This is a genomic window from Streptomyces sp. NPDC003036 (genome assembly GCF_040611175.1).
In the GTDB taxonomy this organism is placed as follows: Bacteria; Actinomycetota; Actinomycetes; order Streptomycetales; family Streptomycetaceae; genus Streptomyces.
On sequence record NZ_JBEXNO010000009.1, the window covers coordinates 114,110 to 171,780 of the forward strand.

At 70.1% G+C, this 57,671-nt stretch carries 53 protein-coding genes and 2 pseudogenes (1 of these 55 cut by a window edge); 24 read left to right on the top strand and 31 right to left on the bottom strand.

Going from position 1 to position 57,671, the window contains the following annotated elements:
* Positions 1–12: 12 nt before the first annotated feature.
* The 20 genes from ABZX67_RS09270 to ABZX67_RS09365 all read right to left on the bottom strand — a co-directional run bounded on the left by ABZX67_RS09270 (position 13) and on the right by ABZX67_RS09365 (position 24,346).
* Positions 13–957, bottom strand: coding sequence for a replication-relaxation family protein (locus tag ABZX67_RS09270; protein ID WP_355356518.1), 945 nt, complete (start codon positions 955–957; stop codon positions 13–15).
* Between the two features lie 16 nt (positions 958–973).
* Positions 974–3,148 (bottom strand): ATP/GTP-binding protein, encoded by a 2,175-nt coding sequence (locus tag ABZX67_RS09275; protein WP_355356520.1) that lies wholly within the window; start codon positions 3,146–3,148, stop codon positions 974–976.
* Complete coding sequence (locus ABZX67_RS09280; protein WP_355356522.1) at positions 3,145–3,609, bottom strand: hypothetical protein; 465 nt, start codon at positions 3,607–3,609, stop codon at positions 3,145–3,147. The genes ABZX67_RS09275 and ABZX67_RS09280 overlap by 4 nt, the downstream gene beginning before the upstream one ends.
* Before the next feature lie 227 nt (positions 3,610–3,836).
* The gene (locus ABZX67_RS09285) at positions 3,837–4,376 is read right to left on the bottom strand and encodes a hypothetical protein (RefSeq protein ID WP_355356524.1); all 540 of its coding nucleotides are present in this window, start codon (positions 4,374–4,376) and stop codon (positions 3,837–3,839) included.
* A gap of 710 nt (positions 4,377–5,086) precedes the next feature.
* Entirely contained in the window at positions 5,087–5,437 is a 351-nt protein-coding gene (locus ABZX67_RS09290) for a hypothetical protein (protein WP_355356526.1), read from the bottom strand.
* Positions 5,438–5,568: 131 nt separating this feature from the next.
* Positions 5,569–6,723 carry a C40 family peptidase gene (locus tag ABZX67_RS09295; protein ID WP_355356528.1) on the bottom strand — a complete coding sequence of 385 codons (1,155 nt, stop codon included), beginning with the start codon at positions 6,721–6,723 and terminating at the stop codon, positions 5,569–5,571.
* Entirely contained in the window at positions 6,720–9,065 is a 2,346-nt protein-coding gene (locus ABZX67_RS09300; RefSeq protein WP_355356530.1) for a hypothetical protein, read from the bottom strand. The genes ABZX67_RS09295 and ABZX67_RS09300 overlap by 4 nt, the downstream gene beginning before the upstream one ends.
* The gene (locus ABZX67_RS09305) at positions 9,062–11,605 is read right to left on the bottom strand and encodes an ATP-binding protein (RefSeq protein WP_355356532.1); all 2,544 of its coding nucleotides are present in this window, start codon (positions 11,603–11,605) and stop codon (positions 9,062–9,064) included. Before ABZX67_RS09305 ends, ABZX67_RS09300 begins: the two co-directional genes overlap by 4 nt.
* A gap of 1 nt (position 11,606) precedes the next feature.
* Positions 11,607–12,221, bottom strand: a complete 615-nt coding sequence (locus ABZX67_RS09310; RefSeq protein ID WP_355356534.1) for a hypothetical protein — start codon at positions 12,219–12,221, stop codon at positions 11,607–11,609.
* Positions 12,218–12,514, bottom strand: coding sequence for a hypothetical protein (locus tag ABZX67_RS09315; protein WP_355356536.1), 297 nt, complete (start codon positions 12,512–12,514; stop codon positions 12,218–12,220). Before ABZX67_RS09315 ends, ABZX67_RS09310 begins: the two co-directional genes overlap by 4 nt.
* Before the next feature lie 100 nt (positions 12,515–12,614).
* Positions 12,615–12,986 carry a hypothetical protein gene (locus ABZX67_RS09320; protein WP_355356538.1) on the bottom strand — a complete coding sequence of 124 codons (372 nt, stop codon included), beginning with the start codon at positions 12,984–12,986 and terminating at the stop codon, positions 12,615–12,617.
* Complete coding sequence (locus tag ABZX67_RS09325) at positions 12,983–14,134, bottom strand: conjugal transfer protein (RefSeq protein WP_355356540.1); 1,152 nt, start codon at positions 14,132–14,134, stop codon at positions 12,983–12,985. The genes ABZX67_RS09320 and ABZX67_RS09325 overlap by 4 nt, the downstream gene beginning before the upstream one ends.
* Positions 14,131–14,454, bottom strand: a complete 324-nt coding sequence (locus tag ABZX67_RS09330) for a hypothetical protein (protein WP_355356542.1) — start codon at positions 14,452–14,454, stop codon at positions 14,131–14,133. The genes ABZX67_RS09325 and ABZX67_RS09330 overlap by 4 nt, the downstream gene beginning before the upstream one ends.
* On the bottom strand, positions 14,451–15,362 hold the full coding sequence (locus tag ABZX67_RS09335) for a hypothetical protein (RefSeq protein WP_355356544.1): 912 nt from the start codon (positions 15,360–15,362) through the stop codon (positions 14,451–14,453). Before ABZX67_RS09335 ends, ABZX67_RS09330 begins: the two co-directional genes overlap by 4 nt.
* A 497-nt stretch (positions 15,363–15,859) precedes the next feature.
* Positions 15,860–17,371 (bottom strand): DUF2637 domain-containing protein, encoded by a 1,512-nt coding sequence (locus ABZX67_RS09340; protein WP_355356672.1) that lies wholly within the window; start codon positions 17,369–17,371, stop codon positions 15,860–15,862.
* Between the two features lie 289 nt (positions 17,372–17,660).
* Positions 17,661–18,581: a ParB/RepB/Spo0J family partition protein gene (locus tag ABZX67_RS09345; RefSeq protein ID WP_355356546.1), complete on the bottom strand. Its 921-nt coding sequence runs from the start codon at positions 18,579–18,581 to the stop codon at positions 17,661–17,663.
* 104 nt (positions 18,582–18,685) lie between these two features.
* Positions 18,686–19,972 (bottom strand): ParA family protein, encoded by a 1,287-nt coding sequence (locus ABZX67_RS09350; RefSeq protein WP_355356548.1) that lies wholly within the window; start codon positions 19,970–19,972, stop codon positions 18,686–18,688.
* A 542-nt stretch (positions 19,973–20,514) separates the two neighbouring features.
* Positions 20,515–21,060 carry a hypothetical protein gene (locus tag ABZX67_RS09355; RefSeq protein ID WP_355356550.1) on the bottom strand — a complete coding sequence of 182 codons (546 nt, stop codon included), beginning with the start codon at positions 21,058–21,060 and terminating at the stop codon, positions 20,515–20,517.
* Positions 21,061–21,121: 61 nt separating this feature from the next.
* On the bottom strand, positions 21,122–23,587 hold the full coding sequence (locus ABZX67_RS09360) for a Helicase associated domain protein (protein ID WP_355356552.1): 2,466 nt from the start codon (positions 23,585–23,587) through the stop codon (positions 21,122–21,124).
* A gap of 360 nt (positions 23,588–23,947) precedes the next feature.
* Positions 23,948–24,346 carry a hypothetical protein gene (locus ABZX67_RS09365; protein WP_355356554.1) on the bottom strand — a complete coding sequence of 133 codons (399 nt, stop codon included), beginning with the start codon at positions 24,344–24,346 and terminating at the stop codon, positions 23,948–23,950.
* A gap of 466 nt (positions 24,347–24,812) precedes the next feature.
* Here ABZX67_RS09365 and ABZX67_RS09370 point away from each other — a divergent pair, with 466 nt between their 5' ends.
* Positions 24,813–25,184, top strand: a complete 372-nt coding sequence (locus ABZX67_RS09370) for a hypothetical protein (RefSeq protein ID WP_355356556.1) — start codon at positions 24,813–24,815, stop codon at positions 25,182–25,184.
* A 132-nt stretch (positions 25,185–25,316) separates the two neighbouring features.
* On the opposite strand, the gene ABZX67_RS09375 is transcribed toward ABZX67_RS09370, so the two are convergent.
* Positions 25,317–25,769 (bottom strand): hypothetical protein, encoded by a 453-nt coding sequence (locus ABZX67_RS09375; RefSeq protein WP_355356558.1) that lies wholly within the window; start codon positions 25,767–25,769, stop codon positions 25,317–25,319.
* Between the two features lie 396 nt (positions 25,770–26,165).
* On the opposite strand from ABZX67_RS09375, the gene ABZX67_RS09380 reads away from it, so the two are divergent.
* The gene (locus tag ABZX67_RS09380; protein ID WP_355356560.1) at positions 26,166–26,594 is read left to right on the top strand and encodes a hypothetical protein; all 429 of its coding nucleotides are present in this window, start codon (positions 26,166–26,168) and stop codon (positions 26,592–26,594) included.
* 641 nt (positions 26,595–27,235) lie between these two features.
* Here the strand turns inward: ABZX67_RS09380 and ABZX67_RS09385 are convergent.
* The 9 genes from ABZX67_RS09385 to ABZX67_RS09425 all read right to left on the bottom strand — a co-directional run bounded on the left by ABZX67_RS09385 (position 27,236) and on the right by ABZX67_RS09425 (position 35,309).
* Complete coding sequence (locus ABZX67_RS09385; RefSeq protein WP_355356562.1) at positions 27,236–27,607, bottom strand: fic family toxin-antitoxin system, toxin component; 372 nt, start codon at positions 27,605–27,607, stop codon at positions 27,236–27,238.
* 14 nt (positions 27,608–27,621) lie between these two features.
* Positions 27,622–27,849 carry a hypothetical protein gene (locus ABZX67_RS09390; protein ID WP_355356564.1) on the bottom strand — a complete coding sequence of 76 codons (228 nt, stop codon included), beginning with the start codon at positions 27,847–27,849 and terminating at the stop codon, positions 27,622–27,624.
* 204 nt (positions 27,850–28,053) lie between these two features.
* Entirely contained in the window at positions 28,054–28,860 is an 807-nt protein-coding gene (locus tag ABZX67_RS09395) for a hypothetical protein (RefSeq protein WP_355356566.1), read from the bottom strand.
* Positions 28,857–29,105: a hypothetical protein gene (locus ABZX67_RS09400; protein WP_355356568.1), complete on the bottom strand. Its 249-nt coding sequence runs from the start codon at positions 29,103–29,105 to the stop codon at positions 28,857–28,859. The genes ABZX67_RS09395 and ABZX67_RS09400 overlap by 4 nt, the downstream gene beginning before the upstream one ends.
* Positions 29,102–31,342, bottom strand: a complete 2,241-nt coding sequence (locus ABZX67_RS09405) for a Mucin-19 (protein ID WP_355356570.1) — start codon at positions 31,340–31,342, stop codon at positions 29,102–29,104. The genes ABZX67_RS09400 and ABZX67_RS09405 overlap by 4 nt, the downstream gene beginning before the upstream one ends.
* A gap of 89 nt (positions 31,343–31,431) precedes the next feature.
* The gene (locus ABZX67_RS09410; protein ID WP_355356572.1) at positions 31,432–31,854 is read right to left on the bottom strand and encodes a hypothetical protein; all 423 of its coding nucleotides are present in this window, start codon (positions 31,852–31,854) and stop codon (positions 31,432–31,434) included.
* Between the two features lie 108 nt (positions 31,855–31,962).
* Entirely contained in the window at positions 31,963–32,547 is a 585-nt protein-coding gene (locus ABZX67_RS09415; protein ID WP_355356574.1) for a hypothetical protein, read from the bottom strand.
* A 37-nt stretch (positions 32,548–32,584) separates the two neighbouring features.
* Positions 32,585–33,898 carry a helix-turn-helix domain-containing protein gene (locus tag ABZX67_RS09420; RefSeq protein ID WP_355356576.1) on the bottom strand — a complete coding sequence of 438 codons (1,314 nt, stop codon included), beginning with the start codon at positions 33,896–33,898 and terminating at the stop codon, positions 32,585–32,587.
* A gap of 682 nt (positions 33,899–34,580) precedes the next feature.
* Positions 34,581–35,309: a GntR family transcriptional regulator gene (locus tag ABZX67_RS09425; RefSeq protein WP_355356674.1), complete on the bottom strand. Its 729-nt coding sequence runs from the start codon at positions 35,307–35,309 to the stop codon at positions 34,581–34,583.
* Positions 35,310–36,010: 701 nt separating this feature from the next.
* Between ABZX67_RS09425 and ABZX67_RS09430 the strand changes: the two genes are divergently transcribed.
* The 21 genes and pseudogenes from ABZX67_RS09430 (at position 36,011) to ABZX67_RS09530 (ending at position 54,972) form a co-directional block, all read left to right on the top strand.
* Complete coding sequence (locus ABZX67_RS09430) at positions 36,011–36,589, top strand: hypothetical protein (protein WP_355356578.1); 579 nt, start codon at positions 36,011–36,013, stop codon at positions 36,587–36,589.
* A gap of 143 nt (positions 36,590–36,732) precedes the next feature.
* Positions 36,733–37,077, top strand: a complete 345-nt coding sequence (locus ABZX67_RS09435; protein ID WP_355356580.1) for a hypothetical protein — start codon at positions 36,733–36,735, stop codon at positions 37,075–37,077.
* Positions 37,077–37,343, top strand: coding sequence for a WhiB family transcriptional regulator (locus tag ABZX67_RS09440; protein WP_355356582.1), 267 nt, complete (start codon positions 37,077–37,079; stop codon positions 37,341–37,343). Before ABZX67_RS09435 ends, ABZX67_RS09440 begins: the two co-directional genes overlap by 1 nt.
* Before the next feature lie 470 nt (positions 37,344–37,813).
* A pseudogene (locus tag ABZX67_RS09445) lies at positions 37,814–37,987 on the top strand (DUF5999 family protein); the annotation flags it as partial.
* Between the two features lie 210 nt (positions 37,988–38,197).
* Positions 38,198–38,299: pseudogene (locus tag ABZX67_RS09450) on the top strand (WhiB family transcriptional regulator); the annotation flags it as partial.
* Positions 38,300–38,447: 148 nt separating this feature from the next.
* A complete protein-coding gene (locus tag ABZX67_RS09455; protein ID WP_355356584.1) occupies positions 38,448–38,645 on the top strand; it encodes a hypothetical protein in 198 nt (65 codons plus the stop codon).
* Positions 38,646–38,872: 227 nt separating this feature from the next.
* Positions 38,873–39,133 carry a hypothetical protein gene (locus tag ABZX67_RS09460; RefSeq protein WP_355356586.1) on the top strand — a complete coding sequence of 87 codons (261 nt, stop codon included), beginning with the start codon at positions 38,873–38,875 and terminating at the stop codon, positions 39,131–39,133.
* Positions 39,130–40,893, top strand: a complete 1,764-nt coding sequence (locus ABZX67_RS09465) for a DUF2637 domain-containing protein (protein WP_355356588.1) — start codon at positions 39,130–39,132, stop codon at positions 40,891–40,893. The genes ABZX67_RS09460 and ABZX67_RS09465 overlap by 4 nt, the downstream gene beginning before the upstream one ends.
* 349 nt (positions 40,894–41,242) lie before the next feature.
* Positions 41,243–43,318, top strand: a complete 2,076-nt coding sequence (locus tag ABZX67_RS09470) for a hypothetical protein (protein WP_355356590.1) — start codon at positions 41,243–41,245, stop codon at positions 43,316–43,318.
* Positions 43,319–43,467: 149 nt separating this feature from the next.
* A complete protein-coding gene (locus tag ABZX67_RS09475; protein ID WP_355356676.1) occupies positions 43,468–45,891 on the top strand; it encodes a DNA translocase FtsK in 2,424 nt (807 codons plus the stop codon).
* Positions 45,892–45,893: 2 nt separating this feature from the next.
* Positions 45,894–46,202 carry a hypothetical protein gene (locus tag ABZX67_RS09480; RefSeq protein WP_355356592.1) on the top strand — a complete coding sequence of 103 codons (309 nt, stop codon included), beginning with the start codon at positions 45,894–45,896 and terminating at the stop codon, positions 46,200–46,202.
* A 115-nt stretch (positions 46,203–46,317) separates the two neighbouring features.
* Positions 46,318–46,974: a hypothetical protein gene (locus ABZX67_RS09485; RefSeq protein WP_355356594.1), complete on the top strand. Its 657-nt coding sequence runs from the start codon at positions 46,318–46,320 to the stop codon at positions 46,972–46,974.
* Positions 46,975–47,078: 104 nt separating this feature from the next.
* Complete coding sequence (locus ABZX67_RS09490) at positions 47,079–47,828, top strand: hypothetical protein (RefSeq protein WP_355356596.1); 750 nt, start codon at positions 47,079–47,081, stop codon at positions 47,826–47,828.
* Positions 47,829–48,101: 273 nt separating this feature from the next.
* A complete protein-coding gene (locus tag ABZX67_RS09495) occupies positions 48,102–48,557 on the top strand; it encodes an RRQRL motif-containing zinc-binding protein (RefSeq protein ID WP_355356598.1) in 456 nt (151 codons plus the stop codon).
* Positions 48,558–48,817: 260 nt separating this feature from the next.
* The gene (locus tag ABZX67_RS09500; RefSeq protein WP_355356600.1) at positions 48,818–49,108 is read left to right on the top strand and encodes a hypothetical protein; all 291 of its coding nucleotides are present in this window, start codon (positions 48,818–48,820) and stop codon (positions 49,106–49,108) included.
* A 396-nt stretch (positions 49,109–49,504) separates the two neighbouring features.
* Entirely contained in the window at positions 49,505–49,843 is a 339-nt protein-coding gene (locus tag ABZX67_RS09505; protein WP_355356602.1) for a hypothetical protein, read from the top strand.
* Positions 49,840–50,253 carry a hypothetical protein gene (locus ABZX67_RS09510; protein ID WP_355356604.1) on the top strand — a complete coding sequence of 138 codons (414 nt, stop codon included), beginning with the start codon at positions 49,840–49,842 and terminating at the stop codon, positions 50,251–50,253. The genes ABZX67_RS09505 and ABZX67_RS09510 overlap by 4 nt, the downstream gene beginning before the upstream one ends.
* Positions 50,189–51,124 (top strand): ATP-binding protein, encoded by a 936-nt coding sequence (locus ABZX67_RS09515; RefSeq protein WP_355356606.1) that lies wholly within the window; start codon positions 50,189–50,191, stop codon positions 51,122–51,124. The genes ABZX67_RS09510 and ABZX67_RS09515 overlap by 65 nt, the downstream gene beginning before the upstream one ends.
* A gap of 205 nt (positions 51,125–51,329) precedes the next feature.
* Positions 51,330–52,358 (top strand): tyrosine-type recombinase/integrase, encoded by a 1,029-nt coding sequence (locus ABZX67_RS09520; RefSeq protein WP_355356678.1) that lies wholly within the window; start codon positions 51,330–51,332, stop codon positions 52,356–52,358.
* A complete protein-coding gene (locus ABZX67_RS09525) occupies positions 52,355–52,681 on the top strand; it encodes a helix-turn-helix transcriptional regulator (protein WP_355356608.1) in 327 nt (108 codons plus the stop codon). Before ABZX67_RS09520 ends, ABZX67_RS09525 begins: the two co-directional genes overlap by 4 nt.
* Positions 52,678–54,972 (top strand): XRE family transcriptional regulator, encoded by a 2,295-nt coding sequence (locus tag ABZX67_RS09530; protein WP_355356610.1) that lies wholly within the window; start codon positions 52,678–52,680, stop codon positions 54,970–54,972. Before ABZX67_RS09525 ends, ABZX67_RS09530 begins: the two co-directional genes overlap by 4 nt.
* Positions 54,973–55,177: 205 nt before the next feature.
* Here ABZX67_RS09530 and ABZX67_RS09535 read toward each other — a convergent pair whose 3' ends face one another.
* Positions 55,178–55,948 (bottom strand): class I SAM-dependent methyltransferase, encoded by a 771-nt coding sequence (locus ABZX67_RS09535; RefSeq protein ID WP_355356612.1) that lies wholly within the window; start codon positions 55,946–55,948, stop codon positions 55,178–55,180.
* A gap of 620 nt (positions 55,949–56,568) precedes the next feature.
* Between ABZX67_RS09535 and ABZX67_RS09540 the strand changes: the two genes are divergently transcribed.
* Positions 56,569–57,671, top strand: the 5' portion of a protein-coding gene (locus ABZX67_RS09540) for an ISL3 family transposase (RefSeq protein WP_355356614.1). Its footprint extends 490 nt past the window's final position; the window shows 1,103 of its 1,593 coding nt (coding positions 1–1,103); its start codon is at positions 56,569–56,571; the stop codon falls past the right edge of the window.

Here is a 57,671-nt window from a genome sequence, read left to right on the forward strand (position 1 = left end):
GACGTGATCCGTTCAGGCCGCGAGGCCGACGGGGCGCAGCCAGGCGTCGGTGGGTTCGGCCGGCCCGAGGACCGGGGTGAAGATCGGCTCGAAGGGGCCGCGGTGCTGGAGCTGGCCAAGTGTGGTGACGCCTGCGCGCAGCCCGGTGCTGGTGAGGGCGGGGTCGTTGGCAGCGAGGCTGCGCAGGTCGGCGATGCGCCGGGCCAGGCGGGTGTCGGAGGCGCCGGTGAGGACCATCAGCAGGCGAGGGAAGGCTGGGTAGCGGTAGCGCCAGGCTGGGGTGGTCGTGGTGCGACGGCCTGCTTTGGCGCCGCGGCCAGCGGGCTGCTGCGGGGTGTAGGTGTGGTAGGCGGCGTAGGCGTGGAGCTTCTGCGCGAGGCGGGCGATGGTCATCTGGGTACGGTCGACCTCGATGAAGAAGGTGAGCAGGGTGCGTTGGCGGGCGGCGGTGTCGGTGTGGACGTAGTTGAGGACGGCGTCGGGGACGAGGCTGAGGTCTTCGCCGGGGCGGGCGTCGTCGCGGTAGTAGTGGGCAGTCTCGGGTGACCAGTCGAGTGGGCCGCACTCGTGGCCCAGGCGCCGGGCCCACTCGACGAACGCCAGGCCGGTGTCGATGGTGGCGAGGGTGTGCTCCTGCAGCGGTCCGAGGGCGGCTTCGGGGCTCATCCGGTACGGGCGTTGAGGAAGAAAGCCGACCGATTCAACGGCGCCCGCGCCCTTTTCGGTGAGCCACCACAGCAGTTCAACCTGCCCCGTCACGCGTCGGCCGACAGTCTCGGCGAGGCCGGCTTCGCGCAGCGTGTGGAGCTGGCGGCGCAGGTACTCGGTGCGGGTGTGATGCGGGGTGATGAGCCGGTGCAGCTGCCGGGTGGAGACCAGGCGGTGCTGGTAGAGGACCTGGGCGGCCTGCTGGGCGATCTGCCCCAGACCGGTCGGGCCGGTGTGCGGGTACGGCATCGCGGTGCTCCCTGGTTCAGTCGATGAGGGTGGTGGGGTCGCCAGTGCCGGGCAGGGCGGGGCGGCGGCCGGTGTGGTGGGCGAGCACGACGGCGTCCAGGTCCTCGAGACTGGCGAGGATCTCGGCGACTGGTCGGCGCTGGAGGTTGGAGTCGATCGCCTTGTCCAGGACGGGCACGCCGGCAGGGTTGTCGTAGTGCGCGAACAGCTCCTCGACCGGCAGGCCGCGCACGCGGAACGGCTTGGTCGGGGTGCCGTTGAGGTTGATTGACATGACGTAGTGGTACTTCGGCAGCTCGGTGATGGTCTCCGGGGTGACGTGACCGTTCCAGCGACGGGCGACGAAGGCGGCCTCGTCAAAGTCGGCCGCGCACGTGGAGAGCAGGGATTGGTTCTGCAGCAGCGACTGCCGGGTGATCGCGGAGAGGCGGAGCGCCATCTGTGTCATGCCGATGAACCGCACCTCGTACTTGCGCAGCTGCTCAGCGATCGCGGCGAGGAATCCCTTGGAGGAGGAGTCCAGGGCGGTGAGCTCGTCGCCCCAGGCCCAGAACGTCCTGCGCTGCTGGCGCGGGGTGTCCTGGCGGGAGAGGCCGGCGCGGTGCAGGTCGTGGATGAGCAGGCAGGAGACCAGGGCGTCGGCTTCGGAGCCGGACGGGCAGACGAAGACGACGCGGCTGGTGTCCATCGCCGTGCGGATATCGTACGCCGAGCGGGGGCTGCCGAAGAAGGCCTGCAGCGCCGGGGAGGTGTCGAGCCGGTCGATGGCGTAGGTGACCGTCGGCACTGCGTCCGCGGCGAGCTTCGGGAAGGTCTTCTCCCAGTAGTCGCGCACCCGTTGCGGCAGCTGCGGCAGCAGCTGCTCACGCCACTCCTCGTCCGTCAGCCAGCTCCGCAGCTGGAACAGGGTGCACTGGGCGCCCGGCTCGCCGGCTTGGACGGCTTGGTGGTTCAGCAGGGCCAGCGCCTGGGTGGCGCGGGCGAGGATGGTGCGGGCGCGCGGGGCGTTGTCGCCCCAGTCCTGGGCTGCGGCGATGCCCTCGGTGACGGATCGGACGACGTCCTTCACGGCGCTGAGGGGGCGGCCTTCCATGGACAGCGGATTCCAGGACGCGACCAGCTGGTCGGGCTCGGAGCATGCGAGGTTGATCTCCCAGACCCGGGGGGCGATGTGGGGGTGGGCCAGGTACGGCTTCGCCCGGACCCAGCCTTCGCCGTGCGGGTCGAGGAACCAGGTGCCGTAGCCGGAGTGGGCCATGGCAATGCACTGCACCAGCGCGGCCTCGGTCTTGCCGTGGCCGGACTTGCCCAGTTGCAGGCCGAAGAGCAGATCCTTCACCCGGGCGGCCCCGATGCGTTCGCGGCCGTCGGGGTAGGTGACGGCGCCGAGCGGCACCAGGTCCGGCTGGCCGGTGTAGACGGGCAGGTCCGACGGCGCTGGCGGAACCAGGCCGCCGGAGCGCACCACACTGGAGGCCCGGCACTTCACCGTCGGCGGCTTGAGGAAACCGGCCAGCTCCGGGACGGTCAGCCACTGGCGCTTGCGGGGGGCGAACTCGCCCGTGTCGAAGCGCCGGTCAAAGTGCGCGATCCGCCAGCTGGTGCGGGGCTGGCGCGGTTTGAGGTAGTTCTCGCCGGAGGTCGCGGCGAACGCGGCCAGCAGCTGGTTCATGCGGGCCAGAGCGGCCTGCGGGTGCGGCGCCTCGGTGCGCAGCAGCAACTGCACGGCGAACACCGCGCCGGCCGAGGGCTCGAATTTCCCGACGCCGTCCCGCAGGTCCGTCATGCGGGGCAGCCGCTCGCCGCGGTCGCCGCCGGCGGTCTTGCCGCCGGACCAGGCCGCGGCGAACGAACCCCACGCCCCTCCCCCGCCGAGCGTTCCGGTCAGGCGCTCGCCGTAGGCGGAGGGCCCGCGGCGCCTGGATTGCGCGAGCAGCCGGCGGCGGCGCCGGGCGAGCTGCCGTTCACGGACGGGGACCAGGTCCAGGACGACGTCGGCGCGCTCACTGGCCTCGGTGCGTACCGAGGCCATCGCGGCGGCGAGCTGCTGGAGCGGGTCGGGGGTGAGACTGAGGGAGGCCAGCGGCTTGCGGTCGGGCAGGGCCAGGGTCAGCTCGACGCGCTGCACGTAGCGGCGGGCCGGCGGCCGCGGGATCCCGGTGGGTTTGGCGAGGTCGATGGTGGCGGTCATTTCGCCCCCTCGCGCGGCGCGGAGAAGCGGACCGGCTGGATGTCCTTCTGGGCGCGGTGAGCGCGCACTTCCACCTCGGCGAACCCCGGCATGGCCAGGACGGCGGCGCCGGTGGCCGGGCCCTCGAGGTAGCAGCGCATCGTGCCGCCCTCGGCGCTGTAGCGCAGCCGCGCTGCCGAGCCGCGGGCGGGGACACCGTCGGCGGAGTGGTGGATGCGGCCCAGCTGGCGCGCCCAGCGGCCGACCTCACCCTCGCTCGGGTCGAATGTGGAGGTGGGAACGACTTCCACGGTGACCCTGTCGGCGAGGGCGGCGCGTACGAGCCGGGCACGCCGCAGGGCCCACCAAATCCACAGGGCCAGAGCGGCCGGGGAGGCGGCCGCCAGGTAGGGGGCGGCGGCGGTGGCCCAGGTGCCGGCATCGGTGAGGATGTCGGCCCCCGACAGGTCGGGGATGTTCATGCCGCCCGCCGGGTGGCTGTCTGGAGCGCGGGGGTGTCCTGCACGGTGGCCTCCTGATAGGTGTGGGGAGAACTCCCTTCACCTGGACCAAGTCAGGCCGCACAGCCGATTCAGACATCAACCGCCAGGTTTTGCAATCCCTTTACATTTGGGCGCAACCCTCTGGCCGTACCTGTCCGGTCTCAAGCAATCGAGTCGTTGTCTTTGCGAACCGAGCCGCTCGGGCTTCAGCCTCGTTCCTGTGCGGCGGGGCCGAGACGCCGGCCTCGGTTGCGGTTCCCGAACGGACGGGCGTCGTGGACGGCGATGAATTCCGCGATAAGGGCTGCCTCGAAGGTGGCGGGGTCCAGGTTCGGGGTCTCCCGCCAGGCCACTAGGAGGGCGTCCGCGTCCGCGAGTTGCCACACGTACCGGCCGCCCCAGTGTCCGACGGCCTCGCCCGCTCCGAACCGGCGGAACTCGTCCAACCGTTTGCGCAAGCCCCGCCGCCCGTTGCCGCCTGCCGATGCCTTGCCGACGTAAACCACTTCGGCGCCCTCCACCCAGGCATCCTGCAACGTTGCCACGTCCACGGACGGGTCTCGGTCCTTGAAGTGCCCGGCGGGACTGACGGCACGGAATCCGGGCTTCCCTCTTTCGGCGCGCACTACCACGTACACGCCGTCTGTCGGCGGCACGTCACTCTCTGGCAAAGCCGCGAACCGAACGAATCCCTTGAACCCGCGTTCTGCGAGCGCGGTGCGCGTGAGCTGCGTTTCGGCATCCATGCCGAGAATCGTGCACCGCGGCTCCGGCATCGTGTGCGCCGACGGCGAAGTCAGTCGGCGGCAAGGCCCTTGACCTACGACGCCAATCGGCTGCCTTCGATGAGCCAGCGTCTGCGCTGGATGAGACCGAACAATACCGACGTCTGCTCGTCGGTACGCCTGTGCCCCCGACCAGAGGCGAAGGACCGGGGGCACGAGCGGAGCGGGTCGCTGAGAAACGATCACCGGGTTGGTGAACCCGCCGCGGGACACGTTGCCGGCGGGTGGTTACTCGTTGGTCGGCTCCCCGCGCAGTGCTTTCCGGACCTGCTCGCCGCTCAGCCCGACGGCCTGCGTGATGGCGTCTCGGTCAACGCCCCGCGCGTATGCGGCGCGCATGGCGGCGTTCCGGCGAGCGACATGTGCTTGGCGACGGGTTTTGCCGGCGACGGTGTACTGGAGAACGCGTGCCCACCACAGAAGGGCGCGGCCGGTCCAGAGCGTGATGGGGCGGGGTGCAGGTGCGGGCGGGTTGGCCAACGGTCCCCCTCGTGATCGACATAGGTGTCGGTACGACGGTGACGGGCGGCCCATAGCGCGGACAAGGGAGCGATCTGGCCGTGATCAGCGGGACGCGAGGGCCGTCGAACGGCTCATGACGGCACATGAGGTGCACGTCGCCCTCATGCGTTCCGCTGACGGTGGCTGACGGACGCGGTCGTTAGCGGACCTCAGTCCTGGATCGTCACGCAGGGCCGGCCTGAACGCCCTTCGACCTGCAGGCAGATGCGCGTCTTGTGGGGGAAGCTCTTGTTGAGCTTCCAATCCCACATCGTCAGCTTGGTCATCCCTGCCTCTGCGAGTTTGCCGTCCTTCCACCCGGTCAGGTTGTAGCGGCTGCCGTTGGGTCGGATGACGAACAGGCGCGCCTCGTGCGTGGTGTGGCCGTCAACGTACCCGCCGGCTGACTTCACGTGCAGTCCTGAGCCGCGGACATCCACGTGCACTCCACGGTCCGACTTGCTGTGATCGGCGTGTACAGCGGTCGGGGTGGCAAGCAACATGGTGACGGCTGCCGCCACGATCCCCGTTGCACGAGCTGAGCGTCGCATAAGGCCTCCACATGATCGTCACGTCATCAGGAGCAACGTGCGGATGCGGCGGAGGGCACGAGAAAGGCATCGGGGGTCACCCGGACGTGGCCACGACGCCGTTACACGACCCGCCGGACAGCGAGGATCTTGCCGTGGTTGGAGAGCTTGGCCACCTCCACGACACGGCCCGGCCTCGGTGCATGCACGACCAGGCCGTCGCCGATGAACATGGCGACGTGCTCCGGGCGGGAGGCACTGCCGACGGTGAAGACGAGGTCGCCTGGCTGCAGGGCGTTGGCCGGTACCGGCCGCCCGTCGTTGATCTGGGTGTAGGTGGTCCGTGTGATTTCGATGCCGGCGACGCCGTACGCGCGCTGCATCAGGGAGGAGCAGTCGCACCGGTCGCGGGGGTTGGGGCCGTGGGGGTTGGTGCAGGTACCGCCCCACTGGTACGGCGTGCCGAGCTGGCCGAGGGCCCAGCGGATGGCGTTGCGGGCAGGTTCGGGGGCGGTCAGGGGGATCTGGTAGCCCTGGGGCAGGGTGCCGGCGGGGATGTCGCCGTAGTCGGTTCCGGCCTCGGTGACACAGCCGATGGCGAAGCCGCCGGTGAACGGCGGGGTGCCTGCAGGGCCTGCGGCCGCGCCGCCCAGCGTCGGTGCGATGGCCTGCTGCAGCGCGGTGGCCAGCGGCTCGTGCTTGGCGTAGGCGTCGGGGTAGCCGGACTTCTGCACCTTCTGCGCAGCGACCGTGAGCGGCATGTGCTCCCAGTCCTTCACCGACGTCAGCGCCTTGTAGAACTTCGTGGACGCGTAGACGGGGTCCAGGATCTGCTCGCGGGTGCCCCACCCTTGGGAGGGCCGCTGCTGGAACAGCCCGATGCTGTCGCGGTCGCCGTGGGGAAGGTTGCGCAGACCGGACTCCTGCAGCGCGGTGGCGAGCGCGATGACCTGCCCGCGGGCCGGGATCCGCATCTGCACGCCCGTCGCCACGATCACCTTGGCGTTCGGTATCTGCTCCTTCGGTGTGGGCAGTCCGGACACTTTCACATCGCCGGTGCTGCTGGCCAGCGCCGCTTTGACCTGCTGGGCGACCTGTGCTGTGTCCACGTCCATGCCGGCGTCGCCACCCGGGGTGCACTGCGCCCGGACGGACGCGGCCTCGGCTTCGCTCTGGCCGAGGGCAGCGACGTGCGCGGCAATCGCCCCGATGAGGACGATCACCAGCACGAGCAAGCTCACGCCGCCGACCAGCCACTTCTTGCCCTTCTTCGTCACGAGGAACTCCGCGGAGGCCTGCGCCGACGAGCCAGCTCCCGCTGTTCACGATCCGAAAGCCAGGCCTCGAAACCACCCGCTCCGCGGGAGGCGCGGCTGGGCGGTGTGGCCGCGCGCTGGCTGCGGCGCTGTATGGCTCGCTGGGCCTGGATGTGCCGGCGGGAGCGGCCGGGCTGCGCGGCCGTGGGCTGACTGCCGCCTGCCGGAGGCGCGGTCGAAGTCCCGGCGGGTGCGGTACGCGCGCGCGTCCGTGTGCTGGGACCGGAAGGTGGCGGTGAGCCGGCCGGGCGGGGGGAACGGACCGAAGGCGGCCGCACGGGTCGCTGCCCAGGCTGCGCAGGCGGGCCGCCCTGCGAGCCGTTCGGCTGCTGGCCCTGCCGCGCTGGCGGCACAGGGGCGGGGGCCCCCTGCTGCCCCCCAGGGCCCGGCTGGTTGCGAGGGCGGCCGGCAGGTCGTGCTCGGTGCGGCCCTCCTCGACGGCCGCCGCTTTGGAGGCGAGACATCAAGGCAGTGGTGCCGATGGTCTGCGGCATGGCGTAGCCGATGGCGGCGAGCGGGTTGCCCTGGGCCACCGCGACGCTGGCCATGGTGCCGCGAACGAGACCGCGGGCGGCCATGCCGACGATGTGGCGCTGCTTGGGGACCGTCGCGGTTGCTGGAGGCGTGAAGACGGAGCCGTGGGTGCCGCCGACGCGGGCGTTGGACATCTTGGCGCGGAAGTTGGCCGCGACCTGCTTGGAGCGGGCGGCGAGCTTCTTGCGCTTCAGGATGGCGCCGATGCACACGATGTCGACGACGAGGAACCGCAAGGTGAGCTCGCGGCCCCAATCGGCCTGTACCGGGTCCAGGACGGACTGGATGATCAGGATCAGTACGGCGAGGCCGATGACAGAGGCGAGCATCTGGCCCAGGCGGTGCAGGACGGAGGCGGCCCAGTCCCACAGAAACGCGCGGCCGGCGCCGGGGATCGTACCTGCGATCAGGGCGGGTTCTCCTCGCACGGCCTCCCAGGCGATGCCGCACTGTGCGACCAGGAAGCTGCCGGCGAGCGCGGTGATCAGGATGGTGACGATGAGGGCTGCGACCAGGAGGAAGAAGCCGCCGCCGAGCTTGTCGTACGAGGCCTTCTTCGCTGCGGCAGCGTCGCCGGGGACACACTTTTTCTCGAAGCTCTCCATGGGAAGAGCCCCGAAATGATCCAGTGCCCAGTCCGTTGCGTAGTCCACAGTCCAGTTCAGGCCGCTGGAAATCACGGTGGAGCGGCTGCCGTCCGGGCCGAGGGTGAGCCAGTCGGCATACCGGCTGTACTTCTTCAGCTGGTCGGTGCGGGCGTGGACAGCGCGGTCGAAGACGAGCTGGTCGAGCCGTGCGTCGGCGTAGGCGGCGGCGCATTCGCCTTCGAAGACGCGGCCGTACTGCAGGAGCATGGCGGGCTTGACGATGAACGCGTCGGTGAGTGCGTCGGTGAGCGGGCGGGACAGGCTGCTGCCGGTGGCCGGGGTGGTGACGCCGTCGTTCTGCTCCGGGGTGGCCGGGTTGGCGTCCAGGATGACGTCGGCGACCTCCAGGGCCAGGCCGCGGGTGACAGCGATGGCGCCGGTCTCCTCCCCCAGCAACGTCTGCGGCGGGGAGGTGAGGAGTGTGACGGTGAGCGCGGCCAGGAGGAGTGAGAGGGCGGCATCGCCCCAGCCGCGGGCCTTGTCGCCGAAGAAAATCCGCGCGACACAGATCAGGGCGCACACGGCAAGGAACAGCGTGGGCAGACCCATCTCCAGGATGACCCGGGTGTGCAGGGAGTTGGCGACCGACAGCACGGGGACGAGCAGCAGTTTGGCCAGACCAAAGGACAGCGACCAGGCAATGAGCCAGCAGCAGAACGCGATCAGCCACTTCGTGATCGTGAAGCACAGTTCGGTGAGCAGGTTCTGGATGCCCAGGTCCCAGTCGAGCAGGCCCCCGGTGTCGGACTTGACGGTGTAGACGCTGATCGGCAGCCCGTTGGCGTCCGTCACGTTGAACACGCCGAGGACGCCGCCCTCGTCTGGCAGCAGCTTGCGCAGCCGCTCCTTCTCCGCTTCGAGCATCGCTGCCTGGGCGGACTTGTTCAGCCGCTCACCCTGCTCCTTGAGTAGCTGCTCGATCTCCTCCATCTCCTCCGGCGTGGGCGTGCGCTGTCCCGGAGCGGCCGGCGGGCTGGGGGCTGGGCTGGGCTCCGCGTGCGCGGGCAGGGAGGTCAGCAAGGTGAGGGTGGTAGCGGCGATCGCCGCGAGGAGCAGCGCCAGCCGCAGCCGTGCGGGGCCCAGGTGCCGTAGCTGTGTCCGCCAGTTGAGGATCGCGGTCATGCCGCTGCCCGGTAGTCGCTGGGCGTGGTGTGGATGACGCGCATGACGGCCGGGTCCAGTGGGATCAGGACCTTCATCAGGCCGATCCGGCCGGCCAGATCGCGGTAGAGGCACTCACCAGCGCGGGCGAGCTTTTCCTCCTCGGGCAGGTCCAGCGGGGACAGGCCGGAGGTGACCAGGTCCAGCAGCTCGGCGTCGGTGGCATCCACGCCGAGGAACTCCAGCCCCCGGGAGGCCAGGGAGCGGGTGGTCTGGCGGAACAGGAGCCGGTGCGGGATCAGGCCGCGGATGATGGCGCCCTTCTCCGAGTAGGCTGGCCCGATGTCGTCCGGGTCGTGGGATCCGACGTACGCGGCCGCGTTGTGCTTACGGCCATCGCGCATGAGCTCCAGCAGCAGCTCCAAACCCTCGTCGCTGGAGGTGAGCCACCAGCACTCGTCGAAGACGGCTACGCCGAACTCGTTCTTGTGCCGCATGACCGTCTCGCGCGCTACGGCGGCGATCAGGTACATCAGCGCCCGTCCCAGAACCTTCTCGAACTCCAGGCGTTCGATGCGGTGGTCGGAGGCGAGCTCGCTCTTCTTCGGCAGGGCAAGAGCGTTGACCAGGAAGACCACGGAGTCTGCGCGGGCGGTGTCGACGATGGGCAGGGTGTCATCGAAGACGACCGCGGCGAGGTCCTTGCGGGCGACGGCCTTGAGCTTGCGGGCCAGGTTGCGGGCCGGCACGTCGTGCTCACCGCGGCGGGTGAGCTCGTCCACCAGCGCGCGCATGGACGGCTCGGGGCGCTCCAGGACGGCCTGGACAGCCTCGGAGAGGGCGACGCCTTCCAGGTCCATCGGCTTCACGCCGAGCAGCAGGGTCAGGAAGGACTCGCAGAAGCGGGCCGCGACCTTGGGGCTGTCGCCGACGTACAGGCGCAACGGGTCGAGGGAAACTTCGGCGCTCTGGTCGATGCGGATGACCTGGGTGGTGCCGGGGCAGGCCTGGGCGAACCTTGCCCATTCCTCTTCCTTCGTACGGTCGACGATGACCGCGCGGCCGCGCGAGCCGGGCTTACCGGGCTGGTGGCCGCGGGCCAGGACGTTATAGACGGCCGACTTCAGGCCCACCGACTTCCCCGCGCCGAGCTCGCCGATGAACGCCATCGACGCGGACGCGTTCTCACGGGGCCCGCGGGCCGGGTCGACCATGACCGGTCGGGCACCGCCGGAGGCGAGCTGCAGGCCGAGCAGGCCGCCGCGCTCGTCGCCGAGCTGGGATCCGCACCACGGCATGGCCATCGCGAAGTCCCGGGCGAGCAGGTACTGCGCGTAGCCGGTCAGCACTCGGGGGGTGCGGCAGCCGGGGAGCATGGCGTGCCACAGCGCGGTCTGCTCCCCCACCGGCCGGCTGAAGGTGTAGTCGGTGGCACCGAAATCGGAGGCGAGTGCCGCCGCACGGTTCTGGGCGTCGTCGGCAGTGGTGCCCCAGACGGCGAGGGTCACCATGGCGCGGATCTCGACCTCGCGGGCCGAAGCGGTGAGCCGGTCGCGGAACTCGTCGTTGTCGGCTTCGTTCTTCGCCAGCGCGGCCGGCGGGCCGGCCGGGTCGCCCTGGTACTCCGCGGCCTGTGCCTTCAGATGGCGGGCGCGCTTGCGGGTCTTGGCCTCGGCCTTGGCGCCGGGGGTAATGACCAGGCGGGCGGTCCAGTCGACCGGGTAGGCCAGATCGTCCAGCTGCTGCAGATAGGCAGCTCCCGGCAGGGCGAAGGCCTCCGGCATCTCAGACAGGGCGAGCAGCGCCTGGTAGGAGTCGCCCCATTCGGAGGAGACCTGCACGAAGCGCCGCTCGAACGGGTTGCCCGGCAGTGACCGGCGGCCGTAGAAGTCGGCGCCGCCCTCGGCGAGCAGGACCTCCCCCAGCGCGGCGACGGTGCGGCCGCGGCCGCGTACGGCCGGCTCGGTGCCGTCGGGGAGAAATGGCTCGGCCAGGCCGCGCCGGGCGCTGTGCCCGTAGATCCACAGGATCTCCGCCTCGGTCGCCGGGCGCATCGCCACACCCGTGGGCCACGCCGCGTGCATCCGCGCCGCCTGTTCGGTGCGCCGCTTGATCTCGTCGGCGGTGATGGGGGCGGGCATCAGCCCGAGCTGCAGCGCGACTTCGGCTTTGGCTGCGGAGAACGCGGCAAGGGCGGCGTCCTTGCGGGAGGTCGGGGGCAGTGGGACGGCGAGCCAGTCGGTACGGCCGGTCAGCTCCATGGTCTCGAGTTGGTCCAGGACCGCGTGGCCGAGCCGCTCGTAGCGCGGTGAGCGCTTCAGGTCGACGTCGGCCACCATCGCGCGTACGACGGCAATGGGGTCGACCTGCGGGCACAGCGACAGCAGCATCGGCTCGCCTGTCAGCGACTTGAACAGCGACTCGAGCGCCTTAAGTCGGCGCTTCTTCGCCGTCGCCGGCGCGTGGGAGTAGTTGGCGGCGGCAACGCGCCAAATCGCCCAGGTGGTGCCGTGGGTGGTGAAGATCAGGTTGTTGGCGACGTGCCGGATCGGCAGGCGCATCTCACTCCTCCTTCTCGGCGGATGCGGCGCGGCGGGCCAGCAGGGCCTGCACTCCGGACGCCACGGGGGCGCCAGCAGCGGCATCGGTAGCGGGTACGGCCGGCAGGGCAGGCCGGACAGCAGGGCCGTCGGCGGCGAGCACCGGCCGCACCTCGGTGGCGGCAGGGGCGGGGTGCTCGCCCGAGGGGGCGGCAAGGGTGATGCGGACATCGCCGCGTGCCGGGCGGGCCGGGCGAAAGGGCCGGCCATGCATACGGCCCCACCTGGGGCCGGTCAGCATCGTCATGACACTCAGCAGCGCGGCGGCCGGGTTGCGTCCGTCGATGTGCAGGTGCCGCAGCATGAAGGCGGCCGCGAACGGCAGGCAGATCAGCAGACCTGCGTCCATCAGCCCATGTCCGCCCCACACCCCGCGGGTGAGGATCAGCACTACGAACGTCGCCACGATCGCGGCGAGCTGGGTGAGCGTGTACGGGCCGCCCGGGAGGCGGATCCCGCGGCCGCCGTTGACGTCACGGATGACCCCATGGACCAGCGGGGCGCGGCGCGCCTTGGTGTAGCAGCGGCCGATCAGCTCGCCATCGGCCTCGGCGGCGTCGATCACGTGCGTGGTCACTGGTCGCCCCCCGGCACGGTGAGCTGGCCGCCGCCTCCGCCGTCGTACTGGGTGATGTCCTCAGCCGTCTTGTCCTTGAGGGCGTCCATGTTCGCGGCGCCGCCCCATACGATCGCCGCGAGGATGACGGCCATGATGGTCGGCCCGGGGGCTTTCGTCTTGAAGCCGATGACGAGAACGAAGAGGCCGCACAGGGCGGGAATTCCGACGTTGAAGATCAGGTCCTTGATGTCGTTGCCGAGACCGGTGCCGGTCTGGATCCAGCCGGCCGCGAAGGTAACGGTGTCGTGCACAGGTCTTCTCCTTGTCAGAGCGTGGGGTTGAAGGGCGACCGCAGCGCGGGCATGTCGGCGTTGATGACGCCGTAACGGCCGCCGACTTGGGCGGCAGCGGTCATCGGGACGGCCTGCGCAGGCGCACGGCCACCGTGATGCCGACTGCCACCGGCACGAGCAGCAGCGCCCGTCCCGGAGTGATCCCGGCGTGGTCACCCGTCGCAGGCTGGGCTGCCGGTGTGCCGCTCAGGCAGTAGTCGCGGGCGGCGCCCGCGATCAGGCCGCAGGCGTCGCTCCCCTCGGCGCGCGACGGGGCCTGCGCGCGGGAGGGGTGGCTGGCGGCGAAGGCGTGTCCGGTGTCGGGCCACCAGGTGTCCGGCACGCCGGTGAAGGCCAGGAGCAGGGTGCCGAGGGCGGCGGCCCAGACGGCGGACCAGGCAAGGGCGCCTGTCACGCGCTGGGCCAGGGGGCGGGCGAAGGTGTGGCTCACGGCTGGCTCCCCTGGGTGGCGGTTCGGTCGGCGGGCTGGGTGGTGGCGGGGGCGGGTGCGGGCGGTGCGCCGCCACCGGGGACGGCAGGCGTTGCCGGAGCCCCGGCAGCGGGGGTGGGGGCGCCGTCGAGGCTGGCGATCTCCCACCGGCCGGCCCGGGCCTTGAGCGTGAGGGCGTAGGTGAGCGGGACGCGGACCTCGTCGTGGCCGGTGGCGCGCGCCGCGACCAGCAGCCGGAGCGTGGTGCCGTCGCCGGGCACCGTCGTCACCGGCTCGGTTCCCTTCTCGCCCTCGATGGCGAGGGTGTCGACGGCGACCCCGGTGTACGGAGCGGGAGCGATCGCGCTGAGCTTCGTGCCGGGAGCGAGGTAGCGGTCAAGCTCGCCTGAGCCGGTGAGGTAGGCGCTGAGGAACTCGGTGACGGCTTGCGTGCGCGGATCGGTCGGCAGGGCTGGCCGCATCGGCCCGTAGATGAGGGCCGGTGCCCTGATCTGTTCCGGGGCCGCGACTTCGGCCGGCATGGCGAGGGCGGTGTAGCCGTTCGCGCCGCTGGCCGTGGGGGCGGTGGCGACCGGCACCTGGAAGTACCGCACGGCGGACGCCGTCTTGGTGTCGTCCTTGTCCTCCTGGTGGGGCGGCCTGGCCGAGGCCTTGGTGTCGGTGATGCGTGCGGCCACCGTGACTGCCCAGACGCCGGGGGCGGTCTGCCGCAGTCGCACGACGGTCAGCTGCTCGACGCGCCGACGGCCCGAGTCGCCTTCCAGCCGCAGCCCGGTGGCGTCCGGGTAGTAGGCGGCGAGCTTCGCCTGGTCGTCCTCCCCCGCCTCGATGAAGGCGGCGGCGAAGAGCTGAGCGAAGCCGGCCGCGCCCTGCGCTCCGGTCGCGGCCGGGGCGGTGGCGGCCGGCCTCTTCTGGGACGGGCCGGCTTGCGCCGGTGCCGACAGGTACGCGGCCGTTCCCAGCAGAGGCCCGAGGATGAGCAGCCCCCAGGCCGCCCAGCGGATCGCGACGGACAGGTTCGCCTGGGCGCCCGTCGACCAGCCGGCCACGTCCTGCGGGCCCTCGTCGATGTCCCAGTCCAGCGAGTCGCCCTGGTCGCGGCGGGCGGCATCTTCCTGGGGAGGGCGGCGGGTCCATACGCTTTTCATGCCGCACCGCCGATGGGCAGGAGGCTGTGGCCGGCCAGTTCGGCGACGCGGCGGCGCAGTTCGGCCTCGGGGCGTTGCTGCAGCACGTGCAGGGAGGCGAGGACGTCGGCGGCGTCGTCGGTGAGGAAGGCCCGCAGGCGGTCGTGGGTGCGGGTGTCGAAGGGCTGGCAGACCAGGGCGGCGCCCAGCTGGATGAGCAGTCGATGGGCGCGGGTGACGCGCTCCTCGTCGGCGTCCAGGGGCGCCTTGGTCGTCTGGGACATGGAGATCTCCTTCTCGAGCAGCGAGCGGACGATGGCCGGGGGGAGAGCCGGGGTCATGCGGCGCACCTCAGCTGGAGGGCGACTGTTGTCAGGCGGGCCACAGCGCGCGAGCGGCGCCGCTGCCAGGCACCCGCGGTGGTGCCGACGCGGGCTGCGGCCTCGGCGTCCGGGATGGCGGACGTGTAGTGCCAGGCGATGGCGCGGCCGTCCACGGGTGAGAGGGCGCCAGCGTCCATCGCGTCCAGCACCAGCTCGAGCAGCTCCAACCGGGCGCTGGTCGCCTCGGCCTCGCCGAGCGGACCGGCGGGGGCGAGGCCGGCGGCCACGGCAGCGGTGCGGATCGCTCCTGCCGCTGCCGCCTCGTCCGGGCCCGGAGTGCGGTCGGGCAGGTTCTCGGCGACGGCCAGGTCATCGCCACAGACCTCGCGGTCTGCGGCGAGCTCGGCGCAGACGTAACGCAGCGTGTCCAGGGTCAGGTTCGCGGCGGGCCGGCCGGGCCGCGTGTGGATACGGCCGGAGCGCGCTACCTCGAAGAGAGCGGCCACCGTCGTATGGCCGATGTCGTCGAAGGAGCGGCCACCGAAGGAGCGGACCTGGCCGCGAGTCAAGCGGACGGCGGCCGGCAGCATCGCCTGGACGACGACGCGGGCGGCCAGGATGGCCGATCGGTCACGGCCAGCTGCGCGTCGCAGCAGGGCACGCAGCACCGTGTCGGTCAGCTCGTCGCTCAGGTGACCGTCACCGGGCCGGAGCGCGGCAAGCAGGTGGGCTGGGCCGAGGGTGCGCAGCCAGGAATCGGTCACCCCGTCGGTCTCGGCGGCGACGGCATCGGCCAGCCGATCGGTCACCAGCCAGTCGGCCACGGCGGCCTGGACATCAGCGTCGGCGCACAGCGCCGCCCACTCCGCGTCCAGGCGGTAGAAGATCCCGCCGGCGGTGTGGGCGGGGCGTGGTACGTCGAGCACGGCACGTCTCCTCTCGGATCTCGTGCCGAACTCTCCTCACACCGGCTTGCCCGAAGGCTTGCCCAACCCCCTAAAAGAGCAGGTGACAGGCTTGCCCGGATACGGGGCAAGCCTCCGGTGACCGATTGGGCAAGCCTGCCGGGTGGTTGGGCAAGCCTCAATGACCGGGCCCTGCAACTGCGGGCAAGCCTGCCGAGGAGGTGGGCAAGACTGCCCCTGCGGGAACGGGAGCAGCGGGCGGAAGGCGTGGACCGGCCACGGCGACGTCGTGGCCGACGGCCGGCGGAATGGTCATGACCGATGGCCGACGAGGGCGGAACCGGTCATCGGTCACGGGCCCGGCCGGATCGGCCACGGGGACATCGGCCATCGGTCATCGGTCATCGGTCATCGGTCAGGGCAGTCAACCGCCCTAGACCGTCACGGGGGCTCACCGAACATGGCGGTGGCCGACAACCGGGACCCGGTCATCGGCCACCGCGCTCCGGGGCGTTCGGTCAGGTCCGCACGGACCGCAGGTGCGCACGCCCCTGCTGCCGTCGCTGCTCGGCCAGATACTCGGACGCGGCAATCACGCGCCGCTGTCCTGTCTTCGGGGACGCCCCCAGGCGGCGGGCTACCTCGGCGCCCGAGAGCTTCTGCCCAGCCTCCTCGGCCTCGGCAAGCCACCCAGCGACGGTCACAATCTGTTGCTGAACGGGGTCCAGGTCAGGCTCGTCGGCCTGCTGCTCGGGCAGCCGCGCGGTCGCCGCTCCGGTGTCGGTGACGGTGGACTCCCACACGGCGTGCCCGCCGGCGGCATGCTCTGCGGTCCGGGCCGCGGGCACGCCCCGGGATGTCTGCTGCGGCACTCCCCCGTCGGCCCCGAGCTCGCCGACCACGGAAGCTGTCGGCACCGGCAGCGGCTGACGGACGGACCGCTCGGCATCCACCGGCACGGTCGGCCCGGTGTGGGTCACCGGGGTGGACGGCTCGAAGAAGGGGTGCGGCGCACTGACGGCCGGGCGGTCAGCGGCCTGCACCGGGCCGGGAGAGACGCCGGTCTGACCGGCCGCACCGGTCTCCGTGTTGTCGGGTGCCTCGGCCACTGCGGGCTGGTCATCGGTCACCACCTTTTCGATGGCTGGGCGGCCATCGAGGAGTTCCCGTGGCGTGGCCGACGGTCCAGCCTCCGGCCGGCCAGTGTCGGGCGTGCGGCCTTCAGGCCCGGCGACTTCGACCTGACCGTCTTCAAGTGCTCGCCGGCGCTCACCGGCTACCGGTTCGGCTGCCGCCGCGTCGGCGCGCTCCACCGTCCCGGCGGTGCTCAGGTCCAGGCCGGCCTCCTTCAGGAGGTGCGGCGCGGTCTGGGCGAGCGGCACACCGTACCGGGCGAGACGCAGCGGCATCAGGGACTCCACCGGCGCCTTGCGGCGCCAGCGGCGTCCGTACCGCGCCTCCAGCTGGGCCTCGTAGACCAGGCGGTGCTGCTCTAGCTTCACCGCTTGTTCGTAGGAGCGGATCTCCCACAGCTTCATCCGGCGCCAGAGCAGGAAGGTCGGCAGAGGGGAGAGCAGCCAGCGGGTGAGCCGGACGCCTTCCATGTGCTTGTCGGCGGTGATGTCGGCGATCCGGCCGACCGCATGGCGGGCGGCTTCGACCGCCACCACGAACAGCACGGGGATGACGGCGTGCATGCCGACACCCAGCGGGTCCGGCCACGCGGCGGCGCCGTTGAACGCGATCGTGGCCGCAGTCAGCAGCCAGGCCGTCTGCCGCAGCAGCGGAAACGGGATGCGCAGCCAAGTAAGCAGAAGGTCGAGTGCCAGCAGGACGCAGATGCCGGCGTCGATGCCGATGGGGAAGACGAGGGAGAAGTCGCCGAAGCCCTTCTGGACGGCGAGCTCGCGGACGGCCGCGTACGAGCCTGCAAACCCGATTGCGGCGATGATGACCGCGCCAGCGACGACGACTCCGATGAGGATCCGGTGCGTTCGCGTGAGCAGGACTGGTGACTTTCCCTTGGTCATCCTCCGCCCCTCCTGCATCTGCATCAACTTGTTCACACTCTCACGATGGGTCACCCGTGTTACTCGTTCGACGAAGTACGTCGCGGATCGTCAGCGAATAGTGATCACTGGGTGGGGTGGATCGGGTAGGCGGCGTGGCAGCAGGAGCACCTTGATGGGGCCGGTGCTCAGGAGCCATGGCGTTGCGCCTCGACTGGGGGCGAGTTTTACCGCGTAAAAGTCAGGGTTCGGCCGCCTGATGCTGACCGCACTGCGGGCAGACTTTTACGCGGTAAAAACTGCGTGGCCTTCAGAGGGTGTCGAGGAGGCCTCGGGCAATCTTCTGTACTGCGTCGGCTGGACAGCGCTCCAAGATGAAAGCGATGACGGCATCGGGGTTCGCCCAATCGACCGGGGCATCAGGCCTGTCAGGGGCCGGCGACTCGACGCGAGGTTCGGGAACGCTCTGCTGCGCCGTTGGCGCTGCAGAGCTCGGTCCCCTCTCAAGTGGGGGCAACGTTTCCATGGGAACCGCTGCAGCCGGGGAGCGCTGAGGCTGATCCTTTTTGGCGGCAGCGGCGGCGCGGCCCCTTACGGGCTTCGGCTTCCGGGCCTGTTCAGCTTCGCGCTCCGCCATCTTGGCTTCGACGAAGGCCGTCTGCTCCTCACGGGGGAGTGTGCCCGCCTTACGCGCGATCGCGATGGGCACCTCTCTAGCTGCGACGCGCTCCTGGATCGGCTCGGGCAGTTTGAGGAGCGCACGCCGGGTGGAGATCCATGAGTCGTTGACCGCCCCGCCCAGCACCGTTACGACTGCGGCAGCGCTGCCGTGGAATGCCACCAGCGCTTCGATGGCCTCGGCTTCCTCGATCGGGGTCAGGTCCTTGCGGAAGTGGTTTGCGCTGAGGGCTGCCGCGAGAAGGTCTTCTCGGGTTCCTGCCGACGAGTCGTCAACTGTGATCCGCAGGTCGATGCCAGCCTTGCGCGCTGCCCTGAGTCGGCAGTGGCCGTCGATGACGACGTACTCGTGGTCAGCGGGAACTGCGTCCTGGTGCTCAGGGTGCGCAACCAGGAACGCCAGGCGAGTCATGACGGTAGCCGTCTGGATCTGCCCGACTTCCCGCATATTCCGAGCCAGGCTGTCCAGATACTCCTCATCGAACTCCCGGCGCGGGTTCTCCGGGTTCTCGGCGACGAGGTCAGGCGAAACGGAAGCCGGGGGAGCGCCCACTACAGAGTCGATGATCTGTCCGCGCGTGCTACGAGGTGCTCGGGCGGAGCCGAATGCAGCGCTGGGTCCGGTGCGTTCGGCCGCAGTCTTTCGACGGTCGGGACTCAAGAGGTGATCTCCTTGACGATCTGGCGCATGACGCGTGACTGGGCGCAGGCCGGGTCATAGGCGAGGAGCGGCCGGCGTGCACGCGCGGCTTCCCGCTGCTCCTTGCGTCGAGGGATGACTCCTATGACGCGGGGTTCTTCGAGGGCGTACCACTCGTTGAGCGAGCTGGTGACGACGTGTCCGTCGCGGGCGTCGTAGAGATTGACCACGAGTCCGAGGTAGGTGGTCGTGATCCGCCAGTCGATCATGCCGTCGTCGATTTGCTCTACGAGCATGGTGTAGGCGTCGGCTGACGAGTCCTCTGCCTGCACCACGATGATGATCCCGGACTCTCCTTCCCGCTCGCCGTCCCGCTCCCGGCCGTAATAGATCGCGGCATCCATCGCCATGCCCAGGCTCGGCGGGCAGTCGATGATGATGACGTCGTAGTGCGCCTCAAGGGGTTCGAGGGCATGCTCGAGGGTGGCTTGCCGGTTACGGGCAGCCGAGATCATGACGTCCAGCAGAAAGGCGTCCTGACAGGAAGGCAAGAGATCCAGGCGACCGCCGAATCGCTCGTCGTCCACGGGGACAACGAGGTCATGGATGTCGCCGGTGACCTGCCGAGACATGAACTTCGCAAGGCTGGGACCGTTCGCGGGGAGCTGCTTGACGCCAAGCTGCTTGCTCAGGTGGCCCTGCGGGTCGTAGTCCACCAGCAGTACCCGCAGCTGCGGGGCCTCGTATGCATCATCTGCCTCGACGGGCGCGGGCGCTCCGGCCTCGGGTTCTTGCTCAGTCAGGAGGGCTGCAAGCCGGGCAAGTTCGGCGTCGCCAGGAAATGCCCCGCCAGCGAGACGGGCGAGTTCGGCATCCTCAGCAAAGGCAGCTCCCAGGCCGGCCGTGACCGCGGTCTTCCCCACACCCCCTTTCTGGTTGCAGACGATGAGGCGGCGCGTGGTGCGCTCGAGCGGCTGGTGGCGGGGGGAGGGGTGTGTGGTCAGCCAGAGGGTCACTGCCTGAGCGAGCCCCTGAACGTACGGAATTCCTCTCTTGCTGCACTCCGCCTTGAACTGCGAGGTGCTCGCTTCCGTGAGCCAGGTCGCGAACGGCGGTGCTCCCGCCGTGTCGACCTGGGGAACCACCCCGTGCGGAGCGGCCTTCCACTCGCTCATCGCATCGGCCACAGCGTCTTGGATGTCCACGCGGAGTTCTGCCGCGCGGATCTTGAGATTGGCTTTCAGGGAAGCTGGCAGCTTGAAGGTAACCTTCTGCCTATCCCCTTGATCATCTGAGGGCAACATGAGGCGAGCTTACTTACCTCAACGAGGTTTGGGGAAGTTGGCGCGCCGCTGTACGCCCCCCTGAGGGCCTGCGACAGCTGCCTCCACCCCTTCACACCGGCCGTCGCGAGATCGGCCGCGTGAGCCCCTGTTCTGAGGGTCACCTTTCTGGTGACTTGGGAAGTATGGGCACCTCACATGCCTGAGCCGGGCATCACCAGTGCCCGGACCTAGGGAGGGCGGCACGGCCGACATCGGGAGGATCGCCGGGCAACTTCCGAGACCACCGCGGCCGCGTGCGATGTGACCGCCCAGAGCCGTCGACGAGCGAACAAGCGATAACCGCACGGTAAGTGAAGCCGGACGCCCCGCTGCGTCCCTGAACAGCTGCGTAGCAGTGCTGGGCCGTCGGTCACTTCCAACGGAAGAAGAGCTGCTCACCCGGTCCGGCGCCCAGACCGATCGGACGCCCTGTCAGGACGAATCCCACATCTGTGGTCTCACCTGAGTTGAGCACGGTGAACCCGTGGCGCGCGTAGTACGGGCCCAGAGCGCGTTCGATCTCACTGCCGGGCCGATGCGTCGGCCGGGCCTTGCTGGACAGCCACTTCGCGCAGCGCAGCAGCGGTGAGCGCCAGGACCGCGGCGATGACCCGCGGCTCCTCTCGGAGTTCGTAGATGATCCCGAGCATCCGCTCCCGGCCCGCGGCGCCGTACGGCACCTGCTCCAGCACCCGCCGGACGGTCTCCCGGGCCCGGCCGGTGGCGGCCACCTGGTCCTCGACGTGCCCCAGCTCCTCGTCGAGCCGCCCGCCGAACAGCGCCCGCTGTTCCTCGGCGGCGGCGAGGACGGTGAAGACGTCGGCGTCCGCCGGGACCAGGCAGTCCAGATCCGGGACGCCGGCGGGGGTGCGCAGGTGGGCCGGGCAGTCCTCGAAGACGATGACAGCCAGGCAGAACTGGGCGACGTGAAGGGTGTGGAAGGGCGAGAAGTCCGCGGCGTGCGCGGCCAGGACCGGCAGGCCGGCCGTCAGAGAGGCACCGGGCCGGGACTGGGCGAGGGTGTACTCGGCAGCGCGCTGCTGCACGATCGTCCAGTAGTGGTTCACCAGCGGTCTCCGTCCCAGTCGTCGTCATAGTCGGCGTACAAGCCGGTGTCGTCCGGGGCGTTCAGCGTGACCACCGCATCCCGAGGGCCGACAGTTCCCTCACCCGCTCGGGCGCCAGTTTGTTGCCCTTCACACGCTGCTGACTGATCCAGGCACCCAGCCGTACAGACTCGCCGTTGATGTACTCGGTGTGGCTGCGGGGGACTTCCAGGTTCCCCTCGCGCTGGTGGTACTGCCGGGCGGCGGCCAGGTTCTGGGCCCACATCTCGGCCCGGGTGCGCTTGGCCGGCGCGGCGGTGATGTGCAGCATGCTGGTGAGCATCCATTGCTGGGTCGCGGTCAGCTTGGTGAATCCGGCGCGCTGCGCGGCGGCCCACTTGCCCAGGTCTTCTCCGTCCGCGATGGCCACACCGGCCTTGTCGGGCAGAGTGCCGCCGGCCTTGATGTGCAGCCAGGCGAGCCGGAACGCGCGTTGCCAGTCGATGCTCCACGCCGGACACCAGCCGGGGTCGATGTCCTCCAGTGCCTGGCGCCGCTCGGCGGACAGGGGGGCCGTGCCGCCCTGCGGCTCGGGCAGGCCCTCGGCGCGGCAGCGTTCGAGCTCGGCGGCCCGGCGCGCGGCTGCACGCTGGTTCTTCAGCCAGCGCCCTACCGGGTACTCGCCGACGACGGCGTCCACGGGTGCGGCGAGGCCCACTTCGTGCTCGTCGGCCCAGGCCGCGGCTGCGGCCAGGCCCTGTTCGAAGCTGGCGTCGAAGTGTGACCACACCATGCCGAGGGCCTGGAGCTGGGCTGCGCGGTCGGTGTCCAGGCGGTCGACGTTGTAGTGCCGGCGGCAGTCGGCGAGCCACACACCCAGGGGGAATTCGGCCGGGGACCAGTTGGCGGGGGTGCGGTAGCCGTAGGGCACGCGCAGGTCCTGGTGCTCGGCGGCGTAGCGCTGTGCGGCTTGGATGCCGCGTCGCCAGTGCACCCGCTCGGGGTTGAGCACGCGCAGCTCGATGAACGCGGCCAGCTGGCGTGCGTCGCGCGGCGCGGAGAACCGCAGCAGGTCCTTGGCTGGGCGGCTGGCGGCCGGGGTCCCGTCGCGGTCGGCGGCCTGGTTCACGTTCTCGTCGACGTGGGGGGTCTCGTCGCGGGGCTTGGGGAGGCGGGTGCGGGAGTTGCCCGGGTCGGTGAGCTTTTCGATGCGGGCGTCGTGGGCGCGCAGAGCGGCGAGCAGCTTGGTAAGACCGTTGTATGCGGGGGAGGTGAGCATGGCGTCCGGCGTCTCGCCGGGGGCGAGGAAGGCGGGGACGACGAGGGTGGCGATCTTCCCTTCGCCGGGGTGCATGCGCAGCGCACGGCCGACGGCCTGGACCAGGTCGGGCATCGAGCCGCGGACGTCGCAAAAGATGACGGCGTCGCATTCGCGGGTGTCGACGCCCTCTCCGAGGACCTTCACGCTGGCGATCAGCCGCAGCCTGATCTCGGTGCTGTCGTCGGTCGTCTCGGCGGCGAACTGTCCGAGTACGCTCCGCCGGTGTGCGGGCTTGTGCTCGCCGTGCAGCCACTCCGCCCACACCTCGGTCTCGGCCGGGTACAGGTCGGGGGCCTCGGCATGCAGTTCGCCGGCCTTGCTGGGCAGGCCTAGGGCGAAGGCCTCGGCCTCGGCGACGCGCTGGTGGAAGGAGAGCACGCGGCGAAGGTCTTCCTTCGCTGTCACCTTCAGCGTCGCAGTCTGCAGCGCGCCCAGCCGCTTGCCGCGTACCTCTTCGCTGCCGTCGCCGGCGGTACGCAGTGCCGAATTCAGTGCCGGGTCCTGCACATCGACGACCAGGACCTGGTACGGGGCGACGATGCCCCGCTCGATCGCCTCTTCCAGCGAGAGGTGAAACGCGACCCGGCCGAACAAACCCTCGGGGTCGTCCAGCATCGAAGCGACCAGCTCACCCGGGCCGCGGCGGCCGCCGGGCGCGTCGTCATCGGCCTCTCCGGCCTGCCACACGCGCGGTGTGGCGGTCATATAGAGGCGCCGTTCGGCGGGGATGCGGGTGTTGTCGTGAACGACGGCCCAGGGCTTGCCGATCCGGCCGGAAACCCGGTGCGCCTCGTCCACGATGATCAGGTTCCACAGCGGCAGGCCCGCCGTGTGGGCCTTCTCCAGCAACCCCAGGCCGAGGGAGGCATAGGTCGCGAACACGGTGACGCGGCCCGCGCGAGTGAGCTTGACCAGCTCGTCGGCGTCGGTGGTGTTGGGGAATCCGACCTCCTCCGACTTGAGGGAGGAGACACCGAAGAACGGTCCGGGCCGGCCTCCGTCGCGCCAGGCTCGGGCGGTCTGCTCCAGAAGGTCGAGCGAGGGGACCAGGACCAGGACGCGGTCGGCGTTGAGTTCTTCGGCGGTGTGCACGGCGACCAGCGTCTTGCCGCTGCCGGTGGCCATGATGACTTGGGTCCGCAGGCCTGCCGGTGGCAGCGGCGTGCCCGCCGGCAGCTCGAGCTCGCGCACCGTGGCGACGACCGCCTCCGCCTGGTGCTCCCTCAAGGGCTTCAGCATCTTTGTGTGTCCCACTCTCTGCGCGTTGGATGAGGCTTCCAGGTAGGGACCGTTGCCGTCCAGCTCACCCCAGGGTTTCTCATACAGCTGGGCGGGGGAGTGGCGGCCGGCTCAGCGGTCGTGGCCGCCGACGGTGCGCATGCCGGAGAATCCGTCGTGGACGAGCCGCGGCACGGGAGGGGCCGCTCGTGCCAGCGCGGCATGGGCGAAGGCGTGTGGTCGGCACCGGGGCGCTGGCCTGGTGAGTGGTCGGCCGGTCAGGAACACTGGACGGGCTGGGCCGGCCGCCGTGGTCTGGCGCCAAGGCGACAGCGGCACGCCGCCCGTCTTTACGGCGTAAAGCTCTCGTCAGAGCGGTCCGTCCTCGTGCAGATCTCCGTCCGAACCACGACGGGCCAGCATTTGTGCAATGTCGGCGTCCTGCTCCTCTTGCCAGGCCAGGTACTCCTGCCGGATGTATCCGCGGGGGAAGGCGGCCCACTGGGCGTCATCGGGGGCGATCGGCCCGATGCTGGTGCCGTGCTCGATGTCGTAGTCGATGAGCCTCTGGATCGGCCGCAGGGCTCCGGTCTGCGCCTTCCCATCGTAGGGGTGGGCGTTCAAGGTCTGCCGGTCACCGAGGGCGGCGTACCGCAGCAGCCACTCGCGCGCGGGGATCGAGCGCCGCAGCCGCATCAGTTCGTCTGCTTCCAGGCGCAGGGGCGGCGCCGGGGCGTAGGCGACTTCGGGGGAGGGGGGGCTGGTCATGAGGTCGATGGCTCCTGTGGGTTCGCATGTGGAGGGTGGAGTTGTTGCCGCTCACCGGTGGGCTGCCCCCTCTTGGGGTGCCGCACATCGAAGCGTTCCGAATACCCCTATTATGCATAGTAAGAGTATGCATAGCAAGTAAATTCCTTCGGGTTGCCGCGGGGTCAATCTGGGCGACGGCGTCCTCGACCAGCTCGAGATCGGCCGCCGCGCGGACGGGATGTGATGGCGTGCCACCGGGGCGGGGTGCCGGTTGGTGACGGCCGAATGTCCCCAGGCGTGGAGTGCGCTGGGGGTGTCGCGAGTGCACGAGTTCGCCGCGCGTCAGGTCGGCGTCGGTACATCACGTACAGCTTGGGTGTACCCCCCGCGGTGGGGTCGTCAGGCCGGGTCGGGCGGCCGATTGCCGCTGAGTGACTGGAGTGTCGGCCGCCCCGGAAAATCGAACGGGCGTATGATTCTGGCTATGGCCGAAACCGACTTCCCCGATGATCTTCGAGCTGCGCAGACCCGTCTCCACCAGGCGACCTCCGAGCTGGCCGCGCTATGCCGGAACCTGCCTTGGAGCGTCGAGCCGCTGCCTGGCTGGCCCGGGATCCAACACCCGCACACCGGGGAGGTCACCGGCGGCCGCCAGGACAGTCCGGGCTGGACCGAAGAGGAAAGGGAAGCGGTCGCCCGGCTGCGAAACGAGTGCCTCGACCTGTCCCTCTGCATCAGCACCCACCCCTACTGGTACAAGATCGAGGCCGAGAAGCGCGCGCAGGCCCGCTCGGAACTGAAGAACCTCACCCGGCAGGTGGTAGTGCCAGTCTCGGACGTCACCGAAGCCGCCTGACCGAAGCCGACGATGCCCCCCAGGGCTGGATCGTGTCCGATCGACTGCCTCCCCCGTACCTGCCCGACGGCGAGCGCAGCTCAGCGGCGACGCACCACGCGGCGGTGCCTCCGGCCGACAGCCGACGCCGTCCTACGCGGCCGAGACGACCGCGCGCACCTGGGCCAGGCGGTCGAGGAGGCCGTCGGCACCCCAGGCCGCGATCCCCCGGGCCGCTGCGGAGACGGCGAGTACGGTCGCCCGGTCCTCCTCCGCCAGCCCCTTCCACGGGCCTTCGCCACCGTCTCCGGCGAGGCCCCAGACGGCGGCGGCGACGTCCTCGGCCATCGGCACCGTGGACAGCCACTCGATCCCCGCCGGCGGCATCACCGCCCGGCTGCGGAACGAGAACGCGGGGTCGGCACGAACGGCGTCGGCGAGCATCCCGTCGAGCTGCTGGAGCATGTAGCCGCGGGCCAGCTCGTCGCCCTGAAGTCGCGCGGCTGCGACCTTGTCGACGTCGCCGGCGACGTACGCCATCACGAGGTCGACCGCCCTCGTCTCCCCCTCGATCTGCTGCACCGGGATCCTCTGCTGCATCGTCATGCCGTGCTCAACGAGCACCAGGAGCAAGGGACTCACCCCTGCTTGAACGGATCTCGATAGATCCCCCACCACCTATGCATCACGAGACCGACGGCCGCCACCACCGCGTGCACACACGAGGGCTCGGGCACCGCAAGCCCCCGGCCGGGTGCGGGCACCCGTGATGTTCATAAGCCATGTCCCAACACCCATGGGTGTCCCGGCGCGTGCGCGTCCCACGCGGCGTTCCCGCACGTCAGGGTGTGGGGTGTCCCACGGTGTCCCATCTGGCGGTGGCCACTGGGCGGATGCGGGATGGGCCCAGCAAAGTCAGTGGGGGAACCGGGGAGACGCGGGCCGGCGTCACCGGACCTGTCGTCCGCCGACCGCCAGACGAGGGGAACAGGAGAGGAAGCGATGCGTAAAACCACGTCGTTCGCCGCTGCGGCGGCTGCGGCCGCCGCCCTTACCTTCGGCACCACGACCGTCCCGGCCGCCGCCGACGCATCGGCGGGAGCCGCGGCGCGCTGCTCCATCAAGGCCTTTGGCTATCAGGGTTACTACAAGTGCGGAACGGACGTGTGGAAGGGGTACATCGACTGGAACGACGACGGTCGGACGGACGAGGTATTCGTGATTGCCCCAGATCGCACCATCTGGCACACGTGGAAGAAGGCCGGGGGGTGGAAGGTGATGCCGGGCAATGGCCGTGCGGACAACATGGTGGGCGAGAACCACGTGGGTGGCGGGCGCCGCTGCGTCGTCGTCTATGTCAATAAGGGCTACCACTACTGGCAGAACTGCTTCTACAAGGGCAAGTGGCACAGCTGGAAGCAGACCGGCTGACGTTCGGCCGACCTCGCGGGCCGCGTGATCGCCCACACCGGAGCGCACCTGAGCAGGCACGGCGGCGAGGAGGTGCGTTACCGGCTCATCAACCCTCTATGCCGAGGACTCGAGCGCCGGCGCTGCGTGTGCGTTCAGCCGGTCACCTGATCTGTTGCCAACGTCTGATCAGGTCGTGGAGCGCGAGTGCCAGGCGACCTCGACGTCCAACAGCTGCTCCTGCACTAACTGAGCCATGCCGTCCGCCTGGTTACGAGGCAGTCTCAGCAACGAGCCTATAGCTGCCGATCAAGACGGGTTCTACCGCCGCCCACCGGCCGATGGCCGAGACGCCGGCTCCTCTGAAGGAGCGGCACCGGGCGGCGGTCGGATCGTGGCCGAATAGGTGGCGGCGAGTGAGAGGCATGCGGCCGGCGTCGGGCCGGGGCGCTCGGCCGCAGGGTGAAGGCACCGGGGTCGACGCGCCCTGGGCAGGGCCCTGGCTCTTCCGCCCCGCGCCAGGCCGCGCAGGCCGACCTGCCCGCGCCGGGGGATGCCGACCGGAGTGGAGGTCTGGGTAGCGGCGAAGCCCTCCAGTGGCCACCGGCGTTCACTGCTTCTCCATGCCTGGCCCCTTCTTCCCTGGCGGCGGCTGCCGAAAGTCAGCGGCTCCAGTCCTTGAGCCCCGCAGCGATTTGCCGTACGCCGATGCGGCCAGCAGCGGCCTGCTCGACAAGGTCGATGGCCTCCTTCGAGTTCACGTTGACCGTGAGCCCGGAGGCGTGGAGGTATGCCGCAGCCACAGCGGCGGCGAACAGCTCGTTGGAGTGCTCGAGGGCCGGCACGCAGACGAGCTGCTGCAGCAGGGCTGCGGCCCGGTGATGCGGCTGGTTGTAGACCGGCGTATCCATCACGCGGAACCCGTGCCGGGCCCGAGCGGCCTCGAGAGCACCCCAGTCGACGACCTCTGGGTCCCCAGGCAGCTCCCGGTGCGCGATGTCGAGCAGCCAGGGCAGATCAATCTGAAGGATCATGTCGTGGACGTGGTTCAGGCGGCGTCGACGCTGCGGCCGGTGGGGCCCCCGAAGCGTTCTGCGAAGGCCTCGGCGTGCTGGCTGATGAAGGACCGGGCGCCCTCCACGAAGCGGACCCGCGTGAGGTCGGCGTCCAGGACCTGGCCGACGTACGCCTCGGCGGCCACGCGCTTCTCCGCCGCGGCGCGCTGCAGCTGCTCGTACGCCTCGTCGCTGATCTCGATACGGATTTCCCGAGCCATGCCCCCACGGTACCGGCAGGCCACCAGTGGCGGCAGTCAAAGCCCACAGTCAGCTGAATGGGCAGCGTGGGGATGCTGTGCCCGGTGGCGCCAGGAGCCGTCGGCCAGCCGAATCGGCTGCCAGATGGCTGGGGCCTGGCCGGGCCTCAGCCATCTGAAGTCACCCGACGGATGGAAGCGGGGCTCGAAGTACAGCTACCCGGTTCACAGGTTCTCGCGCCACGCTCGGATTTCCAGGCCGACGATCGGTGTTCCGGGCTCGATGCGGCCTGTCTCGACCAGCCACCGTTGCACCGCAGCGGCGACGTCCCCGCCGGCGGCATCGACCATGGCCTTGAACTCAACCGCGTCAAAACCCTGCATCCCGGATCCCGGGCCCCCGGTGTTGTTGGCGTAGGCACGCTCCTCCGTGCCGTCACGCCGCTGGACGACGTTACGGCGCACGCCGGGGGAGTCGGCCAGGCGACCCGCATCGTGGGTGAATGCGCCCTTGCGGGCCCGGACCGTGAACGCGATCTTTCCCCGGTTCACGGCCGCGTCTTCCACGACGGGGCGCAGCCGACTGGCCCCCGATGCGATGTGCTGGCGGCCGGCCTTGGCCAGGGACGACGACCACTCCTTGAGGGGCTTGCCGTCGGGCCCGATCACCGGCCTGCCCCGCTCGTCCTTGACCGTCTGCTCGGCGCGGATGCGGTTCTTACCGCGCACCCGGGCCTTGTAGCCAGCCTTGTTCAGCCGCGGCTGGACATGTCCGGCCGCCAGGGCCTTGAGACTAGCGATGTCGCGCGGGCCGCCGGCCTGGACCTCCTGGACCACGGCGCGCAGCGCCTCCACCATCGACGCGCCCTTGTTCTTCGTGAAGAACTGGCTGACCAGGGACGGGTCGCGCCCAAGGATCTCCCCGACCTGCTTCTTGTTGAAGCCCGCATCCAGCAGATGCTCGGTGAGCCGCGCCGCCTCGTTGCGCTGGGCACGGCGGCCGCCGGCGCTCCGCCTCCTTCGCGGCGTCACGCCGCCACCCCCTCGTCCTCGTCAACGCACTCGTGATCGCAGTACGTCGCGGTGTCGTCGTCGAACTGATCGTCCCCGCCGGCGCCGCAGCTGTGGCACTCCCATTCGGCGCTCCAGGTCACCTCTCCGCCGCGGTCGCAGTCGTGCCCGGAAGACGCGGTGTCCTCGTCGTCCCACACCGCCTCACCGGACGCCCCGCACTCCGGGTGCTCCCACCTGCCGCCCCATGCCACCTCAGCGTTCACAGCTCCTCCGCCTCCAGAGCGGCACGACCCAGGCCCTGCAGCACGTAGAACTCCTCATCGGTCGTGGGGGTCGTCTGCTCCCACGCCATGGCGCCCTTGAGCAGGTAATCGCCCGGCTCGCCGCTGTACGGCCAGTCGGGGCGCACCGAGCTGTAGATGGCATCGGTCCGGAACGCGAGGATCGATCCCGCCGGCAGGTGCAGCGCCCCAGCGCGCGCGGGCTTGCCCGTCGCCGGGTCCTTCGAGCCGGTCGGGCCGGACAGCAGCGCGGCCCGGGCCGCCGACCACACGCCGGCCGCCCACTCCGGGTGCGCGTACGGGTCGCGGGCGAAGCCGCCGTTACGCTCCCAGGTGACGTGCGTGTCCGTCAGGCCGGTCAGCCGGGCGCCGTCCGGGATCTCCGGGACCTCGCCACCGGCACCGAGCTCGAGTGAGCCGGTGGTGATCCGCGGCCGCTGCGCGAACGTCCCGATCCCGTACAGCAGGATGCTGCGGACCGCGCGGGAAGCGAGCCGCGCGGCCTGACGCTGCCGCTCGTCACCGTGCACCTCGCCCAGGGCACGCAGCGAACGCCACGCGTCCTTCAGCTTGTTCGACCAGTCCTTGAGCGGGTCGCCCTTCTCCCAGACCAGCCCGTCGAGGATCTCCAGCTTCCAGGGCTGGAGCGGGTTACGCAGCGCCAAGTTGATCTCAGCGCCGCCCGCCCAGGTAGTGAAGGTGCGGCCGCCCTCGTACGGGTAGTGCCAGGACCGCTCCCCGGGGGCAGGCGCCGGCAGCAGCCCGACGTGGTCCCAGTCCTTCGGGATGGTCACCCGCACCTGCCAGTGGCTGGGGGAGAACAGCGCGTCGGCCTGTTCCTTCTCGCTCATGGCCGCGAACGCGGCCGCGGTCACCCGCTTCGGTACCCCGACGCCGGAGGTCCAGGTGTGCTTGGCGTAGGCGAAGGTGCGGTCGGCCTCGTACCAGCCGGGCACCCGCTCCGGCACGCGCGGCGGGGTGATCAGTTCGGTGCGGCCCTGCCCGGCGGTGGCGTGCAGCAGGCCGCGGATCTCCTGCGACATGACCGGGTAGCCGTCCGCCCACTTCGCGCCGGCCTTGGCGGGGATGGTCCGCGACCACAGGTCCCGGCCCGTCTGCGACGGCGAGCCCATCAGCACGACGTCGTCCCAGTGCCGGCGCAGGGCCTTCCACAGTTCGACGAAGGCGGCGCGGACAGTGGCCGGGTCGGCGCCAGCCGGGTCGAACCACTCACCCACCGACCTGATTTCGGTGTGCTGGTCCTTGCCGCGCTGCCAGCGGCCCACCGGGTTGCGGGGGTGGACCAGGTGGCCGGCCTGCCGGTCCTTGCCGCGCGAGGACTCGACCTGCCAGCCCTCCGGCAGCGGCCCGTTCAGCCACTCGGCCACGGCGTCCTTGAGGAACTGGTGCCGGGCGGCATTCTGGTGCCAGGGGTCGCCAGCCGTGATGTAGATGCGCTCCACGTCAGCGGGCACCGTCGCGTACACGGCGGTGAGGATCTCCGCGACGCTCGCGCGCCCCAGGTCCAGGGTGACCGTGCCGGCCTGCCATACGAGCACGCCGGTCGCGGTGTCCAGGAAGGCCATCTGCCGCGTGGCCTGCTTGAAGTTGGGCCGCTTCGAGGTCAAGTTCGGCTCGGCGTAGATCCAGCGGTCACCGGTGGCGCCTGCGGGGATCGACGGCAGCGTCCGCTCCTGCTCTCCGTCCGGCACGACCGGCGCTGCGGGGGCTGACGCGGGGGAGGGCTCGGGCGCCACGTTGCCCTCAGCGACGACTGCCAGGTTTTGGTCCTGGACCTCGGTGTCATCGATCTGCTGCCCGGCGTCGCTGGCGTGCACTGTGGGCTGTGCTGCGGGGCGCAGGGCGGGCGCGGGTGTCCCGTCCGGTTCCTTGATCGTCTGTGCAGGAGGATCCGGCTCGGCGTCTTCGTTGGAGACCGAATCGGTCGGTGATGGCTCCGCCGCCCGGCTGGCGGGTACGTCGGGACCGAGAGACGGGACCAGAGCAACCACGTCGATCACGGACAAGCCGGCAGACGTCGCGAGACGGTCTGCTTTTGCTTTTTCGTATGCACCCAGCGTCTGGACGTTGGCGTCACGTTCGGCGCGCAGCTTGTCGAGCTCGCTCTGGATCTTCGCCAGCTGCCGCTCACGCGGTTTGATCTCGTCGCGCACTTCGCGGAGCTTCGCGAGCCCGGCGGTATAGGCCTTGCTGTCCATCAGCAGCGTCCCTGGTAGATCGAGTGGGAAGCCCTCCGTAGGCGGCCGGAGCCGGCTTCATCAGGCGGGGCTTGTCACGGCGCGAGACATCAGTCGGTCTGAGCGTGACGGTTCCGTGCCTCATCTCGGAGTTCCTGCAGGCGGCGACCGCTGGGCAGGTGGATGTACTGGCCCCACCCGTTGATGTCGCTTCCCGTCTGCGCCTTGAGCGCTGGGGAGGGCTGCGCGAAGACGCGGCCGTCAGCAAGCTCCACCCAACCGTCAGCGGTGATGGTGGCCTCATGGGTGCGCTGCCGGCGGGGTTGGTGGTGCTGCAGTTTGTCGCCAGGCGCCGCCAGTCCGGCCTCAATGATGAACATCAGGGAGCCCGGGCCACGGACCACCTGCTCCGCATCCGGCTTCTGCTTGCCCAGAAGTTCGCGGCGTAGTACGTCGTTGGGGGTGTCGACGAGCGGTTCGCTGTGCCGCTGCAGGTAGGCGAACACCTCGTCGTCGATCTCAATTTTGCGCACAGCAACACCTCCACTTAAAACTTTACACTCCAAAGTCTGGCAGTTTTAAAGCGAGAGGGCAAGGTGGTTGCCGTGACACATGGACGACAGCGAACCCATGCGCACGCGCTACAGACGCGGTCGGCGGCGCCGACGGGCACGACGGGCTGAAATCAGGTGCCAGACCTGAGCGACCTCACCCTGTGGGAGCTGCTCGTAGAGAGACGTGGCGTAGAGGCGGTCTTGCTCGCGCAGGGCTTTCCAGCGGGGCAGGTCCCACTCCGCCAGCGGTACGAGAGCGTCGCGGTGTCGGGAGATCTCCTCCTCACAATCACACTCGCCCAGCTGAACGCGGATGCGCGCGTGAGTGGCGGCCGGCACGGGGAACTCAGCGATCATCCTGCCGAAGTCCTCCCTATAGTCCGGGTGGTCGGACCACATGCGGGCGATGCCCGCCAAGGTCCGCCACGTCATCTCAGCCTCGCCGAGACCGACCGCTCGGAGGTTGAGCCGTGTGTGCTCCGCAGCAAGCCCGGCCTGATAGGCGAGTACCGAAGCCATCCGTTCCACATCACTGGTAGGTGCCTCGGTGAGGTGGATGGCAAGACGCGCACGGACGAACCGCAAGGCATCCTCTACCAGCCGGCTGCTGAACGGCTCCGCAGCAAAGTTGCCAGGCTCCGGCAAACGGTAGCCAGCAGAGGAAACACCCATCCGACCCACTCCTCAACACTTGATCGATCTGCTGCTACTAGAACGGCGCATGAGCACTTTCGTCTCGGCCCTGCGCCGCCCACTCCCGCTCAGTCACATCGTTGAGATGCCCGTGCCGCTCCCGGCATGCCGAGCACAGGCCTGTCGGTTCCTCAGGTCGTACACGCCGCCTCGACGTACCGGGGATCCCGCAAGCACCGGCACACTCGGGCCACCCCAAACATGTAGGGCACTTGTCGTACCCATCGGCAAGAGCGGGGCTGCCGCAATTGACGCACTCGGGCAGGACTCGCTGCACCTTGCCCGTCCATGCCGGAGGCGTCCACGTAGCGGAATCCGACCGGCCGCCGTGCCAAGGCTCGCCACGGTCGGTTGACATCTGGGCGGGAATCGGGGGAGCAGATGCGGGCACTGGGCCGTCGGCTGCACGTCGCAGACGGCCAGCGATGATTGCCTCCCGACTCGTCTTGATCTCTCTAGGCCATGGCGGCCCCGCGATGACCTGGCGAATCTGTACGGGGCTCCAACCGGCCTCCAGAAGGCCGGTCACAACCAGACCCTGATCCTGCAAAACCTTCCCGGTCAGCAGAAACTCCGGACCACACTCCTGCGCGATCGCACTAAGGACCTCCACTCCCGGCGAAGTCTGCACAGTGGCCTTCGCGCCAGTCAGAAGCTGAGCAGCCGCTTCGCCAAGGTTCTGTTCCTCTAGGGCGACGCTGGTCCCGTCCTTCCCTCCGTCCGCTCTCGGGCGGCCTGAGCGATCCGCAGACGAAGGGGCTGCGGAAGGACGGAGGGACGGCTGCGGGTTCTCTGAGAGATCAATGAGGGTTAGGGGCTCATCCTGAGCCGGGGGTGGGCTCAGGATGAGCCTGGGTTGGGCCCAAGTTGAGCCGGGGGTGGGCTCATCTTGAGCCAACAGCAGGTCAGGGCCGGGCTCATCCTGAGCCTTCAGCTGGTCAGAGGCTCTACTCTTGGCCTTCTTGCGCTTCGTCGGCAGCGGGGTCTTCTCCGCGAACGTGAGCTGCTCGACGACGTTGTCGTCGTAGGCCGTCCTCGGCCGCGCCATTTGCTCCAAAAGTCGAAGATTCACCCGGGTCAGATTCGTGATCGGGTCGCCCGTGACCGGATGGACACGCCGCACCGAGCTGATGAGGCCCTTGTCGACCAACGACTTCTTCACGCGCTTGACGGTGGCGGCTGACGTCCCGCAGTCGTCCACCAGCCGCTTCTGCCCTGGCCAGCAGTAACCGTGATCATCCGTGCGGTTGCAGTAAGCCAGGAGCAGCAGCTTCTCGGCACCATCCAAGCCCGTGGCCGCGAACACGAGGCCCATGTGCGCGGCAGTCATCGCATAACCTCCGACACCCGAAGGGGAGCGCCCCTGTAGCCGCCCAGTACTCGAAGCTCAGCGAGCCGACGCTCGACGGGCACTGGGGTCCCGCGATCGGCCTGGTCAACGCGCAGCGATGCCTGCGTCGGTCCGCAGTGGCACATGGCACACCTCCAAGTGGATGTTGTGCCATGAACCTTGCTCGCCGGGGCTTGCCCAGGGGCTTGCCCAGAACACGGAAAGAGCAGGCGGGAGGCTTGCCCATCGCTGGATCTGCTGGGCAAGCCCGGAGCCGGCAATCCGGATGCGGGGTGCTTCGAGCTACCGGGGTCGCGCGGGGGTGCGACCGCGTCGGTGGCGGGAGTGCGCAGGTTTGACACGTACGGTCCCTTGATGAGGGAGCCGTGGATCAGCTGATCAAGGTGACGTGTAGCACCAGAGTGGGCCCGTGCTGGGCTTCACGCGGTGACGCCGTCTATTCTGATGGGTAGGTGACCAGACGGGCCTCGTGTCCAAGGCACCCGGCGCGGTCGCCGCGCTGACCACGACTCCGGTTGCTGCCAGGCTGGGGAGTCGCTTGATGGCCGCTCCTGTGTCCGCAGGGGCGGCCATTGGTCATTCACGCTGGATCTTGAAAAGCACGGTCGTTCTTCTCTTCAGCTCAGGGGTAGTGGGCGACGCGCCAGGCTGGCGCAGGGCACTAGGCATCGAAGTCGTATTCGAGGACGTAAGCCTGGGAGTCCAAGGTCATTTCGTTGACCTCCACGGCACGGCCCTCACCTGTGTATGCAGTTCGACAAATCTTCATCACGGGAGTGCCGCCGGACAGATTGAGGGCCGCCCTCTCGTCGTCGGACGGCATGCGGACCTGGATCTCCTCTCGGAAGTGGGCCGGCGCGAAGCCCAGGTCGGCGAGCCGTGCGTAGATGCCCCCAGGGCCTGTGTCCACCTCCGTGATGGCAGTCCCCTCGACGAGAGCAAGAGGCAGGTACGAGGTCGAGAGCAGTACGGGGCGGTCCTCAACGATGTGGCGGCGATAGCGGGCGAAGGCTTGTTCACCTGCCTCGAGTTGCAGGACGTCCGCGATCTTGTCGGGAGGCGTTACGGCGCCCAGCACTCTGCTCTCCGCGGTCAGATCCCGACTGTCGTCAGCGGAGAAGATGGAGGCACCGGATACCCACTGTTCCCGGGCGAGCCGGGCCACACCACGCCGACGGATCGGCGTGAACGGTGCAAGAACGAAGAAGCCAGCCCCCTTCCGAGACTCGACCACGCCCTCAGTCGCCAGCGTTCGCAAGGCCTGCCGAGCGGTCATGACGGCTACGCCGTGCTCCGCAGCCAGGGGGTTTTCGCCTGGAAGTCGATCGCCGGGGCCGTACTGGCCCGCGTCGATCGCCGCCTTCAAGGCATCGGCAATCTGCCGGTACATCGGTTTCTCGCGCTCTCGGCCAGTCACTCCCTCTCCCTACCTCGCTAGCGATCCTACGGCCCAAACGAAACGCCGATCACGGCGGCATCCGACACGGATCCTACATCGATAGCGAGGTGTTGACATCTATAGCGATGAGGCGTTTCCTGTTTCTCGAAACGTCGCTAGCGAGGTCGAAAACGGACGCCTAGCGCAGCGGCACAGCCATGCCAAAAACGGCCCCCGGGATTGCGCCCGGGGACCGTCGCACGAGCCGTCCGACTGAAACGGAGAAAGACCCGTGAACACCATGGTTGCAGGCCACCGACCCGCCTCCAGCCCCCGAACGGACCAGGTCGAGTCCTCTTCGACCTCCAGCTGCTGACCGGCGTGAAGACCCAACTGTGGCTGGACGCGCCGCTTAGGCGAGGCGCCTGGTCCGAGTGTTCTGGCTCTGACGGCTCCCATCGTCGCCACCTTGGTGGCGGCGGTCGAAGCGGCCAGATCTGACCGCTTGATCGCAAAACAGCAGGTGTCACCGCCCTCCGGGTGGCGGCAGTGGGGTTGAGCCCGTGCTCCCCCGGTCGAGGCGCCTGTACCTAATACCGCGCACACCGAACTACCTGTACAGCGCGCTGCGCTGTCTGTCTGCCAGGCCGCCGTACGACCGGCCGGCCTGACAGGCGGAGAGAGCAGCAGCACCAATCACCCAGGAGGACTGGATGCCCCGTATCCGCCCCGGTCGCGTCCGTACGAAGCGCCACAACCGCCGCCCCGCTCTGCAGCTCAGCACGATCGACCCCCAGGACTTCAACTTGCGTTCAGGCGAGACGAAGTCCATCGTCTGCCCCGACTGCCGGACCTGGCGCCGGCTCATGGGCGAGACCAAGCTGAAGATCCGCGAGCACACCATCAGCGCTGGCCGCGGTAAACCGCTGGTCCACTGCGACGGCAGCAACCAGGTCGTCGAAGTCGACATCGACGTCCGCGCCTGGCAGCGCCGAGCCGACCAGCTGCTCCGCGACGGCATGTGGCCCGACCAGCGGCACGCTCCCCGCCAGCACTACAAGCCGATTCCGGCCCCCGCTCCGGCACTCACGCAAATCGCGGCCGGCCTGGCCGGAACGGAGGCGGGAGACAGCCGGAGCCCGTGGCTGCTGCGCGAGATCCGCTGGGTATCCACGGCGCCGACCGTCCGCGAGACCGACGCCCGGCGCACGCAGCTGCCCGACGGTGACGCTCCGCTACAGAATCCGCCCGTCCCGCTGACCACGCTCCACCCCCAACGCCCAGCGCGCTGAACCAACTGGACGAACGACCACGGCCCCGGCCACCCCGCGATCGGGGTGGCCGGGGCCGTGGCTGCTCGTACGACCAGCCATAACGACGACAACCCCAGGGATTGGGCCCCTGGGGTTGTCCAGGACCTGCGTAGGAGGACCTGATGCCTGTCAGCATCGCACAGACGCCGTTCGTACCGGCGCCCGCGCCCGACCCGATGACCCTGGAGGCGTTGCGCCGGGTCGTCGAGGCACAGATCGGCCCGCGTCAGCCGGGTGCCATCTACCAGAACGCGGACGGTGCGTTCGAGGTAGTAGCGCTCATCCGCGACCCGCAGCGGGCCCGGGAGCTCCTCCGTCGCCGCTGCGCGCAGTGGGCGGTGATCGTCAAGGACGTGCTGCGTCCCGGTGCGGAACCGTTCGCGATCGGCTCCGCCTGGACGTCGTCCGACTACCTGGTGCGCGAGGCCAAGGCCGCTGCTGCCAGCGCTGGCGGGAGGACTCACTGATGGACTGGCGTCACAACGCGGTCTGCCGCGAGGAGGACCCCGATCTGTTCTTCCCGATCGGCAACACCGGCCTGGCCCTGCTCCAGATCGAGGAGGCCAGGACCGTGTGCCGCCGCTGCCCGGTCATGGAGCAGTGTCTGCAGTGGGCGCTGGAGTCCGGGCAGGAGCACGGGGTGTGGGGCGGGCTGTCCGAGGACGAGCGCCGCGCGCTGAAGCGCCGTGCCGCCCGCAACCGGGCCCGGAACGCGCAGGGGGTGTCGGCATGACCGACGTCGAGCGCGAGCGCATGGAGGAGGAGGTCCGCCGGGCCAACCGGCAGTCCGAGATGGACCGGCGGGCGCGCGGTGGCTGACGGCCTGTACCAGCGGTACATGGCCGCCGCCCGGGCGTACCAGGAGCACGCCAGGCAATGCGACTTCTGCTCGGAGGAACCCCAGTGTCCGGTCGGCGAGCGGCTGCACGAATCGCTTGCTCGGCTCCAGGACGCGCACCTCAACCGGCTTCGCCATCAGCGGCGCTGACCCGCCGTACAGGACGGCATCTGAAGTCCGTGCCCGCGCCGCGCTGTTCCACCAGGCCGGTCGCCCGTCGTACGGGCGGTCGGCCTATCGCACGCATCCAGCCCGGGAGAGCCTCGGGCGTTGCTGCCCTGCCAGGAGAGCCCATGCGACGCAGTACCCACCCCGACACCACGACGACCACCGCCACCGGCACAGCCGGGCGGCTGCCTGCCTCGCTGTGCACCCACACGCCGCCGTGCCCGACCGCCGACAGCACCGACCGGCAGGCCGCGCACACCGTCGCCAGCCACCCGGCGCAGGGCTGGGGTCTGCTCTGCAACGGCGTCCTGATCTTCGAGGACACCGGCGAACTGCTCCCCGACGGCCGGATCGTCACCCCGCACAGGCCCACCGACGCCCCCGCCGTCGACTACGCGCTGTCCCTCCCGATCAAGGACACCCACGCGCTCGTCGGAGGCACGTCCCGCAGTGGGAAGACCAATGTGGCCGCAGCACACAAGGCGGCGGCGATGGCCAACGCCTCCATCGACGCGCGGTTGGCTTGACGCTGCCCGACCCGTCTCAACCCGACCGCCCGGGTGGTCTGGTCGGCTTGGGTTGGGGACGAAGCCGGTCAGTCCGGACCGTACGGCCTCAGTGAAGACGAGCGCCGCACCATGAAGCGCCGTGCCGTTCGCGACCGGGCCCGAAACGCCGCCTGACCCGCTCCCTGCTGGCGTGAGGGCCGACCGACTCGCCGCCCGCCCCCGCAGCACCACCGCACACCGGTCGCCCGCACCCGGGCGGCCCCGTTGATCTGCCCGCTGCTCCTGGTGACAGTCCAAGAGCGAGAACACGAAGGAGTCCTTCATGGCCGGGATATTCGCCCGCCTGACCAGCCCGCTGCGCCGCATCGACGCTGAGCCCGACGAGCTGGTCAGCGAGGCGCACGAGCTGCTTCGGCGCGCTGAGGAGAACCACGGCGTGTGGGCGGCGATGAACGCCTGCACCGGCATGGCGAGCGTGAAGATCCAGCTCGCCCAGTACCTCAAGGAGCACCGCGACTGACCAGCGCGGCGCTGAACCACTGGCCGCGGCCCCGGCCGGAGTCGAACTCCGCGCCGGGGCCGGCGGTTCTCCTGCTCCGCCACGACCGACCAGGCCGTGGCGCAGTCGGAGAGCCGGAGAGGGCTCGGCAAAGCAGAAAGGCCCCGGTCAGGGGGCCTCTCCTTTGTTCTCGCGATCCGCTGACAAGGAGCGATTCGCATGGTCAACGCTACCAGCGGGGGTGCCCGGTGAGTACAACCGCGGCCCCGGCCCCCGACAAGACGACGGACGACACGTACGCGGCACACAGCCCGCTCCCGGCGCTGCTGGCCACGCTCACCGCGTTGGTCGCCACCGTCCTGGCCCTGTTCGACCTGTTCGCGAACGGCCTGTGGCCCACCTGCCTGCACCTGGCCGTCGGCCTCGCCGTGTTCGGCGCCGTCCGGCTGTGCGTGGGCATGGCCCTCGACCCGTTCATCCCGACCGACGACCCGGAGAGCAGCACATGACCGCCGTCGACTTTCGCAAGCCCGACGTGACCCGCCCGGACGGCGACGACGACCACCACTCCTGGGACGTCCCCGCCCCGGCCGACCACCCCGACGACAAGCACGACCACAGCGACGACCAGGAGCCGGAGCAGGTCGACGCCCCGGAGGCCGGCACCGAGCAGGACGACGACGACCCGCGCGCCATGCGGCTGCTCGCCGTCATCGCCGGAGTCGGCGGTCTGGTCCTCGCCGCGATCGGCTTCACCGGCTCCTACGACACCCTGCGCAACCTCGCGGAGGACAAGGGCTTCGGCCTCTTCTCCTACGCGTTCCCCATCGGGATCGATGCCGGCATCCTCGTGCTCCTGGCGCTCGACCTCTACATGATGCGCAAGCGGATGCCGCTGCCGGTCCTGCGCTGGGCCGCCCACGGGCTGACCGCCGCCACGGTGGCGTTCAACGCCGCCGCACCCAAGGGGCCGTGGACGGACGACCCGCTCGCGGCGTCCATGCACGGCGTCATCCCGGTGCTGTTCATCATCGCGGTGGAGGCCGCCCGCCACTACATCGGCCGGATGGCCGACCTGCTGGCCGGCGAAGCCCCGCTCGGGTCGGTCCCGCTGACCCGATGGGTCCTCTCCCCGCTGACCACGCCCCGCCTGGCCCGCCGGATGCGGCTGTACAACCTCCCCTACAAGGAGGTCGCCGCTCAGCACCAGCAGCTGCGGATCTACCGCGAGGGCCTGCGCCAGAAGTACGACAACGACCCGCGGGGCTGGCGGAAGGCGGCGACGGCGAACGAACTGCTGCCGTTCAAGCTGGCGCCCTTCGGGTTCAGCGTGGAGCGTGCCCTCGCGGTGCCGCTGGAGGAGGAGACCAAGCGGATCGAGAGGGAGGCGCAGGCCGCCGTTCAGCGTGCCGAGGCCGAGATTCAGCGAGTGAAGACCGATGTTCAACTCGGAGCCGCTCGTATTCAGGCGGAGGTCGACAAGATCCGCGCCGAGGGTCAGCTGAAGATCGCCAAGGCCGAAGCGGAACGGGAGGCTCAGGCGGAGATTCAGCGCGCCGAAGCCGATGCTCAACTCCGTGAGGCCAAGCGTCAGCACGCGCTCAAGCTCGCTGAGGACCAGGCAGCGGCCGAGGCGCAGGCGCTCGCCGACGAGACCGAGAAGCGCCGCACCCTCGCCCAGATCGAGCGGGAGAAGGTGCAGGCCAGTTGGGGTCTGGAGAAGCAGCAGATGGCCACGGAGGCCACCGAGGCAGAGCGCCGGATCCAGGCGGATGCCGCCGCCCGCGCCCAGCGCGAAGAGGCCGCCCGCAAGGCCGGCATCGCGGAGCAGGAGCGGCGCCGGGCGGAGGCCGAAGCCGCGGCCAAGAAGGCCCTCGAAGAGGCTGCTGAACACGAGCGGAAGGAGGCTGAACACCGCGCCGCGACGGTGAACGCGGCCAAGGAGGAGCAGCTCGCCAACGAGGAAATCGCCGCCTCGAAGGCCCGCGAGGAGGCTGCGGTCGAAGAGGCCGCGGAGCGCCGGGCGCGCGCTGCTGAACACGAGGCCCGCGCGGTCGAAGCCGCCGCCCTGGCCCGCATGAACCAGGTCGAATGGGACGTGCAGAGGGTCGTCGCGATGATCGAGGCCCGGGGCGAGAGCGCGGTCACCGTCCGGGTCATCGCCGACGAGCTGGGCATCTCCACCGGCTCCGCGCAGGACCGCAAGACCCGCGCCGTCGACCTCCTCAACGGCGGCGGCACCGAGGCTCCGGAGCAGGCCGCAGCCTGAAAACGGAAGCTGATCGAGGGTCCTCCTGGCCTCCACGGTCGCCCCTCTCAGCGCCCCATGCGGCACACCGCCGGACGGGGTGGCTGCGGGGGTCGGCCGCGGCCGCCAGGCCGGCCGCTTCACCTAGCACGATCCGGCCCGATCAGTGGCCCGGAAAGCATCTTTTGCACCCCCGACCCCGCCGTTTACGGAAAGTAGCGGCGAGGCGAGGCGAAGCGAGGCGAGGCGAGGGTGAAACCCCCTCCCAGCCCCCTGCTGAGCCCTCCAACCGGGGGTGACGGGGGGTCTCTGCCCTCACCTCGCGTCGCCTCGCCTCTCCTCTCCGCTACACATCGTGAGGAGATTCGTCGTGGCAGACACCGCGACCGCGCCCCCGGGCACCAGCACCGAGGACACCGACACCGCCGAATACACCGTCGTCACCGAGCCCTCGGAGACCACGGACCCGGCCCCGGAGCAGAAGAAGACCAGCCGCGGACGCCCCCAGGCGCTGCCGCTCATCATCCACGGCACGAACGCAACCGGAATCGCCACGGGCATCGCCTACGGCGTCGCCGGAGTGCCCGGTCTCGTCGCCGCGGGCGCGGCCGGAGTGGCCGTCGCCGCTGCCGCGCTGGCCGGTCGCAAGAAGCGCTCGAAGGTTTCCGCCGCCCGGAAGGCCGCCGCCGCGAACCGTTCCGGCGGCGGCTTCGGCCGGGCTGGCGGGGGTGCGGGCAAGGGCGGTCTGCTCGGGCGCGGCGGTGGTCGCGGCCGGTCGGGCGGCGGCGGGGCCGGGGGCGGCCCGATGAACAGTCGCGGCGGCCGGTTGAACGGCACCGGCGGCAAGATGAACAGTGCCGGGAAGGGCGTTGAACGGCGTCCCGGCGGCGGCACCGGCGGGTCCGGGTCCGGGAAGAACGGGCGCGGCCTGGGCGGTCTGCTCGGCAAGGGCGGCGGCCGCGGCAAGGGCGGCCTGGGCGGCGGAGCCAGCAGCCCCGCTGCCAACGCCCCCAAGGGCACCGGGGGCGGCAAGAACGGCCCCGGCGGGAGCAGCGGCGGCGGGAAGGCCGGCGCCGGTCAGCAGTCCCGCACCGGCAAGGCGTGGCAGACCCTCAAGGGCTGGGGCAACAAGATGCGCCGCAAGAACGGCGGCGGCTCGGGCACCGGCAGCGCCGGTTCCTCTGGCGGCTCCAGCGGCTCCGGGGCCGGGCCGGGTTCCGGCTCCGGCGGGATGGGCACCACCACCCCGGCGAAGTCCCGCCTCGGGCGCGCGATGCAGAAGATGCGCGGCTGGGCGGGCAAGCTGCGCCGCTCCAAGAAGACCGTGGGCGGCACGTCCGACGGGTCCGGTGGTTCCGGCACGAAGGCCGGGGCGGCGTCGGGCCGCCTGTACCGGATGCGCCGCACCGCCGCCCGCAAGCTCGGGCACTGGGCCCGCTGTGCAGGGGCCGGGTTCCTCGCCGGGCTCGGCGGTCTGCTCACGCTGCCCATCGGAATCCTGTGGGGCACCTGGCGCCTGCTCACCAAGCACCGCGACCCGCTCGCCGGGTTCGCCTTCCCCGTCCGGACCGCCGGACGGATCTGGCGGTTCTTCTTCCGCCGCTCCAAGGCCCGCCACGACAAGGAAGCCAAGGCGGACCAGCTCAACCTCACCGTCAACGACCCTCGGAAGGACACCGACCCCGTGACCGGACCCTCTCTGGCCGCCGGCAGCAGCGTGCTGGACGGCAACAACTCCAAGTTCGCCCTCGCCATGCGCGCGATGCACTCCGCGTACACCGGCTACAGCCCGACCAGCATGATGGAGGTCGCTGCCGAGTACGCGGGCCTGCCCAACGGCATCCGCGCCGCGGCGATGGCCGTGCAGCAGATGGCCGTCAACTCCGACCAGAAGTACCCGTGCTCCAAGCGGGCCATCGCCAAGCTCGCCGAGGCGGCGCAGCGACTGGTCAACGCCGCGTCGCGTGCGGAGAACATGGTCGCCCTGTTCCGCTACGCCCACGCGTTCGACATCGAGCGGATCGTCGCTCCGAGGACGAACGAGTGGATGTGGAACGTCACCCCGAACGGGTCGTCCGCGTCCGAGGCCGCGATGTTCCAGCCCGGCCGGATCGAGTCGGGTTGCGTCCTGATGGCCGTGCTCTACCGGACCTTCGACCCGGTCCACATGATGCAGGTCGGCTCCGAGTACCAGGGCATGGGCTACGGGCTCAACGCCCTGGCCGACGCGATCGAGGCCCTGCACCAGCGCACCCGCGACCTGTACCCGGTCGACGACCGCGTCACCGACGAGCTCGGCACGCTGGTGACGATGATCCGGGCGGCGGCCGACGACGCCGACATGGCCGCGAAGCTGTTCCTCGAGGACCACCGCCTGGAGATCAGCCACAACACCAACCCCCGCAAGGGCCCGGCCGCCGAGTCCATGTGGAACACCCCCCGCTGACCCTTCGACCCCCGGCACGACCTGCACCACCAGGAGCCGGTGGCCGCCCCCGAACCGCGGGGCCAGCCACCGGCTCCCTTGCTGCCTATCCCCCTTGCTGCTGCCCCCGCCCCGCCTTCCTGACCAGGACGGAGAGCCTCCCCATGTCGATGCGTCACTGGGACTGGTCGCTGCCCAGCGGCCACACCACCTTCCTCGGATACGCCAGCGAGACCGCCGCCTCGATGGTGATGCTCGCCCCGATCACCGGACTGCCCTGGCAGGCCGCCGCCATCACCCTCGGGGGCGCGGCCGCCGCCGGCGCCGTCCACGACCTGCGCGAGGGCACCACGTTCGGCACCCTCACCACCCGCGCCCTGTCCTGGCTCACCGCCGCCGGATGGGCGTCCTGGGCGCTGGCGACCGCGCCCCTGACCACCACCGGCTGGGCGAGTGGCCTGGGACTTGCCGCCGTCGGTATCGCCGCGAACGCGTCCGCGACCCGCTCGGAGTCCACCCGCTCCGAGCGCAAGCGGCTGCTCAAGCTGCGCCGCGAGTCCGTCGGCATCCTGCGCGACTGGGAAGACCGCATGCAGCGCGTCGCTCGAGTTGAGAACTGCGTCGGCAAGGACGTCCAGCACTGGCCCGGGAGAGTCGGCTACACCGTCGAGATCGACCTGCCCTCCGGCGGCACCACGGCTGACGACCTGAACGGCTACGGCCCGAAATTCGCCGCCGACCTGCGCCTGCCCGACGGCTGCGGTGTCGAGATCTTCCCCGGCGCCAACCGCGGCACGATCCTGATCGAGGTCACCCTCAAGGACGTCATCAGCGAGGACATCAACTACCCGGAGGACTTCTCCGAGCTCACGCTCACCGAGCGGTTCCCCTTCGGCCTGCACCGCAACGGTCAGCCCGCGCTCGGCAGCCTCTGCAACGACTGCGGCATCCTCATCGGCGAGACCGACGCGGGCAAGACGAACACACTGCGCGTCGTCACCGCCCAACTCGCCCGGATGCCCGACGCGCTGATCTGGGCCATCGACATCACCGGCGGCGGCGTCGCCCTCCCATGGATCACCCCGTGGGCCACCGAGGGCCTCGCGTCCGCGCCGGTCGTCGACTGGATCGCGCACACCGAGGACGAAGCCCGCCTCATGCTCAAGATGGCCGGGGAGATCATCGCTGCCCGCAAGGCCGGCTACCAGCAGCTGATGCGGGAGAAGAAGACCGACAACAAGCTGCCGATCTCCCACGAGATCCCCGGCATCGTCATCATCACCGACGAGACCGCCTCCCTCCCCTTCGACGTCAAGGAGATGCTCGACAAGGTCGCCGAAGAGGGCCGCGCGATGCGCGTACGCAACCTCGTCTGCGGCCTGCGCGCCACGCAGGACGTCGTCACCGCCACCATGAAGATCCAGGCGAAGTGGCGCGTCGGCATGACCGTGAGCGACGCGGAAGAGCTCGCCTACCTCTTCCCCGGCTACATCAAGATCGACCCGAAGGACGCGCCGGTCGCGGGCGCCGGCTGGACGATGCACACCCGCCTCGGGCCCAAGAAGCCCACCGCGATGAAGGTGTGGCGCCTGGTCGACGAGCTCACCGACAAGATCTGCGCCGCCACCGCCGCACGGCGGCCCAAGCTGGACCAGCTGTCCGCGTCGGTGGAGAGCGGCGTGTTCTACCCGCAGCGGTGGGCGCGCACCCTGCCGGACCTCTACAAGGGCCAGAAGCTCACCGAGTCCGCGCAGCACGCCATCGACAACGCCGGGGAGATCATCGACGCCTCCACCCTGCTCGCCGCCGCCCCGGCCCCGGCCGGATCGGCCGGCACCACCCCGGCGACCCCGGCCGCCTCGGTGCCGCAGGGCTTCGAGGGCTTCGGCGGCGCGGCGGAGCTGTTCGCCGCGGTCAACGCCAGCCTCGATCCGACCGCCGGACCGATCGCCGTCCCCGCGGGCCCGGCCCCGGCCGCCGCCCCGCAGGCGGCACCGCTCCCCCGCCCGAGCCGCCCGGTCGACCCACGCGAGAAGGGCTGGGAGCTCCTGGTCGCCGCCGGCGAGACCGGTTACACGCCCAAGGCGTTGCACGAGATGCTCCTGCAGCTGCTGGGCGACGACGCCACCCCGGCGCCGCGTACGGTCCGCGGCTGGCTCATCAAGTGGGCAGAGGACGGCAAGGCCATCAAGGACGAATCCGGGCAGTACGCCCGCTACATCGCCCGCGAGGCCGCCGCCCAGCAGCCCAGCACCGCCCCCGTCGAACCGGCCGGGACGGCGCTGCCCGAGGACCTGGACGGCGCCCTGGTCCTCCAGGCCGTCGACCTGATCGTGTCCACCCAGTTCGGGTCCGCCTCGATGCTCCAGCGCAAGCTGCGCATCGGCTTCGCCCTCGCAGAGCAGCTGATGGACTACCTCCACCAGCAGGGCATCGTCGGCCCCTCCCACGGCTCCAAGGCGCGCGAAATCCTGGTCTCGACGCAGGACCAGGAGGTGGTAATGATGAGGCTGGCCGACGAACTCGGCTACACCGCCCGTGACTTGGGCGCGCTGGGTCTTGTGGCCGCTGCCGCTTCGCACACCAAGGAGTGACCATGTCCTTCGAGACAGCGGATGAGGAGATCGAGCGCCTGGAGGTCGAACGGCACCGCTACAGCGAGACGTTCAAGAACACCGACCCGGCCGACGCGGTCACCCGCGCGCACCTTCAGGCGGAGATGGACCGGCGCACCGCCCGGATCCAGGAGCTCCAGCAGCACCAGCCGCTTGGGTTCTTCGCCCGCTGGGGCCTGCGCACCGCCTCCCTCGCCTTGCTCTGGGGCGTCTGGGAGGTTGGCCCGTGGTGGGGGAAGGTCGGCTGCGTTCTCCTCGCCGCGTTCCTCGCCTTCTACAGCCTCGGCTGAACCCGCCGCCCCGTCTCACGGCCCACCCCCGGGCCCTCAAGGACCCGCCCAGCCATCCCGGCCGGGCGGGTCCTTCGCGTTCCCCACCACGCTCTTCCCGGCCAAGGAGTCCCCCGTGGAACCCCGCGATCTCACCCTCGCCGAACACCAGCAGCAGACGCCCACCCCGCCGACGACCGGCATGCCGACCATGGGCCTGCCCTACGAGGGCCTGGAGCAGATCTGGGCCCTGTTCCCCGACGCCCGCCCCGGCGCGCGGCCCGGAGACCTTCCCGCCCCGGCCCCCCACGCCGCGGCCGGCCTCTACACCGAAGAGGCGTACATGGCCCGGGTCTACGACCTGGTCCGCAGGGAGGAAGCGCTCCAGCACATCCGAGCCCAGTACCAGCAGGCCGCCCTGCACGCCGCCCTCACCCCGGTTCCGGCCCACCCGCAGATCGCGGCCCCGGCGGCGTACGCCCTTCCGGCCGCTGCCCCGGCACAGCCGCAGCGCGCGATCCCGGCCTTCGTCTGGAAGTACAGCGCCCTCGCCCTGTCCACCGGCGGCGGCATCGCGCTCGCCGGGGTCGGCGCCGGCGCCGCCGCCCCGACCCTCGCGCAGCTGCCCGCCATCCTCACCGCGACCGGCCAGGCCGTGATGAGCGTGGCCGGCCTGTTCGTCCTCGTCTTCCTCGCACTCGCCGTACGCGGAGCCTCGCGCGGCAACGGCGGAGGCGGCACCACGGTCAACATCCGCAAGGCGGTCTTCCGGCGCAACAAGTTCCACGGATGAGCCGGGCTGCCTGCCTCGCCCCCGCCCCGCCCTCCCCGGGCGACGGGGACGGGACAGGCCGCCCGGCCCGCACCACCACCGTCTCGACAAGGAGCAGCATCACCTTGGCACCCAACGACCCCACCCCGGCCGCCGACAACGACCGCACGAAGGCGACGTCGACGAAGAAGCAGTCCCGCCTCGCCGAAGCCCGCACCTGGTGGAACGAGGCGTGGGAAGAGGACGGCACCCTCCACGAGCTGTGGGAAGACGTCCGGCGCGCACCCGACGCCGGATGGCACGGCATGGCCAACTGGATCAAGGCCGTCGCCGCCATCGCCGTGTTCTCGCTCGTCGTCCTCCTCCTCAGCGGCGCCGTCGACGTCCTGCTGGACGCCGCGCACCACATCCTCACCGCCGTGCCGAACGTCCAGGTCGGCGACAACACCTCCACCGGCGTGTGGGCCACGATCGACAACCCGATCCGCTCCTACATCGCCGCCCACTCCGCCGGCCTGCCCATCAGCGCCTCCACCGTCTACACGCTCTGGCAGATCACCGGCCTGTTCTCTCTGATCGCCGGGTTCATCACCCGCAGCAACGGGATCCGGCTGACGTGGACGGCCTGGGGGATCGCGGGCATGGCGATGGTCTGGACGACCACCCCGGACACCTCGCGCACCATCGCCACCGCCATCGCCGTCCTCGCCTGGACGATCGCCTCGGTCTTTGCCCTGCGCGGGCTCAACCTGCGCCCGCGGGTCTTCGCCTCCGTCCACACCGGAGCCCCGCAGATCACGGTGAAGCCCGAGATCCACGTCCCCGCACAGCCCGAAGGCCCCGCCCCGGACAACGTCCGCCAGCTGGGCCGCTGATCCGGTCGCTCCGCCTGGCCACCGGCCGCCGCCGCCCGCGCCCGGGCGGCCGGCTGTCGGTGACCGGGCAGGCCGACCGGCCTGAGCTCCACCCGCGCCCGCCGCCCCGCCACCAGGGGCGGCGGGCGCATTCACGTCCACACGCCACCGACACGGAGGGTTCATCGTGCTCATTCCCCGGCCCCGCCGCAGAATCGGCCGCCCGCGCCCCACCATGCCCGGCCCCCGCTATCCGCTGCCCCAGCGCCGACTTCCCTGCTCCTGGAGCAGGTGATGGCGCGGACGCGCAGCAAGCGGCGCCGTGAGATCAAGCGCGCGCCCCGCACTGACGCGACCCTGCCGGAGCACGACCGTGGCGCCGTCCCCGAGGGCCTCCTCACCCGCAGACAGTTACGCGAGCGCGGGCTGAGCCCCGGCGGACACGACCCGGTCGCGATCCTCCGCTGCAAGGCGTGCTCTTACCGGCCCGACCAGTCGTGCATCCATCCCACCCGCGCCTGGCTCTGGCGCGCAGAACTCGCCAAGCCCAAGCGCGTGCCGTCCCTCGCCCAGGAGTGGGCCCTGGACCGCGCGATGGCCGCCCGCCAGACCTGCCCTCAGTGCAGGCGGCGCTACTACTTCTGCCTCCCGCTGCGCACCCAGGGCTGCTGCGACGCCTGCCATCGCGGCTACGAGCCCACCCCCGGCACCTACTTCGACTCCCCGGCCAACCACCTGCTGGCCGCCTGATCCGAGAGGACCACCGCCCATGAGCACCGCCACCCTCGCCGCCTTCACCGAGCCGGACCGCCCCAAGAACCTCCTCATCCGGTTCATCACCGTCGGCGGCTCGTACGTGGACGTCACCGGCCCCGGCAAGCACTCGGAGAAGACCGCTGGGACTGCCACGGCTGCGGCGACTCCTCCGACCGGCCCCAGGAGGACTTCCTGTTCCGCATCCGGCCGGACGCCAACAACCACGCCGCCGCCTGCCGCGCCATCCCGCTGCGGTGAGCGCCCGCCACCTGCGCGCCGGTCTGCTGCTGGCCGCCGCCGTCCCGCTCGCCGCGGCGACGGCCGCCGCCGCGCTCAAGGCCAGTCACCTCAAGCTCTACGCCGACCGGCACCGCATCGAGATCACCGCCCGGCCCCGGCCGGACTGCCCGCGCTGCCACGGCGAGGGCGGCTGGTGGACCGGCGGCGCCTTCCCTGAGATGGAGGCGTGCGGCTGCTGGTCCGACCGCCGCGAATTCCGCGTGCGGCTCCTGCCCGTCCCGGCCTGGAACGAGCCGCCGTTCTGAGCACCACCCCCGGCCGGAGACCGGCCGGGGGCGAAGTCGCCACGGGGCGACCGCAGCACCGGCAAGAGGCCGGCCGCCCCGCACCCCACCCCGAATCCGAGATGAGGAGCACACCCAGCATGACCGATCGCCTCCGCGCCATCGAGGGCCTCGCCCTGGTCGCCGCCCTGACCGCCGTCTTCGACGGAGTCCACGCACTGGGGGACCAGTTCGTGCAGCGGGAACACGATGCGATGACCAAGGGCATGCACGGCTCCCACCTGGTCTACGTCAACGACGGCTCGCCGGTGGAGGAGAACCCGTGGCGGACCGGCAAGGAAGGCCGCACCTGCACCGCCAGCGCCTACGGCCGCCGGCCGCCGGTCGGTGTGTCGGCACGTCGCCAGCTACAGCGCCGTGCAGCTCGCCTCCACCCTCGCCGTCACCCGCACCCTCGGCTACCGCGTCCCAGCCGGAGCGCTGCTGACCGGCGCGGCCATCAACGCGATCACCCACGGAATCCTGGACCGGCGCGACCCGCTGCTCTGGCTCGCGGAGCAGGCGGGCAAGGGCGGCTACATCAAGCACGCGACCGTCGTCCGCAAGGCCGGTGAGGCGTGGCCCGAGCCCGTCCAGGACGTCTCCGGACCTGGCACGGCGCTGATGGAACTGGACCAGGCGGCCCACCGCGCCATCGGTGTGGCCGCCGCCCTGGTCACCACCTGGATCACCCTGCGCAAGGGGCGCCGCCGGTGACCGCCGCCGCCCGCTCCCGACTGGAACGCGTCCGCGCCTCCGCCGGGATTGTGAAGCTCGCCATCCAGCAGATCGAGGGCGAACTGGGCGGCCCGATCGACGCCGAGTTCCTCGCCGGGATGCTTCGCGAGCTGTTCGACGAGGCCGACCCGCCCGGCGGCATCCTCGGCTCCCTCAACCAACTGCTCACGACCGCCTCCCGGGCCGCCGCACTCACCCCGCTCGACACGGACGACTCCGAGTCCGCCGCCTGCGCGATCGAAGAGGCCGCGGCCTACATCAACGACTCCGCCGGGATGCGCCTGCATCTGGCCACCCGGACCCTCCACCCGCAAGGAGAAGCACATGACCTACCCCGACCTGCCGGAGAACGCATTGATCGTGCTGATCGGCGCAAGCGGCGCCGGTAAGAGCACCCTGGCCCGCACCTGGCCGGCCTCCCAGGTGCTCTCGCTCGACAACCTGCGCGGCACGGTCAGCGACGACCCCGGTGACCAGGACGCCACCGACGACGCCGCCGACATCCTCAAGCTCATCCTGGAGCGCCGGATGGCACGCCGGCTGAACACGGTCATCGACGCCACGAACGTCGAAGAGGGTGTGCGAATCGAGCTGGTGATGACCGCGAAGAAGCACGGCATGCCGACGGTCGCGCTCGTCGTCTCCACGCCGCTGTCGCTGTGCATCCAGCGACAGGAACCGCGTCCGGCCAACCGGCGGGTGCCCGACGAGGTGGTCCGGCGCCAGCACGAGGCGATGACCTTCTCTCACCAGAGCCTCGCCAAGGAGGGCTTCACCCAGGTCCTCTTCGCCCACGAACTGAACCGACTGGAGCCGTACCTGCGGCGGCTGAGCGAGGCCCGCCAGGCCGACCTCGGTGCGGACGGCAGCGACGGCCTGGGCCACCTGCTCCTCGTACGCCGCACCTTCGGCGAGGAGATCCTGCCGATGTGGCGGTGGAAGGACGGCTCGGACATCGCCGGCGGTGACCGTGTCGGCGAGATCCGCCTCGGGCAGCAGCACCTCACCCTCGCCCTGCGCATGGACGTCGACGGCGAGGGCGACATCGGATTCGACGTGCGTGTGCCGTGCCCGTTCGACCCCGAGTGCAGCGGCAACGCCTGGGCGCCGGCCTACAGCGTCACCTGCCTGCACCGCGCTCTCACCGGCGGGCTGGACCACCGGGACGACATCGTGTGCGACGTCCACGGCGGCTTCGACGACGTCGACCAGGAGAAACGGGATGAATTGCATCTGATGCAACACTCCTCGCGTCACTGACACAGCCGTTTGTGCTGGCTGTGGACTCGGTGTCGCATCAGCGGCCGAAGGGTCTCCGGCAGTTGACCTGCAGCCTAGAAGGCAGACTCAACAATGATGCATCTGATACAACAGGCCTGTGGTTACTCAGGCCCCTGGTTCGGCACGACTTGTGCTCGCCCGCAACGTCATACACATCGATCCGGCTCCGGCCGTCTTCGCCGCGATGAAGGAGGGCTGGGCCCGGCAGCAGTCGGCCCGGTTCCTGAAGTCGTCGACGATCGATCCGCGGCTGCGCATGATCGAGCGGCTGGCGGAGTTCACCGGCCAGTACCCCTGGCAGTGGACACCCGCCGAGGGCGAAGCCTTCATCGCCCACTTGCGAAGTGGGACGAATCCGATCCAACTGTCGACGGCCCGTACGTACGAGGTGACGATCGAGCTGTTCCAGGAGTATTTGCTCGACACCCGCTACGGCTGGATCGATGCCTGCCTGGAGAGATTCGGCGAAGTCCCGCAGCAGGTTTTCCATGAGGGCAACTCGGTTCTGCACACGGTCGAGTACGAAGGCGATCCGCGACGGCGCCCGCTGGGCTATGACGAGGTCCAGGCCCTCTTCGACGCAGCCGACGCCCGGCCGGCCAAGGTTCGAGGCCAGGGCCGCAAGGGCGCCCTGACCGCCCTGCGGGACGCCGCCGTCCTCAAGACCATCTACGCCTACGGCACCCGTCGGACCGAGTCGTCCAAGGTCGATCTGGTCGACCTGCGACGCAGTCCCAAGGCTCCGCAGTTCCGCCGCTACGGCACCATGATGGTCCGCTTCGGCAAAGCCTCGAAGGGGGCACCGCCCAAGCGCCGCACGGTGCTGATGGTCCCGGAGATGGACTGGGCGGTCGACATCCTGGACGAGTGGGTGACCGACATCCGCCCGCACTTCTCGCCCGGACGTCACCCTGCGCTCTGGGTGACCGAACGGGTCGGGCGACTGTCACCGCGGTCGATCAACGAGGCGTTCGTGACGGCCCGCGAGGACGCCGGTCTCGACGAGGACCTCGACCTCCACTGCCTTCGGCACAGCTACATCACGCATCTGACCGAGTTCGGCTATCCCGCCCGCTTCGTCCAGGAACAGGTTGGTCACTCGCACGCGTCAACCACGGCCATTTATATGGGGGTTTCGAACGATTACCGCAACACGCTGCTGGCAGCATCGATGAAGAACCGACTGGGCGACGACTGGGACGTGAACTCGTGATCAAGAAGATGGGCTACCAGTGGCAGCTTCGGCAGCTGATGGCCGAGCGTCAGATGTTCCAGACCTCCGACCTGGTCCCCTTGCTGGCAGAACGCGGTGTCACCCTGTCACGCGAACAGGTCTACCGGCTGGTGACCCAGCCGCCGCAGCGCATGAGTATGGATACCCTCGTCGCGCTCTGCGACATCCTCCAGTGCACCCCCAACGACCTGATCAAGCCCGAGGTCGTCAACGTCCAGCTCCGCAAGACCGCCGACGGGGACGCCGGCCCGCTGCCGGACAAGCCCCGCCGCACCGTGATCCGCCGCCCAGGGCAGTCGTGAAACCAGCCGCAATACGCCGGCAGCACGAGCTTGCGCAGGCCCGCGCCCGCCTGATCGCCTACCTCCAGAGGGTTGTCGGACCGTCGCTGACGGCCGAGGCCGCCCAGACGGCCCTGGAGAAGGCCAAGGCATGGACCCCCAGCCCGGCACGAGCCCTGGACGACTACTTCGCCGAGCATCCGAACGCCCTCACCGAGCCCTCGCCACACTGCCCGGTCCATGTGGTCCGGCTCCTCCAGCACCTCGAAGCAACCGGACACGGCGACACCGTCACCCAGCTGGCCTGCGCACGCTGCCACCGCACTGGCCTCCGCCTCAACCGGATCACCCCGGAAGGCCGCTGCTGCGACTGGTGCGTCGCACGGACCGAGTCTCGGCCCTGCGCACGCTGCGGCCAGAACGGCCTCATCGTCGCCCGGCGCGAGGACGGGCCTGTCTGCCGCCGCTGCTACCGCACGGACCCGCTGTTCCTGAAGGACTGCGCCGACTGCGGCCGCAAACGCCCGCCCGCCAGCCGCCGCGAAGACGGCACGTTTCTTTGCCAGCGCTGCTACCCGAAGCCGAAACACCAGTGCATCCACTGCGGGGAACTGCGGCCGGCGAACGCCATCACCGACGACGGCCCGGTCTGCGCTCCCTGCTACCTGTCCCCGCCCACGCTTTGTGACGCCTGCCAGCAGATCAAGCCGATCAGGATCTCCCGCAAGTCCGACGGCGAGCCTGTGATCTGCGGAGACTGCTACCGCGGGCCGAAGCGGACCTGCGTCCAGTGCGGCCAGGTCCGGCACGGCTTCACCCGCCGCGAGGGCGACTTCTACTGCACCTCCTGCCGCGAGCGACCGTGGCTGCCTTGTGCCGACTGCGGCGAGACCAGGCCGGTGAAGGTCCGCTGGCCCGTCGGCCCGCTCTGCGCCACGTGCTACACGCGCCGAAGGCGCCAACCTGCCCCATGCGCGCGGTGCGGAGCCCTCCGCGCGCTCGTCGGACGGAGCGAAGACGGACATAACATCTGCGGTCCGTGCTCCGGCACCGACATCGACTACACCTGCCCCCGCTGCGGCAACCCCGGCGCCATCTACGCCGAGGGCGCCTGCGCACACTGCGTCGTCAAAGACCGGGTCCGCCAACTCCTCAGCGACGAGGACGGCACCGTCCACCCCCAGCTCCAGCCCCTGGCGGAACAGCTCAGCGCCGCCAACCACCCCTGGTCCGTCCTCGGCTGGATACGTCGCAGCGACGCGGCCCGCATGCTGGCCAGTCTCGCCGCCCGCCAACAAGAGATCACCCACGAACTCCTCGACGAGCTGCCGCAGGATTCGCGAACCCTCTACACCCGAGAACTGCTCGTCGCAGCCGGGGCCCTACCCACACGGGCAGAACACTTCGCTCGCGTCCAGCTCTGGCTCAAGGCCAGACTCGCCGGCCTTCCCCCTCATCACGCCCGCATCATCCGCCCGTTCGCCGAATGGGGCGTCCTTCGCTCCGCCCGGCGCCGGGCGGACAAGGGTCGCTACACCCTCGCTTCTGCCTCGAGTGACCGGCGAAACATCCGGGCCGCAATCACGTTCATGACCTGGCTCGACGAAAACTCGATCACGCTCGCTGACCTCAGCCAGGAAGACCTCGACCTCTGGCTGACCACCAACCCCACCCAGCGCCGAAACCTCAAGCCGTTCGTCCGCTGGGCCGTCGCCCGCCGCCTCACCAGCAAGGTCACCATCCCGACGAAGAAGTACGGCCTGCCTTCCCGATTCCTCGACACCGACGAACTCAACCAACAACTTCGCCGCTGTCTCAACGATGACACCGTCCCCTTGGAAGCCCGCATCATCGGTGCCCTGACCTGCCTCTATGCCCTTCCCACCACCCGGATCGTCGACCTCACGACCGACCGCTTCCACCGAGAAGGCGACGACGCCTACCTGACGATCAGCAAGCACCCTGTCCTCCTCCCACCCCGGCTCGCGGTCCTCATCGAACGACAGATCACGAGCCCCGCCTGCCGCACCTCCGTGCTCCAGCAGTCGCACACCGGGACACCTGGCTTCCTCTTCCCAGGCCGGCCCCCAAGCCGCCCCCGCAGCCCTCAGACCGTCAACCACTACATGAAGCTGCACAGCTTGCCGGGCATCGACGCCCGCAACACGGCCATGATGGAAGCGATCACCGACCTCCCTCCGATCGTGGTCAGCGACCTCTTCGGCGTCCACGCCAACACCGCCTACGCCTGGGCTCAGTACGCCCAAAACAGCTGGGCCGAATACCTCGAAGCCGTCCAGGCCACCGAATAGCGCACGATTAGAACACCACTCTTCCCCAATCCCGCAGAGCGGCGAGAGCGCCGTTTAGGCAGGTGAGGCCGCTGAGAACTTCAAGGGTTGTCTGGCTTGTGAACTGCACGGTTTCAGGCGGGGCCCAGGTGAGGTGACACGGTTGCTCACGCACCTGACGTCTTCTCACCTGGGCGACCTCGACGTCTCCAACGGCCTCGACTCGCTACTCCGGGCCGGTGACCGCCGGCAGCGCCTCGACGACGAAGAACAGGAAGCAGGGCTTGGTCGAAAGGTCGTCGAAGCCATCGGGGAACAGGGCCCGGGCCGCTGGGTCAGGCTGCGGTTCGCTGATGACGGAGAGACCAAAGCCCGCGGTGGTGAATGCGTCGATCATTGCGTGCAACGGCTTTCGCCAGAGGCGCATCGGGGTGGACTTCCCGCCGAGCATCCAGTCGAAGGTGTAGCTCGTGGTCGCGAAGTAGTCGGGCCTAGGATCCCGAAACGTGTACGCCGTGAACGGGTGATCCACGGACACGATCAGCCGACCACCGGGCCTGAGTACTCGCCGAAACTCAGCCAGCGTCGGCCCCCAGTTCTCCAGGTAGTGCAGGACCAGCGACGCGACCACGTCGTCGAACGCATCGTCCTTGAACGGCAGGCGGTCACCCAGCTCGGCCACGTGGAGGGCTACGTCATCACCGAGCCTCTGCCTGGCCAGTGCGAGCATCCCGGCGCTGGCGTCGATCCCGGCGGCGACCGCGCCGCGGTCGCGCAGTGCGGCGGTCAGTGGGCCCGAGCCGCAGCCGGCGTCCAGAACTCGGTGGCCAGCCACGTCTCCGGCGAGGGCTAACATCGCGGGCCGTTCGTAGTACGCGTTCACGAGGTTGTTCTCGTTCTCCGCCGCGTACGCCTCGGCGAAACTGTCGTAGTCGTTCACTCGGGCCGGTTCCGCAGAATCGGCGAAGCTTTCGGGTATGTCGGTTGCGCGTTCCATCGTCGCAGCCTAGAGCCAGGCGAGCCCGCCGCACCGAATAGTGCAAGGTCGGAACACTGCCTCTTCCCCAGTCGCCGACGACCACGCGGCCGGTATGAGCGAAGACGCGGACGGCCGTGCCGACCTGGAGGCGCAGTACGCCGCGGCGGTCCGCGGATGAGCCGAGCAGCCCCCGGGCCGCATCCGCACCCGCTCATCCCGGCCGGGGACGAGTGGTGGCACGGCTGCGGGGAGTGCCGCATCCCGATCCAGGGCGGCTCGGCTGGCCTTGTCGCGCACCGCCGAACCGTCCACGCCCCCCCGCCGCGACTAGGCGACCGCCGCACCCCCATCACCATCCAGTTCGACTTCTGATCCGGACCGGCACGCCGAGACCTGCTCACTCCAGGAGTTCTGCGTGCCGTAGCCGGTGATGTTCCTCCGTGTGGCTTTGTCCGTAAGAACGGGGTTCTGGCACAGATCTTGGGGAGTCGTCGCAGAGCGTGACCTCGATGTTCGATTGTGAGGAGACTGGTTGCGTGAGACGGCGTACGCCTTCTCGTCTGACGCTCTGAATTGACGCTCCCTCAGGTGTCGGCGGCCGCTGCTGTGACCGCTCGTAGACGGTGATGGTGCTGGTCATGGAGACCGATGCACCGTTCTGGGACTCACTGGTGTTCGCCGCGATCGACGAGATGGAGGTCGAGGCGGTTACGGCCGCGTTCGGCACGGTCGAGGCGGTGGCAAGAGGCCGCGCGGCCGGGGCGGCATGTCCGGACTGCCGCCGCTTCTCGGACCGAGTCCACGACCGTTACCAGCGCAGACTGAAGGACCTTCCGCTGGCTGATCAGGGCTTTGTGATCCTGCTGACGGTCCGGCGCTTCATCTGCGGATCGGCGGACTGCCCACGCCGGACGTTCGCCGAGCCGTTCTCCCGGCTGGCCGCCCCGCACGCACGGTTTACCACTCGGCTCAACCATGCCCTGGAGCGGGTGGGACTCGCCCTGGCGGGGCGGGCCGGCGCCCGGCTGGCGGCCCAGCTCGGCTTCGGCGCGGGAAGGATGACCTTGTTACGCAGGCTCATGGCCCTGCCCGATCCGCGGTTCAGCACTCCGCGGGTGCTGGGCGTGGACGACTTCGCTATCCGCCGCGGCCAGACCTACTCCACCGTCTTGACCAGCGTCGAAGACCATCGCGTGGTCGATGTGCTCCCGACCCGCGAGGCCGGGCCGCTGGCCGCCTGGCTGGACCGCCACCCCGGCGTGGAGATCATCTGCCGGGACCGGGCGGGCGCCTATGCCGAGGGCGCCCGGCGCGGTGCCCCCGATGCTCTGCAGGTCGCCGACCGGTTCCATCTGTGGCAGGGCCTGGGCCGGGCCGTGGAGACCTGCGTCGCCGCCCACCGCGACTGTCTGCGTGGGCCCTTGCCCAGCGGCCTCCTGCCGCACGACACCCAACCGGCTTCCGATCGGCCGCAGAACGACGGGGAGACCGTCGGCCGGCGGGCCGAGAGAAAGAAGGCCGCACACGCCCTGGTCCACGAGATGCTCGCCCAGGGTCACTCACGCCGTACGATCGCCCGGCACCTGGGCTGGGGCCTCAACACCGTTCTCCGGTACGGGAACGCCACGCGCTGGCAGGACACCATCCGCAAAAACCGGCCCCGGCCCAGCAGACTCGACCCCTACAAGTCCTACCTCGAACGACGATTCGCCGAGGGATGCACCAGCGTCACCCGACTCCA

Coding starts and splice junctions, on each gene's coding strand:
- ABZX67_RS09270 (WP_355356518.1), bottom strand. CDS start 957: ATGCCGTACCCGCACACCGGCCCGACCGGTCTGGGGCAGATCGCCCAG.
- ABZX67_RS09275 (WP_355356520.1), bottom strand. CDS start 3,148: ATGACCGCCACCATCGACCTCGCCAAACCCACCGGGATCCCGCGGCCG.
- ABZX67_RS09280 (WP_355356522.1), bottom strand. CDS start 3,609: ATGAACATCCCCGACCTGTCGGGGGCCGACATCCTCACCGATGCCGGC.
- ABZX67_RS09285 (WP_355356524.1), bottom strand. CDS start 4,376: ATGGATGCCGAAACGCAGCTCACGCGCACCGCGCTCGCAGAACGCGGG.
- ABZX67_RS09300 (WP_355356530.1), bottom strand. CDS start 9,065: ATGACCGCGATCCTCAACTGGCGGACACAGCTACGGCACCTGGGCCCC.
- ABZX67_RS09305 (WP_355356532.1), bottom strand. CDS start 11,605: ATGCGCCTGCCGATCCGGCACGTCGCCAACAACCTGATCTTCACCACC.
- ABZX67_RS09325 (WP_355356540.1), bottom strand. CDS start 14,134: ATGAAAAGCGTATGGACCCGCCGCCCTCCCCAGGAAGATGCCGCCCGC.
- ABZX67_RS09330 (WP_355356542.1), bottom strand. CDS start 14,454: ATGACCCCGGCTCTCCCCCCGGCCATCGTCCGCTCGCTGCTCGAGAAG.
- ABZX67_RS09340 (WP_355356672.1), bottom strand. CDS start 17,371: ATGACCAAGGGAAAGTCACCAGTCCTGCTCACGCGAACGCACCGGATC.
- ABZX67_RS09350 (WP_355356548.1), bottom strand. CDS start 19,972: ATGTTGCCCTCAGATGATCAAGGGGATAGGCAGAAGGTTACCTTCAAG.
- ABZX67_RS09365 (WP_355356554.1), bottom strand. CDS start 24,346: ATGACCAGCCCCCCCTCCCCCGAAGTCGCCTACGCCCCGGCGCCGCCC.
- ABZX67_RS09370 (WP_355356556.1), top strand. CDS start 24,813: ATGGCCGAAACCGACTTCCCCGATGATCTTCGAGCTGCGCAGACCCGT.
- ABZX67_RS09375 (WP_355356558.1), bottom strand. CDS start 25,769: ATGACGATGCAGCAGAGGATCCCGGTGCAGCAGATCGAGGGGGAGACG.
- ABZX67_RS09380 (WP_355356560.1), top strand. CDS start 26,166: ATGCGTAAAACCACGTCGTTCGCCGCTGCGGCGGCTGCGGCCGCCGCC.
- ABZX67_RS09385 (WP_355356562.1), bottom strand. CDS start 27,607: ATGATCCTTCAGATTGATCTGCCCTGGCTGCTCGACATCGCGCACCGG.
- ABZX67_RS09390 (WP_355356564.1), bottom strand. CDS start 27,849: ATGGCTCGGGAAATCCGTATCGAGATCAGCGACGAGGCGTACGAGCAG.
- ABZX67_RS09405 (WP_355356570.1), bottom strand. CDS start 31,342: ATGGACAGCAAGGCCTATACCGCCGGGCTCGCGAAGCTCCGCGAAGTG.
- ABZX67_RS09415 (WP_355356574.1), bottom strand. CDS start 32,547: ATGGGTGTTTCCTCTGCTGGCTACCGTTTGCCGGAGCCTGGCAACTTT.
- ABZX67_RS09420 (WP_355356576.1), bottom strand. CDS start 33,898: ATGACTGCCGCGCACATGGGCCTCGTGTTCGCGGCCACGGGCTTGGAT.
- ABZX67_RS09425 (WP_355356674.1), bottom strand. CDS start 35,309: ATGTACCGGCAGATTGCCGATGCCTTGAAGGCGGCGATCGACGCGGGC.
- ABZX67_RS09430 (WP_355356578.1), top strand. CDS start 36,011: ATGCCCCGTATCCGCCCCGGTCGCGTCCGTACGAAGCGCCACAACCGC.
- ABZX67_RS09435 (WP_355356580.1), top strand. CDS start 36,733: ATGCCTGTCAGCATCGCACAGACGCCGTTCGTACCGGCGCCCGCGCCC.
- ABZX67_RS09440 (WP_355356582.1), top strand. CDS start 37,077: ATGGACTGGCGTCACAACGCGGTCTGCCGCGAGGAGGACCCCGATCTG.
- ABZX67_RS09455 (WP_355356584.1), top strand. CDS start 38,448: ATGGCCGGGATATTCGCCCGCCTGACCAGCCCGCTGCGCCGCATCGAC.
- ABZX67_RS09465 (WP_355356588.1), top strand. CDS start 39,130: ATGACCGCCGTCGACTTTCGCAAGCCCGACGTGACCCGCCCGGACGGC.
- ABZX67_RS09475 (WP_355356676.1), top strand. CDS start 43,468: ATGCGTCACTGGGACTGGTCGCTGCCCAGCGGCCACACCACCTTCCTC.
- ABZX67_RS09480 (WP_355356592.1), top strand. CDS start 45,894: ATGTCCTTCGAGACAGCGGATGAGGAGATCGAGCGCCTGGAGGTCGAA.
- ABZX67_RS09495 (WP_355356598.1), top strand. CDS start 48,102: ATGGCGCGGACGCGCAGCAAGCGGCGCCGTGAGATCAAGCGCGCGCCC.
- ABZX67_RS09515 (WP_355356606.1), top strand. CDS start 50,189: ATGACCTACCCCGACCTGCCGGAGAACGCATTGATCGTGCTGATCGGC.
- ABZX67_RS09520 (WP_355356678.1), top strand. CDS start 51,330: ATGAAGGAGGGCTGGGCCCGGCAGCAGTCGGCCCGGTTCCTGAAGTCG.
- ABZX67_RS09535 (WP_355356612.1), bottom strand. CDS start 55,948: ATGGAACGCGCAACCGACATACCCGAAAGCTTCGCCGATTCTGCGGAA.